This window comes from Hydrogenophaga sp. (assembly GCF_965657535.1).
GTDB lineage: Bacteria > Pseudomonadota > Gammaproteobacteria > Burkholderiales > Burkholderiaceae_C > Hydrogenophaga.
Genome location: NZ_CBFHOP010000007.1, coordinates 113,255 through 170,925, shown reverse-complemented (window position 1 = coordinate 170,925; position 57,671 = coordinate 113,255). Strand labels below are relative to the sequence as shown.

The following is a 57,671-nucleotide window of genomic DNA, read 5'->3' as shown; positions in this document are numbered from 1 at the left end:
AGCTTGAAGCCGGTTGGTTTGCCGCCCGACAGCTCGCGCAGCCGGGCCATGAAGTGCAGCAGCTCCAGCGGCGTGGCAAACGCGCTGTGGGCGGCGGGGCTCACGCAGTCTTGCCCCACTGGCACGCCCCGGGCTGCAGCAATTTCGGGCGTGACCTTGGGGCCGGGCAGCACGCCGCCGTGGCCGGGTTTGGCGCCCTGGCTGAGCTTGAGCTCGATCATCTTGACCTGGGCGTCGAGCGCGTTGGCCTTGAATTTGTCTTCGTTGAAGTGGCCAGCGTCGTCGCGGCAACCAAAGTAGCCCGAGCCGATTTCCCAGATCAGGTCGCCACCGTTGAGCCGGTGCCAGGCCGATATGGATCCCTCGCCGGTGTCGTGCGCGAAGCGGCCGCGCTGCGCCCCGGCGTTGAGCGCCTGCACGGCGTTGGCCGACAGGGCGCCGAAGCTCATGGCCGAGATGTTGAACACGCTGGCATCAAAGGGTTGGGTGCAGTGCGGCCCGCCAATGGTGAGGCGGAAGTCGTGCGAGGCAACTTGGCTGGGGGCGAGCGAGTGGTTGAGCCATTCGTGGCCTACGGCTTTCACGTCGCGCTGGGTGCCAAAGGGGCGCTTGTCGGTTTCGCCCTTGGCGCGCGCATAGGCCAGGCTGCGCTGGCTGCGTGAAAACGGCGTGGCTTCGTTGTCGCTTTCCAGAAAATACTGGCGAATTTCAGGCCGTATTTTTTCCAGCATGAAGCGGAAATGCCCGATGACCGGGTAGTTGCGCAGCAAAGAGCTTTTGGTTTGGCGCAGGTCTCGCCAGCCCAGCACCGAAAGCCCACCAAACACCAGCAGCGACAGCAAGCCCACCCCAAACCCCACCAGCGTGAACAGGCTCAGCAGCGCCGCCAGCACGCACAAGGCAAGGGCCGTGTAGCGCACGGGGTAGAGGGTGTTGAGTCGGTCGAGCATGGTGTCTTTCAGGTGGGCAGCAAGGCTACACTGACCGCCATCTTAAAACCCCAACCTTTTTTGCCTCTTTTATTGCCATGACGACCGAAGCCCTGAACCTGTCCACCGAGCCGATGGACCACGACGATTTTGATGCGCTTGACGCGATTCTGGACGACCTGCGCACGCGCGGCGAGGACGTGCCGCAATGGGAGTTTTGTGAAGGCGCCATGGCCGCGCTGCTGTGCACGCGCCGCCTGATCTTGCCGAGCGAGTTTTTTCCGGTGCTGCTGGGCACGGGCGACAGCACGCCGGGCGTGGCCGGCAGCGACGAGGAGGACACCTACTTTGCCGACGAGGCGCAACTGGCCCAGTTCATGACGCTGTGGACCCGGCGCTGGAACGAAGTGGCGGCCTCGCTGAACAGCGACGTGCAAACGCTGGAAGACGAGCGCAGCTACCACCCCGAGGTGATGGACGTGCGTGGCGCGGTGGCCTCCCTGCCCGACGAAGCGCGTGCCGAAATTGGCGACCAGGAGCTGCCGGCGTTTGGCCAGGTGTGGGCGCTGGGGTTCATGTTTGTGGTGGAAAACTGGGCCGAAGAATGGGCCGCTCCGCGCGACAAGGAAGCCGCGTCCATGCTCAACGACGCGCTGGACGCGATCGTTGCGCTGACCGAAGACGACACCGACACGCCCACGGTGTGTATGCACAGCGACGACGGCCCACCGAGCGTGAGCGATGCGCGCCTGAACGACTTTGGCGCGGCCATCTGGGCGGTGTACGACCTGCGCCAGCTGTGGCAGAGCCTGGGCCCGCGGGTGGAGTCGGTGCGCAAGGCCGAAACCCCCGGCCGCAATGACGTGTGCCCCTGCGGCAGCGGCAAGAAATACAAGAAGTGCCACGGAGCGTGACAGGGGCCTGCGCCTTCGACAACAGGGTGTGAAGCGGCGCTTTGAGCCCGCAGCATGCGGGCGTGCCCGGCACACGCTGAAAATCTGGCACCGCCAGTCTCAGGGCGAGGTTTCCCCTGGGAGTAAGCCGCGTAGCGGGCTTACGAGTTCTGCAGGCTGCGCAAAATTTCCAGCACGCGCGTGCGGCTGCGTTCGAAATCGGTGTTCAGCAGGGTGCTGGCCAGGCTCATGTGGCCGTTGCGGGTGAGTGCCAGAGCGCGGTCGGCCAGTTCATGAAACTGGCGCTGCGCCTGCTCCAGCTCGGCAAACAGGGGGTGTCGCCCCAGCGGGCGTTGGCGCGTTTGGGCCAGCCATTGGCCCAGGCCGCTGCTCTTGGCATCGGGCAGCGGTTCGGTGGCTTGGGGCAGGCTGCTGTCGGCGCCCAGGTGGTCGTTGAACACCACGCACCATTCCAGGTGCAGGATGATGGCGCGCTGGATGTCCAGGCGGTCAATCACCAGGCCGGTCGGGTGTGGTGTGGCCTGTGCAGTGGCCAGATCGCCATGCCCGCTGGACGCTGATTCGTCTGGGCGTTTATTTCGCAGACGCTGAAACAGTTTGAGAAAATTCATTTTTGTAATGCATTCGCACGGCCAACGACGGCCATGCCCTCACCCGTATGGCAGTGACGAGAGCTTAGGTGTTGCATGGTGTGTGGTGGGCGGTGCAGGCCGAAAACGCGGGCGCTGAGCGTCCACTCCGGGTGCCGGTGTGGCAAAAAAGCATCTTCTTATGCGAAATGTCGCAGTTGCTGGGCCAGCGCCCCGCGCCTCAGCGGCTGAATCGCCGCTTCTCAGCCGCTGCGCCGCTTGCGTCAGTGCAGCAGTTCAAAGGTGTCGCTGGCGCAGGTCTGCCCGTTGATCTGCAGCTCGACCCGGTGCGGTCCGGGGTAGAGCTGGCGGGTGGTGACCGGGCGCAGGCTGTGGCGCTTGTCCAGCGTGCGGGTGGTGTGGGGCTCCAGCGTCAGCTTCCAGCCCTTGAACACCTTGGGGCTGGTGCTGCCGTTGGCGCGCACATGGTGCACCGCGTAGTCCACCACCAGCAGCTGGGGCGCTGGCGCGGTAGAACGCAGTGTCACATGCAGGCCCACGTCTTCCCCCACACGGGCGTGGTCGGTGGACAGGCTCAACGTGGCGTCGCCCACCAAGCCCTGCCCAAGCCCCCAGGCTTGCAGGGTAGGTGTGTGGCCTTGTTTGATGAGGCTGCGGCTGGCGTGGTGCAGCAGGGCGGTGCGCTCGGCGCTGGCGCCTAGCCGGTGCTCTAGCACCCACTGGGCCACCAGGTCGGGGTGGTCTTTGGCCACGTCGTTCAAGTGGTTTGCCACGCTGCGGCGGACGTAGGCGCTGGCGTCGTCTTGCAGCGCGCGCAGCAGCGCCAGCGTGGGCGCAGGGTCGGCCACCAGCGATTGCAGCCGCAGGCCCCAGGGCAGGCGCGGGCGCGAGCCTTCGCTCACCAGCCGGCGCACATGGGCGCTGGGGTCGTTCACCCAGGTGCTGATGATGGACAGCGTGGCGTTGGGGTGTTGCTGGATGAACGGACGGATGGCGAATTCGGCCGAAAAGCGCTGGGTCAGCGCGTGCAGACAGGCCAGCGCGCGGGGCACGTCGGCCATGCCTTGGCGGGCCACAAACTCGCCCAGGGACCACACCACCCAGCCCGAAAGCCCGCCGTCACGTTGCGCGTCGCTCAGCCCGCTGGGCTCGCCAGCGGCGTCGAGCGGTACCGGCTGTGCCAGGCTGGCTTCCAGCACCTCGCAAGCCGCCTGGAAACGGCTGGGCAGGGTGGCTTGCAGCGCATCGGCCAGCTGCATGGCGCGGGCCTTGAATGCGAGGGCTTCCAGTCCAGTGCCGGCTTGTTGCTCAAAGCGCAGGCGGTCAAAGGCGGGCCACACGCGCTGCAGGTGCGCGCCCGCATGCTGCACGGTCTGGGCGTTGATGAGGTTTTTGAAGGGCTCGGCCATGGGGTGCTTGGTGCGGGGGTTGGCGGCTGGCCAGGGTTTAGGGGTGCGCCAGCCGTTGCAACAACCCGGCCAGCGCGTGCGCCACCGTGGCTTGGCGTATGGCGGTGCGGTCGCCGCCAAAGTGCTGGCGTTCGGTAAACACACCTGTGGGTGTGGCCCAGCCAAACCACACCGTGCCTACTGGCTTGTCAGCGCTGCCGCCAGTGGGGCCGGCAATGCCGGTGACGGCCACCGACCAGTGTGCGTGGGCGTTGACCACCGCGCCTGCGGCCATGGCCCGTGCCACCGGCTCGCTCACCGCGCCGTGCGCTTCGATCAAGGCGGCCGGCACGCCCAGCATTTCGCACTTGGCGGCGTTGGAATAGGTGACAAACCCGCGCTCAAACCAGTCGCTGGAGCCGCTGAGGTCGGTGCAGGCACCCGCGATGAGCCCACCCGTGCAGCTCTCGGCGGTGGCCATGAACTGGCCTCGCGCTTTGAGTGTGGTGGCGAGTTGTTCGACCAGCTCGGGGGTGGTGGGCATGTCAGTATTTCCAGAAGGCGATGACTAGCAGCGTGCAGAGCGCCGCCGCAAAGTCGTCGAGCAAGATGCCAAAACCGCCGCGCGCGCCGAAGCCTTTGAAGGTCTGGTCGGCCCAGGCCATGGGGCCGAACTTCACTGCGTCGAAAAAACGAAACAGCGCAAACGCGACCAACTGCCCCCAGAAGCCGGTGGGCGACACCAGCCACAGCACCAGCCAGAACGCGACCACCTCGTCCCACACGATGTGGCCCGAATCGGCGACGCGCATGTGTTGTGCCGTGACCGTGCAGGCCCACCAGCCCACCAGCGTGCCCAGGCCGATCAGGGTGGCCCAGGCGGCGTCGGACATGAACGGCTGCAACACCACAAACGCCGCCCAGGCCCAGAGCGTGCCGGCCGTGCCGGGGGCGAAGCGGGACAAGCCCGAACCCGCCCCAAGTGCGATGAAGTGCGCGGGATGGGCCAGCACGAAAGCCCAGGTGGGCCGGACCACGGGTGGCCTGGCCGCAGCAGGCGGTGCCGTCGGACTGCTTGGGGTATCGGGTTCAAACATGCTGGCGATTATGGCGGCGCGCCCAAGAGCCCAAGCGTCGCAGTGGGTCAGGCGAAGTGGTCGAAACCGCGGGGCGCCAGCGCCACCGGCTGGCCGGCAGCGTCCAGCAGCCGCAGGCCGAGCGCGGCGCTGATCTGCCCGATGCGATGCACCGGTGTCTCGCTCGCCTGGGCGGCGGCTTCAATGGCGGTGCGGTCGGCAGGGGCGGCTGTGAACAGCAGTTCGTAGTCGTCGCCACCGTTGATCAGGCAGTCGAGCTGCAGCGCGGGCGGCAGGGCTTGCAGGTCGGGTGCCACGGGCAGGTGGGGCAGTTCAATGTGGGCGCCCACGCCGCTGGCCTGCAGCAGATGGCCCAGGTCGCCGGCCAGGCCGTCGCTCACGTCCAGCGCGGCATGGGCCAGACCGGCCAGCGCTCTGCCCAGGGCCACGCGAGGCACTGGGCGCTCAAGCCGCTCGCGCAGCCGGGGCAGGGTGCCGGGTGCGGCGTGCTCCAGCGCCCAAGGGGTGCCCAGCAGCAGTTCCAGTGCCAGGCGGGCTTCGCCGGTGCGCCCGCTCACGTACAGGTCGTCGCCCGGTTGCGCCGCGCCGCGTCGCAAGGCCTGGCCCGGCCGCAGTTCGCCCAGCACGGTGATGCAGATGTTGAGCGGGCCGCGGGTGGTGTCGCCGCCCACCAACGGGCAGGCGTGCGCGTCGGCCAGGGCAAACAGGCCCTGGGCAAACGCGGTGAGCCAGGCGTCGTTGGCACTGGGCAAGGCCAGCGCCAGCGTGAAGCCCAGCGGGCGGGCGCCCATCGCGGCCAGATCGCTCAGGTTGACGGCCAGCGCCTTGTGGCCTAGCGAGGCCGGGTTCGTGCCGACAAAGAAATGGCGGCCTTCGACCAGCATGTCGCAAGAGACGGCGAGCTGGTGGCCGGGCGCTGGCTGCAGCAGGGCGCAGTCGTCGCCAATACCCAGCGCCACTTGGTCGGGCAGCGCCACACCCGAGCGCTGAAAGTGGCGCCGAATGAGTTCGAACTCACCCATGTTGTTTGGGCCTGGTGGCCTCTGGCTCGGGCAGGTCGCTGTCGGGTTCGTCGGGCAGGGCGCGCGGGGGCAGCAAGAAGCTCAGCGGCGCGATGCGGATGCGCCGCCAGATGGCCGCCCGGATGCGCTGGCGGTTGACTTCGCTGATGCTTTGTGCGCGCAGCGCCAGGCGAAAGGCCAGGTAAAAACTCACCGCCAGGTTGATCGGGCCCACCAGCGCAATACCGCCCACGGCCCACCAGAAGGCGGGCTCGGTCAACACACCCAGGCCGAGCGACGCAGCAGCGGCTGCAGCCTGCCCTGCCGAGAGGGTGACGTGGCGCACGTCCAGCCCCAGGCCGAAAAAGGTGGCAAAGGCTGGCACCAGGCCGAGCATGAAGCCCAGCGACATATTGGCCGCCAAGCCCGATACGTTGCTGCGCAAAAAGGTGGCCCAGCGCGCGGCGCGGGCAGGCCCCAGTACGCGGGTGAAGCGAGGGTTGTGCCGCACGGCGGAGTCCAGCTTGTGAAACACAAACCAGTTTTCGACCCAGCCGGCCACGATGCTGGAGGCAAACAGCAGCACGCCGGTGAGGCCCGCAAACAGCAGCGTGGGGCCGAGCAGGTGCAGGTCGTGCAGCACGTGCTGCGCTTTGTCGGCGTTGATCATGGGCATGTCGGTGGCAAGCTTCAGCCCCAGGCTGATCAGCACCACCACCGGTACCACCAGGCCCACGTTGCCCAAAATAGATGCAATCTGGGAGCGAAACAGGTTGGCCACTTCGTCCACAAAACGGCGCACCGCACCCGGCTCCCGGATGTCTTTGAGTTTGGCCACCATGGCCGGTGCGGTCACCGCCGGTTGCTTGGTGGCCACGGTCAGGTGCAGCAACTGGATCAGCACGAAGAAGAAGGCGTAGTTGATCCCCGCAGCAAAGCCACCCCAGAAGGCCGAAAGGCCCAGCGCATAGAGCGAAAACTTGACCCAAGTGGTCAAGCCCAGCACCGCACCGCCGCCCGCTGCCTTGCCCAGCATCTGGCGGTATTCGGCGGCGTCGCGCGTGATGTAGTGTTCGCCGCTTTCGGCGCTGCGCTCAGCCACTTTGGCTGCTGTGAGCTGCGAGCTGCTGGCAATGAGCGCGCGGATGCTGCGGTTGTCTTGCCCCACCTGCGCCAGGTCGGCCAGCAAGGCGGCGGTGGCGCGCTCGGGTTGCTCGGCCTGCAGACAGTCCAGCAGCTCCTTGATGCGCACAATGCGTTCGCGCAGCTGGCGCAGCCGAAACACAATGCCTACCGACACGCCGTGCGCTTCCAGGTGCGAGTACACGGTGTAGGCGGCGTGGCGGCAGGCGTCGAGCTGATCGCGCAGCTGAGTGGCCGCGTCCAGCGCCTGGGCGCTGTGTGGGCCGTGGTGTTGCACCGCCAGGCGCAGCACCTCAAAAGACGAGGGCAGTTCGTGAAACGGCCGCCCGGCCTGGGCTTCTGCGGACATGCGCACCCGGATTTCTGACGCAAAGCCGGTGGCGCTGACCTGGCTCACGCAGAAAATGAGGGCGTCCATGAGCGCGGTTTGCCAAAAGCCGGCCACCACAGGGTGGGCGCCGGTGTGCACCGCCTCGGCGGGCGTGATCAACAGCCGGCGCAGGCGCTCCAGCGTGGCGGTGTCCAGCGCTTTGAGCCACAGCACGTCAAAACGCGTGGGCAGCAGCAGGCCAAACAGCTCGGCCAGATCGGTGGTTTCCGGGGTGCCGGGCAGCACCTTGCGGCGCAGGCGGTGGCCCAGTTCGCTCAGAAACGCGGTGCGTGGGGCAAAACCGTAATCGGCCAGCAGGGGTGTGGCGTCCACGCTGCCCACAAAGGTTTGCCACCAGGCGCGCCAGTGGTTTTGCCATTCGGGGCGGGCTTGCACCGCATCCAAAAACAGGCGCACGCGCGCCACGCTCGCCTGGGGGTCCTGGGCGTCGCCGCGCACCCAGCGCAGCAGCTCGATCAACCACAAATGGCGTTGCGCCAGCGGCGCTTGGGCGTCGAGCGCGTCAATCAGCTGGGTCAGTTCCATGCGGTGGGGGTGTGGGGTGCGCTCCGGGGAGCGAAAGCGCGCAGCGGCTCAGTGCAACACGCGGGCCGCGCCTTCGCCCGGCACGTCGGTGTGGAGCGCAAATTCGGGCACTGGGGCGTCGAAGCGTTCACCGTCTTCGGCCACGCAGAAGAAGCTGCCGCGCATGCGGCCGTTGGGCGTGTGCAGCCGGGTGCCGCTGGTGTATTGAAACGATTCCCCCGGGCGCAGCAGCGGCTGGTTGCCCACCACGCCCAGGCCCTTCACCTCGTCGGTGTGGCCGCGGGCGTCGTCAATGACCCAGTGCCGCGAGATCAACTGCGCCGTCACGTCGCCGGTGTTGGTGATCGTGATGGTGTAGGCAAAGGCGTACAAGTCCTCCTCGGGCGAAGACTGTTCGCTGAGGTACTGGGGCTCGACTTCACAGGTGAACTGGTATTTCGACATGAGCGGCATGTTACCGCGCCGCAGCAAGACCTTGCCAGGCCTGCGAAAATGCCGACTGTCGCCATTTCAACGCCATCCAAGCCCCACCCAAGCCATGCCCCACACCTACCGCATTGCCCCGTCCATTCTGTCTGCCGACTTTGCCCGCCTGGGTGAAGAGGTGAAAAACGTCATCGCTGCCGGCGCCGACTGGATCCACTTCGATGTGATGGACAACCACTATGTGCCCAACCTGACCTTCGGACCCATGGTGTGTCAGGCGCTCAAGCCCCATGCGAAAAAGCCCGACGGCACGCCGGTGCCGATCGATGTGCACCTGATGATCCAGCCGGTGGACGCGCTGGCGGGTGCCTTCATTGATGCGGGCGCCGACCTGGTGAGCTTTCACCCGGACGCATCGGCCCACGTGCACCGCAGCGTGCAGGCTATCAAGGCCAAGGGCTGCAAGGCCGGTCTCACCTTCAACCCCGCACAGCCGCTGGACGTGCTGGACTACCTGATCGACGACATCGACTTGATTTTGATCATGAGCGTGAACCCTGGCTTTGGTGGCCAGAGTTTCATCGACTCGGCGTTGCGCAAAATCGAAGCCGCCCGCAAGCGCATTGAGGCCAGCGGCAAGGACATTCGTCTGGAAGTGGACGGCGGCATCAAGGCCGACAACATCCGCCGCGTGGCCGACGCCGGTGCCGACACCTTCGTGGCCGGCAGCGCCATTTTTGGCAAACCCGATTACAAGAGCGTGATCGACGACATGCGCCGAGCCTTGGCCTGATGCTGTCCAACATCCAAGCCGTGATCGTCGACCTGGACGGCACCATGGTCGATACGCTGGGCGACTTCGAGGTTGCGCTCAACCGCACCATGGCCGACCTGGGCCTGCCCGGGGTGGACCGTGCCGCCGTCGAGCGCACGGTGGGCAAGGGCTCTGAGCACCTGATCCGCAGCCTGCTGGCCGAGCAACTGCGCCGGCCCGAGGTTATCGGTTGCGGCGAAGCTTGCCCGGCCATGAGCGTGGACGCGCTCTTTGACCGAGCCTGGCGCCAATACCAGCACCACTACCTGGGCATCAATGGCCAGTTTTCCGATGTGTTTGCGGGGGTGGAAGCGGGCTTGCGCGCCATGCAGGCCGCTGGCCTGGGTCTGGCGTGTCTGACCAACAAGCCATTGGCCTTCGCGCAAGACCTGCTCAAGGTCAAGGGGCTCGACGGCTTTTTCAGCCAGGTGTTTGGCGGTGACAGCTTTGAGCGCAAGAAGCCCGACCCGCTGCCCCTGCTCAAAACCTGCGAAGCGCTGGGCACGCTGCCTGCGCGCACCGTGATGGTGGGCGATTCGCAGAACGATGCCCTGGCAGCGCGCGCCGCCGGTTGCCCGGTGGTGCTGGTCACCTACGGCTACAACCACGGTCAGCCAATTGCACAGGCGCCGCACGATCTGTTGCTCGATTCGCTGGCCGATTGGCGTTGGTAGCGCTGGAGGCTGCCCGCGCGACAAGCGCCAGCTTTGCTACACTTTCCATCCATGTTCAACACACGCACAACCCTGACGGGCAATCTGCCGAGCCGCAACGGCCGGGGAGCCTGGCCCTGGCGCAAGCCAGCGTAAACGTGCACTTCCCCCCGGCGGTGCGCGGGTTTCGGTCTGCATCATGGACCCCAGCCCGCGCCACCCCACTCCCCGAACCCGGCAGCGCGTCTGACCGGGCACCTCAGAAAAACGGTTTCACAAGCTGCAACGCAGCAAGGAGCCGATGGAGCGTCTGAACATGATCACCGAACTCGAATTCAAGAGCCTGGCCAGCCAAGGCTACAACCGCATCCCGCTGATGGCCGAGGCCTTCGCTGACCTCGAAACCCCGCTCTCGCTGTACCTCAAGCTCGCCCATGGGCGCGGTGACGGCAAACACAGCTTCCTGCTCGAATCCGTCGTGGGCGGCGAGCGCTTCGGCCGCTACAGCTTCATCGGCCTGCCCGCGCGCACGCTGCTGCGCGCCAGCGGTTTTGGCGCTGAAGCGAAGACCGAGGTGGTGCGCGACGGCGCCGTGGTCGAGACCAACCACGGCAACCCGCTGGACTTCATCGCCGCCTACCAGCAGCGTTTCAAGGTCGCGCTGCGCCCGGGCCTGCCGCGTTTTTGCGGCGGCCTGGCAGGCTACTTCGGCTACGACGCGGTGCGCTACATCGAAAAAAAGCTCGAATCCAGCTGTCCGCCCGACACCCTGGGCTGCCCCGACATCCTGCTGCTGCAATGCGAAGAGCTGGCCGTCATCGACAACCTTTCTGGCAAGCTCTACCTGATCGTTTACGCTGATCCGGCCCAGCCCGAGGCCTACGCCAACGCCAAGCGGCGCGTGCGCGAGCTGAAAGAGGCGCTGAAGTATTCGGTGAGTGCGCCGGTGGTGAAACCCAGCCAAGGCCACCCCGCCGAGCGCGACTTCGCCAAGGCCGACTACATCGCCGCCGTGGAACGCGCCAAAGAACTCATCGCGGGTGGCGACTTCATGCAGGTGCAGGTGGGCCAGCGCATCAAGAAGCGCTACACCGAGTCACCGCTGTCGCTCTACCGCGCGCTGCGCTCGCTGAATCCGTCGCCTTACATGTATTACTACCACTTCGGCGACTTCCACGTGGTGGGTGCGTCGCCCGAGATTCTGGTGCGCCAGGAGCAGGTTGACGAGGGCCAAAAGGTGATCATTCGACCCCTGGCCGGCACGCGCCCGCGCGGCGCCACGCCTGAGAAGGACAAGGCCACCGAGATCGAGCTGGTGAACGACCCGAAAGAGCGCGCCGAGCATGTGATGCTGATCGATCTGGCGCGCAACGACATCGGCCGCATTGCCAAGATTGGCAGCGTCAAGGTGACGGAAGCCTTTGCGGTGGAGCGCTACAGCCACGTGATGCACATCGTGAGCAACGTCGAAGGTACGCTGGTGGACGGCATGACGAACATGGACGTGCTGAAAGCGACTTTCCCCGCCGGCACGCTGACCGGCGCACCCAAGGTGCACGCGATGGAATTGATCGACCAGCTGGAGCCCACCAAGCGCGGCTTGTACGGCGGTGCCTGCGGCTACCTGAGCTACGCCGGCGACATGGATGTGGCCATTGCGATTCGCACCGGCATCATCAAAGACCAGATGCTCTACGTGCAGGCGGCGGCCGGCGTGGTGGCCGACTCCATTCCTGAAATGGAATGGCGGGAAACCGAGCACAAGGCGCGTGCGCTCTTGCGTGCGGCCGAGCTGGTGGAAGAAGGTTTGGAGTGAACGACATGACGAAGAAAATTCAGCTCCTGATGGTCGACAACTACGACTCCTTCACCTACAACATCGTGCAGTATTTCGGTGAACTCGGTGCCGACGTGACCGTGGTGCGCAACGACGAGATCACGGTGGACGAAATCCAGCGCCGTGTGGACGCGGGGCAGGTGGACCGCCTGGTGATTTCCCCCGGCCCCTGTTCGCCCGCCGAAGCGGGCATTTCGGTCGCGGCCATCCAGCACTTTGCCGGCCAGCTGCCGATCCTGGGCGTGTGTCTGGGTCACCAGAGCATCGGCGCGGCCTTCGGCGGCCAGATCGTCCGTGCGCAGGAGCTGATGCACGGCAAGACTTCTCAGATCACCACGACGCAGGAGGGCGTGTTCGCCAACCTGCCTGAGCAGTTCACGGTCAACCGCTATCACTCGCTGGCCATTGAGCGCGAGAGCTGCCCCGATTGCCTCAAGGTCACAGCCTGGACGCCCGACGGCGAGATCATGGGTGTGAAGCACAAGACGCTGGCCATTGAAGGCGTGCAGTTCCACCCGGAAAGCATCCTCACCGAACACGGCCACGCGATGCTGAAGAACTTTCTGGAGCAAGCATGAAGACTGTTGATTTGCGCAGCGACACCGTCACGCAGCCCACCGAGGCCATGCGCGCCGCCATGATGGCGGCGCCGCTGGGCGACGATGTGTTTGGCGACGACCCCACCGTCAATGCGCTGCAAGCGCGCATTGCCGCCATCACGGGCAAGGAAGCTGCACTTTTCATGCCCTCGGGCACGCAGAGCAACCTGTGCGGCATCCTGGCGCACTGCGGCAGGGGCGACGAGTACATCGTCGGTCAACTGGCCCACACCTACCGCTACGAAGGCGGCGGCGCTGCGGTGTTCGGCAGCGTGCAGCCGCAACCGCTGACGCAAGACGCGCAGGGTCGCATGGCGTTGGACGACATCGCGGCCGCCATCAAGCCCGACGACCCGCACTTTGCGCGCACCCGCCTGCTGTGCCTGGAAAACACCTGGAACGGCCATGTGATGCCCGATGACTACCTGCGCGGCGCCACGGCACTGGCGCGCGAAAAGGGCTTAAACACCCACCTGGATGGCGCGCGCGTGTTCAACGCCGCCGTGGCCTCGGCGGCGCCGGGGCAGGGCGCGATGGATCGGCTGCGTGAAATCGCTGACCATTTCGACAGCCTTTCGGTCTGCTTCAGCAAGGGGCTGGGCGCACCGGTGGGCTCTGCACTTTGCGGCTCGCAGGAGCTGATCAACCGCGCCCGCCGTATCCGCAAGATGGCCGGCGGCGGCCTGCGCCAGGCCGGTCTGCTGGCGGCCTGTGCGTTGCACGCGCTGGACCACCACGTGGAGCGGCTGGGCGAAGACCACGCGAACGCCGGGCGGCTGGCCGAAGGCTTGCGCGGGATCGACGGTCTGACGGTGAAGTCGGCGCAGACCAATATCGTGTTTGTGGACGTGGCCGACGCGCGTGGCCCCGCGCTGCTCGATTTTTTAGCAGCGCATGGCGTGTTGGCCACCGGCCTGATCGGCCTGCGCTTCGTCACCCACCTGGATGTGGACGCGGCCGGCATCGACCACACCATTGCCACCGTCCGCCGCTTCTTCGCCGAAGCGCCCGGCGCGCCAGGCGCTACCACGCGCACCGGTCCTTACTGAATCCCGCCGGAGAACAGCCATGCCCGAAACGCCCCAACTTCTGGTGTTCATCGCGGCGGGCTGGCTGCTCAATCTCACGCCCGGGCCGGATGTGCTCTACATCGTGAGCAGTGCGCTCAAGAGCGGCGTGCGCGCCGGCCTGGTGGCGGCGTTGGGCATCGTCAGCGGCTGCTTTGTGCACGTGTTGGCGGCGGCGCTGGGCGTGGGCGCGCTGCTGGCCACATCGGCCACGGCCTTCACCGTGCTCAAGTGGGCGGGTGCTGCTTACCTGGTGTGGATGGGCGTCAAGCTGCTGTTCGCGCGAAGCGGAAGTTCGGCCATCGTGACCGCTGAGGTGGGCAGGGAGCAAGTGCCCGCCGACCTGCGCCACATCTATTGGCGCGGCTTTCTCACCAACGTGCTCAACCCCAAGGTGGCGCTGTTTTTTCTGGCGTTTGTGCCGCAGTTCATCGCACCCGGCACGCCCGACAAGGTGACCACCTTCCTGCTGCTGGGCCTGCTGTTCAACATCAACTCACTGCCGATCAACTTCGGCTATGCCTGGCTCGCCGGCTGGGCCGCCCACCGCGTGAGCGCCGTGCAGCGTACCCTGCACCGGCTGGACCGCGCCGCTGGCGCACTGTTCATCGGCTTTGGCCTGAGGCTGGCCATGTCGGACAATCCCACCCCATAAGTTCTGGAGACACCCATGCCCCACAGCCACAAGATCACCCCGCAGGAAGCCCTGCAGCGCACCATCGAACACCGCGAGATCTTTCATGACGAGATGCTGCACCTGATGCGCATGATCATGAGCGGGGAGATGTCACCCGTGATGATGGCAGCCTTCATCACCGGCTTGCGTGTGAAGAAGGAAACGATCGGTGAGATCACCGCCGCCGCGCAGGTCATGCGCGAGTTTTCCACCAAGGTCCACGTGGCCGACAAAACGCACCTGGTGGACATCGTGGGCACCGGTGGCGACGGCTCGCACACCTTCAATATTTCCACCTGCTCCATGTTTGTGGCGGCTGCGGCGGGTGCCAAGGTCAGCAAACATGGCGGGCGCAGCGTCAGCAGCAAAAGCGGCAGCGCCGACGTGCTGGAGAGCCTGGGCGTCAACATCAACCTCACGCCCGAACACATTGCACGCTGCATAGAGCAGGTGGGCTTGGGCTTCATGTTTGCGCCCAACCACCACCCTGCGATGAAAAACGTGGCGCCGGTGCGCCGCGAGCTGGGCATGAAGACCATCTTCAATATCTTGGGGCCGCTGACCAACCCGGCCTCGGCGCCCAACATCCTGATGGGTGTGTTCCACCCCGATCTGGTGGGTATTCAGGTGCGTGCGCTGCAGCGCCTGGGCGCCGAGCACGCGGTGGTGGTGTATGGCCGCGACGGCATGGACGAGGTGAGCCTGGGCGCCGCCACCATGGTGGGTGAACTGAAAAACGGCGAGATCACCGAATACGAAATCCACCCCGAAGATTTTGGCCTCACGATGGCCAGCAACCGCACGCTGCGTGTGGACACGCCAGAAGATTCGAAGGCGATGCTGATGGGCGTGCTGAACAACAGCGAAGAGCCAAACATCAAGGCGGCCAAAGACATCGTGTCGCTCAACGCCGGCGTGGCGCTGTATGCGGCCAATGTGTGCAGCGACATGGCGCAAGGCATTGCGCTGGCGCGCCGCGCCATCGAGTCGGGGGCAGCAGCTCGCAAGCTGGCCGAACTCACCGCATTCAGCCAGCTGGCCACGGCCAGCGTCGGCCCCTGAGGCGCGACGGCACCATGCCCGTCTGGTTGCAAAACGAAGGCGCCTGGATCGCGATCGGCATCTCGCTGGTGTTCGTGGTGGCGGGCTGGGTCATGCACCGCGTGTTCCTTCGTATCCTGAAAAACCCGGCGCCGTCGCCTGAGCCCGTACCGAACCCAACCAACACCCCTCACGCAGAGAACAAACAATGAGCGACATTCTTCAAAAAATCGTGGCCGTGAAGCACGAGGAAATCGCCGCCGCACAGCGAAAAAAGCCGCTGGATGCGATGCGCTTCGACGCTGAGAGTCGCGTGCTCACGCGTGACTTTGAAGGCGCCTTGCGCGCCAAGATCGCCGCAGGCCAGGCCGCCGTCATCGCCGAAATCAAGAAAGCCAGCCCCAGCAAGGGCGTGATCCGCGAAGACTTCATTCCCGCCGACATTGCACAGAGCTACGCCGAGGGCGACGGCAAGGTGAGCGCGGCCTGCCTGTCGGTGCTCACCGATCGTCAGTTCTTCCAGGGCAGTTCGGACTACCTCAAGCAAGCCCGCGCCAGTTGCGATCTGCCGGTGCTGCGCAAAGATTTCATGGTCGACCCGTACCAGGTGTACGAAGCCCGCTTCATGGGGGCCGATGCCATTTTGTTGATCGCCGCCTGCCTCGATGACGCGCAGATGGCAGCGCTGGAGGCGGTGGCCCTGAGCCTGAACATGGCGGTGCTGGTGGAGGTGCACGACCGCGACGAACTGCAGCGCGCGCTCAAGCTCAAGACCCGCCTGCTGGGTATCAACAACCGCAACCTGCGCACCTTTGACGTGACGCTGCAGACCACGCTGGACATGCTGAACGATGTACCTGCCGACCGCCTGCTGATCACCGAATCTGGCATTGTGTCGCGCGCCGATGTGCAAACCATGCGCAGTGCAGGCGTACACGCTTTTCTGGTGGGTGAGACCTTCATGCGCGCCCCCGAGCCTGGCCTGGCGCTTGCTGAGCTGTTTGCATAGGCTTGTCGCACATGCAAGCGGTGCTCGACCTGGATGGCGCAATGCCTGCAGCGACCGACCTGCCAGCCGCAGGCCTGACAGATGCTGCCCTGCGGCCCGGTTGGGCACCGACCGTCGAGGGCTTTCGCGCATCGGCCGAAGGCGCCCGCTTGCAGGCCTTTTTGCAGCAGCGGCGTGCAGCGCGTGCGGTCATCTACCCGCCGCAGCCCCTGCGTGCGCTCATGCTCACCGCGCCCGAATCGGTGCGGGTGGTCATTCTGGGTCAAGACCCTTACCACGGGCCTGGGCAGGCCGAGGGTCTGGCTTTTTCTGTGGCTCCCGGTGTGAAGCTGCCGCCCAGTTTGCGCAATATCTTCAAAGAACTGCAGCGCGATCTGGTCCTGCCGCTGCCCGCCAGCGGTTCCCTGGTGCGCTGGGCAGCGCAGGGCGTGCTCTTGCTCAATACCTGTCTCACGGTGGAAGACGGCCAGCCCGCCAGCCATGCGGGACAGGGATGGGAGGCGCTCACCGATGCGGTGATTCGCCATTGCAGCGCCAGTGGCACGCCCAAGGTCTTCCTGCTGTGGGGCGCTCACGCTCAAAAGAAAGCAGGTCTCATCGACGCCAGCCGCCACGCGGTGTTGTTGGCCAACCACCCCTCGCCTTTGTCAGCCAACCGCGGCCCCACGCCTTTCATCGGATGTGGGCACTTTGGACAAGCCAATCAATGGCTGATCGCTCAAAAACTGCCCTCGATTCGGTGGTGACTGCGCGACTTTGCTCAGAAGACTGGTGCAAGTCGTAAAAACCATGGCATAATTCTGGGCTGCGCTACGGAGGGGTGGCCGAGTGGTTAAAGGCAGCAGACTGTAAATCTGCCCGCTAACGCGTACGCTGGTTCGAATCCAGCCTCCTCCACCAGCAGTTGATGTGATCTAGGAGCGATTGGGATGTCGCGCTCAGGGTTGTCCGAGTCGTGTGGCTCTGGTTTCTTTGTGCGGGAGTAGTTCAATGGTAGAACCCCAGCCTTCCAAGCTGATGACGCGGGTTCGATTCCCGTCTCCCGCTCCAGATCGTTTCGATGGCTGGTTCGTTTTTACAGACGATGCAGTGAATTTTCTGAGGTGCCCGGTTGATCTGGGTGCCTTGGCCCTTGTGGCTCAGTGGTAGAGCACTCCCTTGGTAAGGGAGAGGTCGCGGGTCCGATTCCCGCCAAGGGCACCATATTTTTTCTGGTGTTTCGGCAATTTTGATTTTGGAGCTGAAAAATGGCAAAAGAGAAATTTGAGCGGACCAAGCCGCACGTCAACGTTGGCACCATTGGTCACGTTGACCACGGTAAAACCACCCTGACCGCGGCCATCACCACCGTGCTGTCGGCCAAGTATGGCGGCTCCGCCAAGGCCTACGACCAGATCGACGCGGCTCCGGAAGAGAAGGCCCGCGGTATCACGATCAACACCGCCCACGTGGAATACGAAACGGCCAACCGCCACTACGCCCACGTCGACTGCCCCGGCCACGCTGACTATGTGAAAAACATGATCACCGGTGCGGCCCAGATGGACGGCGCCATTCTGGTGTGCTCGGCCGCTGACGGCCCCATGCCCCAGACTCGCGAGCACATCCTGCTGGCTCGCCAGGTGGGCGTGCCTTACATCATCGTGTTCCTGAACAAGTGCGACATGGTCGACGACGCCGAGTTGCTCGAGCTGGTCGAAATGGAAGTACGCGAGCTGCTGGACAAGTACGAGTTCCCAGGCGACGCCACCCCCATCATCCACGGCTCTGCCAAGCTCGCCCTCGAAGGCGACAAGGGTCCTCTGGGTGAAGAGGCCATCATGAAGCTGGCCGACGCTCTGGATACCTACATTCCCACGCCTGACCGCGCGGTGGACGGTGCCTTCCTGATGCCCGTGGAAGACGTGTTCTCCATCTCGGGTCGCGGTACCGTGGTGACCGGCCGTATCGAGCGCGGTATTGTCAAAGTTGGCGAAGAAATCGAAATCGTCGGTATTGCCGACACCCAGAAGACCACCTGCACCGGCGTGGAAATGTTCCGCAAGCTGCTGGACCAGGGTCAGGCAGGCGACAACGTCGGTATTCTGTTGCGCGGTACCAAGCGCGAAGATGTGCAGCGTGGCCAGGTGCTGTGCAAGCCCGGTACGATCAAGCCACACACCCACTTCACCGGCGAGATCTATGTCTTGTCCAAAGACGAGGGTGGCCGTCACACGCCGTTCTTCAACAACTACCGTCCGCAGTTCTACTTCCGCACGACCGACGTGACAGGCTCCATCGAGTTGCCAGAAGGCAAAGAGATGGTCATGCCTGGCGACAACGTGTCGATCACCGTCAAGCTGATCAACCCCATCGCCATGGAAGAAGGTCTGCGCTTCGCTATCCGCGAAGGCGGTCGTACCGTCGGCGCCGGTGTGGTTGCCAAGATCATTGCCTGATTGCCCATAGCGGGGTATAGCCAGTAGGGGTATAGCTCAATTGGCAGAGCGTCGGTCTCCAAAACCGAAGGTTGTAGGTTCGATTCCTACTGCCCCTGCCACCAAACAGGATCAAGCTATCGTCTGATCCCCTTGTTTTGTGGTTAACAAGCCCACCGAAGTCGTTACGACCTCTGGTGGGCTTGCGTGTCTCAAGCTTCTGGCTTCGGTGGCGCGAAATTTTGTAATGCATCGTCTGGAATCTCATGGCCACTTCCGAAGTTCAAACCGTCAACACCAGCGCCGACAAGGCCAAGCTGGCTGCCGCCGTTGCGTTGTTGCTCGGCGGCTTTGTCGCGTTTTATTTGCTGTCTGCTCAGGGTCCGCTCGTGCAGTGGGGTGCACTCATTGCAGCCACAGCTGCTGCGGTGGTGGTGTTTGGTGTGTCTGAGTCGGGCAAGCAGTTGCTGGCCTTTGGGCGAGATGCGTGGCGTGAAACCAAAAAGGTGGTTTGGCCTGCGCGCAAAGAAGCGATTCAGATGACGGCCTATGTGTTTGCGTTCGTCTTTGTGATGGCGCTGTTCCTCTGGCTGACCGACAAGACCCTGGAATGGTTGTTTTACGACCTGATCCTGGGCTGGAGAAAATAATGAGCGATCAACAAAGCCCTGTGACCGACGGCGTTGCCGCGGACGGTATGCGTTGGTATGTGGTGCATGCCTACTCGGGCATGGAGAAGGCCGCTGAGCGCAATATCGTTGAGCGCATCAACCGCGCCGGCATGCAAGACAAATTCGGTCGCATCCTGGTACCCACCGAAGAGGTGGTGGAGATGAAAAACGGCCAGCGCCGCACCACCGAGCGCAAATTTTTCCCCGGCTATGTGCTGGTGGAAATGGTGATGGATGACGACACCTGGCACCTGGTGAAGCACACCAACAAAGTCACCGGCTTTGTGGGTGGCGCCAAGAACCGCCCTGCACCGATTTCTGAAGAAGACGTTCAGAAAATCGTCAACCAGATGCAGGAAGGTACCGACAAGCCCCGCCACAAAGTGGAGTTCGTCGTGGGCGAATACGTTCGCGTCAAGGAAGGTCCGTTCACCGACTTCAATGGCACGGTGGAAGAGGTCAACTACGAAAAGAACAAGATGCGCGTGTCGGTGACCATTTTCGGTCGCGCAACGCCTGTCGAGCTGGAATTCAGCCAAGTCGAAAAGACCTGATATTTTTAATCTGCCGTGGCATTTGGCCATGGCAGCAGCAGCTGCAAGGGTCGGCCCGAAGCGGTAGCTGGTAATTTTGTGATTCGGGCCGAAAGCCGCGAGGAGGCTGCAGTTTGCAGCCGTTTGGACTCGCAGGAGCAAAACCATGGCGAAAAAAATCGTCGGTTTCATCAAGCTGCAAGTGCCAGCTGGTAAGGCCAACCCTTCCCCACCAATCGGTCCAGCGCTGGGTCAGCGCGGTCTGAACATCATGGAATTCTGTAAGGCGTTCAACGCCCAGACCCAGGGCGTTGAGCCAGGTCTGCCGTTGCCCGTGGTCATCACGGCCTTTGCAGACAAGAGCTTCACCTTCATCATCAAGACGCCGCCTGCGACGACCCTGATCAAGAAGGCTATCAAGCTGGACAAGGGTTCGCCCGTGCCCAACAAGCAGAAGGTTGGCAAGATCACCCGCGCTCAGCTCGAAGAGATTGCCAAGGTCAAGATGAAAGACATGACCGCTGCCGATGTGGACGCCGCAGTGCGCACCATCGCCGGTTCGGCCCGCTCGATGGGCGTGATTGTGGAGGGTGTGTAAATGTCCAAGCTGACCAAGAAACAGAAAGCCTTTGCAGGCAAAGTCGACAGCATGAAGCTGTACGCACTGAACGACGCACTGGCCATCATCAAAGAATGCGCCAACGCCAAGTTTGACGAATCCATCGACGTGGCGATCCAGCTCGGCGTGGATGCCAAGAAGTCTGACCAGGTGGTGCGTGGCGCCGTGGTCATGCCCAACGGCACCGGCAAGACCAAGCGCGTGGCCGTGTTCGCCCAAGGTGCCAAAGCCGAAGAAGCCAAGGCCGCTGGAGCTGACATCGTGGGCATGGACGATCTGGCTGCCGACATCAAGGCAGGCAAGATGGACTTCGACGTGGTTATCGCTTCGCCTGACGCCATGCGCGTCGTGGGTACCCTGGGTCAGATCCTGGGTCCACGCGGCCTGATGCCCAACCCCAAGGTCGGTACCGTGACGCCTGACGTCGCTCAAGCGGTGCGCAACGCCAAGGCTGGCCAGGTGCAGTTCCGTGTGGACAAAGCCGGTATCGTGCACGGCACCATCGGCCGCCGTTCGTTCGACAGCGACAAGCTTCAGGGCAACCTGGTGGCTTTGCTGGACGCACTGACCAAGGCCAAACCAGCCACCAGCAAGGGTGTGTACCTGCGTAAAGTCGCGGTTTCGTCGACCATGGGTGTGGGCGTTCGCGTCGACATGCAATCCATCTCGGCCTGATCGCTTGAAGAAAATTCGGGTGTCCGTCTTTGGACGAGGCGCCCGGGTGTGGTGGGTCTGTGGTCCGGTGGCTTGGCTGCCCGACCCCAGAGCCATCCAAGACCGTTGGTGTTGAGCGGTGCCTTTAGGGGTGCGGTTTGACTTAATTGTGACAAGCCAACGCAGATGGCGATCCCGCTGCAGATGGAACAAGATTCCCTAAACAGTTGGTCGCTGCAATGAGGCGTGCTGAAGGCCGTTGGGCCGCAAGCACATTTAAGGAGTAGACCTTGAGTCTGAATCGCAGTGAGAAAGAAGCGGTCATTTCCGAAGTGACCAGCCTCGCCGCTAAAGCTCAAACGCTCGTGATGGCGGAATACCGTGGCATCACGGTCGCGAACATGGACAAACTGCGCGTCACAGCCCGCAGCAACGGTGTCAGCCTGAGCGTGTTGAAAAACACCCTGGCTCGCCGTGCAGTGGCTGGCAGCGCATTTGAAGTGGCCGCAGACCAGATGACCGGTCCGTTGATCTATGGCTTCTCTGAAGACGCTGTGGCTGCTGCGAAAGTGGTGGCTGACTTCGCGAAAACCAACGACAAGCTGGTGATTCGCGGTGGCGTTTACGGTGGCAAAGTCCTGGACGTCGAGGGCGTTAAGAAGCTCGCAAGCATCCCTTCGAAAGAAGTGTTGTTGGCACAGCTGTGTGGCTTGCTGATGTCGCCCATGTCGCGTACGGCCGTTGTGCTGGGCGCCCTGGCGGCGAAAAAAGGCGAAGGCGCTGCCGCACCGGCAGAAGTTGCTGCAGAACCTGCAGCCGACACCGCCGCACCGGCAGAAGACGCTGCCGCCGCTTGATGCGCGGCACGTTCGTTTAAACCAATTGTTAGGAAATCAAAATGGCATTCGATAAAGACGCATTTTTGACCGCGCTGGACAGCATGACGGTCATGGAACTCAACGACCTGGTGAAAGCCATCGAAGAGAAGTTTGGCGTGAGCGCTGCCGCCATGGCCGCTCCTGCTGCTGCTGGTGGTGGTGCCGCTGCTGCTGCTGAAGAGAAGACCGAGTTCAATGTGGTGCTGCTGGAAGCTGGCGCCAACAAGGTCTCCGTCATCAAGGCCGTTCGTGAAATCACCGGTCTGGGTCTGAAAGAAGCCAAAGACCTGGTCGACGGCGCACCCAAGAACGTGAAAGAAGGCATTGCCAAGGCCGACGCCGAAGCCGCCATGAAGAAACTGGTTGACGCCGGTGCCAAGGCCGAGCTGAAGTAATTCGGTTCCCTTCAGGGGCTGGAGTGCTCGAAAGAGCCTCCAGCCTTTGGTGCTTTCAGAGCACACCCAAAAATCGGCTTCTGGACCGGTTTTTCGACAGGCTGCAGGCTAGCGAAAAACCTCTACGAGCATGTTTTTGAGTGTCTTCTGACCCCGACTGCAGAAGACGACTTGGTTCGGGCCTGTGTGCAATGCGCAGGCCGTCCGCCAATGGTTGGTAGAGGCCAGCCACCAAGCATGTCACCGAGCGTTTGATGCGCCCGGTAGGCAAGACAGTCGCCGCAGACCTCAAGCCCGGAGATCTCATGGCCTCAGCATCGAATTATTCATACACCGAACGCAAACGCATCCGAAAGAGTTTTGGCACCCGCGAGACTGTCATCGCGATTCCCTACCTCTTGCAGATGCAAAAGGACGCTTACACCGCGTTCTTGCAAGCGGATTCAGCGCCCAAAAAGCGCACCAACGAGGGCCTGCAGGCCGCGTTTGAAGCCGCATTCCCGATCGTCTCGCACAATGGTTTTGTCGAGATGAAGTTCGTGGAGTACAACCTGGCCAAGCCAGCGTTTGACGTGCGCGAATGCCAGACCCGTGGCCTAACCTTTGCCTCCGCTGTGCGCGCCCGCGTGCAGCTGATCATCTACGACCGTGAGTCGTCGACCAACCAGTCGAAGGTGATCAAGGAAGTGAAAGAGCAAGAGGTCTACATGGGCGAAGTGCCCCTGATGACGGACAAGGGCTCTTTCATCATCAACGGCACCGAGCGCGTCATCGTGTCGCAGCTGCACCGCTCGCCTGGCGTGTTCTTTGAACACGACAAGGGCAAGACCCACAGTTCGGGCAAGCTGCTGTTTTCGGCCCGCATCATCCCTTACCGCGGCTCTTGGCTGGACTTCGAATTCGATCCGAAAGACATCCTGTTCTTCCGTGTCGACCGCCGCCGCAAAATGCCGGTCACGATTCTGCTGAAAGCCATTGGCCTGACGCCTGAGACCATCCTGGCGAACTTCTTCGTCAACGACCACTTCCGCCTGATGGACAGCGGTGCCCAGATGGCCTTTGTCCCCGAGCGTCTGCGCGGTGAAGTGGCCCGTTTCGATATCACCGACAAGTCGGGCAAGGTCGTGGTCGCCAAGGACAAGCGCATCACGGTGCGTCACACCCGTGAAATGGAGCAATCTGGCACCACGCACATCAGCGTGCCCGAAGACTTCATGATCGGCCGCGTGGTGGCCCGCAACATTGTGGACGCTGACACCGGCGAGATCATTGCCAAGGCCAACGAAGAGCTGACCGAAGCCTTGCTGAAGAAACTGCGCACCGCTGGCGTGCAGGATCTGCAGTGCCTCTACACCAACGAACTCGACCAGGGTGCTTACATTTCGCAGACCTTGCGCAGCGACGAGACCGCTGACGAGTTTGCCGCCCGTGTGGCCATCTACCGCATGATGCGCCCCGGCGAGCCGCCGACCGAAGACGCTGTGCAAGCGTTGTTCCACCGCTTGTTCTACAACCCGGACACGTACGACCTGTCGCGCGTAGGCCGCATGAAGTTCAACGCCCGTGCCGGGCGCGACGAGTCGACCGGCCCGATGGTGCTGTCCAACGAAGACATCTTGGCGGTGGTCAAGATTCTGGTGGATCTGCGCAATGGTCGCGGTGAGGTCGACGACATCGACCACCTGGGCAACCGCCGCGTGCGTTGCGTGGGCGAGCTGGCCGAAAACCAGTACCGCACCGGCTTGGCTCGCATCGAGAAGGCTGTGAAAGAGCGTCTGGGCCAGGCCGAGCAAGAGCCGCTGATGCCGCACGACCTGATCAATTCCAAGCCGATTTCCGCGGCTCTGAAAGAGTTCTTCGGTGCGTCCCAGCTGTCGCAGTTCATGGACCAGACCAACCCGCTGGCCGAGATCACCCACAAGCGCCGCGTGTCGGCCCTTGGCCCGGGCGGTCTGACGCGCGAGCGCGCTGGTTTTGAGGTGCGTGACGTGCACGTGACCCACTACGGTCGCGTGTGTCCCATCGAAACGCCTGAAGGCCCAAACATTGGTCTGATCAACTCGCTGGCTTTGTACGCCCGTCTGAACGAGTACGGTTTCATCGAAACCCCATACCGTCGGGTGGTCGACGCCAAGGTGACCAACCAGATCGATTACTTGTCGGCCATCGAAGAAGGCAAGTACGTCATTGCGCAGGCCAACGCCACGCTGGACGCTGAAGGTCGCCTGAGCGGTGACCTGATCTCCGCGCGTGAAAAAGGCGAGTCGATCCTGACGCCCGCTGACACCATCCAGTACATGGACGTGTCGCCTGCGCAGATCGTGTCTGTGGCCGCTTCGCTGGTGCCCTTCCTGGAGCACGACGACGCCAACCGCGCGCTGATGGGTGCCAACATGTCGCGTCAGGCCGTGCCTGTGCTGCGCCCTGAAAAGCCGCTGGTGGGTACCGGCATTGAGCGCGTGGCTGCGATCGACTCGGGCACTGTGGTCACCGCCAAGCGCGGTGGCGTGGTCGACCATGTCGATGCCACCCGCATCGTGATTCGCGTGAACGACGCGGAAGCGGTGGCCGGTGAAGTGGGTGTGGACATCTACAACCTCATCAAGTACCAGCGTTCCAACCAGAACACCAACATCCACCAGCGTCCCATCGTCAAGAAGGGCGACAAGCTGGGTAAGGGTGACGTGATTGCCGACGGCGCTTCGACCGACCTGGGCGAGATCTCGATCGGCCAGAACATGCTGATTGCCTTCATGCCCTGGAACGGCTACAACTTCGAAGACTCGATCCTGATCTCCGAGCGCGTGGTGGCCGAAGACCGCTACACCTCGATCCACATCGAGGAACTGGTGGTCATGGCGCGCGACACCAAGCTGGGCGCGGAAGAAATCACCCGCGACATTCCCAACCTGGCCGAGCTGCAGCTCAACCGCCTGGACGACTCCGGCATCATCTACGTGGGCGCCGAAGTGCTGCCCGGCGATGTGCTGGTGGGCAAGGTCACGCCCAAGGGCGAGACCACGCTGACGCCTGAAGAAAAGCTGCTGCGCGCCATCTTCGGCGAAAAAGCCAGCGACGTGAAAGACACCTCGCTGCGCGTGGGCCAGGGTTCGCAAGGCACCGTGATCGACGTGCAGGTCTTCACCCGTGAAGGCATCACGCGTGACAAGCGTGCCCAGCAGATCATTGACGACGAGCTCAAGCGCTACCGCCTGGACCTGAACGACCAGCTGCGCATTGTGGAAGCCGATGCGTTTGACCGTATCGAAAAGCTGCTGATCGGCAAGGTCGCCAACGGCGGCCCCAAGAAGCTGGCCAAGGGCACCAAGATCGACAAGGCCTATCTGGACGACGTCGAGAAATACCACTGGTTCGACATCCGTCCGTCGGAAGACGACGTGGCTGCCCAGCTGGAGTCCATCAAAAACGCCATGGAACAGACGCGCCACAGCTTCGACCTGGCTTTTGAAGAAAAGCGCAAGAAGCTCACGCAGGGTGACGAGTTGCCAGCGGGCGTGCTCAAGATGGTCAAGGTGTACCTGGCCGTCAAGCGCCGCTTGCAGCCGGGTGACAAGATGGCCGGTCGCCACGGCAACAAAGGTGTGGTGTCCAAGATCGTTCCGGTCGAAGACATGCCTTACATGGCCGACGGCACCCCCGCCGACATCGTGCTCAACCCGCTGGGCGTGCCTTCGCGCATGAACGTGGGTCAGGTGCTGGAAGTCCACCTGGGCTGGGCTGCCAAAGGACTGGGCCAGCGTATTGGTGACATGCTGCAGGCCGAGGCGAAAGCCACCGAACTGCGCTCGTTCCTGGACACCATCTACAACCAAGCCGGTAAAAAGGAACACCTGTCCGACCTGAGCGACACGGATGTGGTCGAGATGGCGCACAACCTGACCGGTGGCGTGCCATTTGCCACGCCGGTGTTTGATGGTGCTTCCGAAGATGAGATCCGCGCCATGCTCAAGCTGGCGTACCCGGACGACATCGCCGCGAAGAAGGGCCTGACCGAAACGCGCACCCAGGCGCAGCTGTATGACGGTCGTACCGGCGACGCTTTTGAGCGCAAGACCACGGTGGGCTACATGCACTTCCTGAAGCTGCACCACTTGGTCGACGACAAGATGCACGCCCGTTCCACCGGCCCTTACTCCCTGGTCACGCAACAGCCGCTGGGCGGCAAGGCGCAGTTTGGTGGTCAGCGTTTCGGCGAGATGGAAGTGTGGGCGCTGGAAGCCTACGGTGCGTCTTACATCCTGCAGGAAATGCTCACCGTCAAGTCCGACGACGTGCAGGGCCGCACCAAGGTGTACGAGTCCATTGTCAAGGGCGAGCACTCGATCGAAGCGGGCATGCCCGAGTCGTTCAACGTGCTGGTTAAGGAAATTCGCTCGCTCGGTATCGACATCGAATTGGAAAGAAGCTGATTACAAACCCACCCCCGCGCCACGCCTGCGGCGCGTCAGCCCCTCAGGGGGCAACACCTGCGGCCCGGCAAAGCCGGTTCTGCGGTGTTCTGGGTTTAAGTCACTTCGATCCTCTTTCGCTGTCTCTGTTTCTTTAAGGAAATTCACATGAAATCCTTGCTCGACCTGTTCAAGCAGTTCACGCCCGACGAGCATTTCGATGCCATCCGCATCGGCTTGGCGTCGCCCGAGAAAATCCGTTCGTGGTCTTTTGGCGAAGTCAAAAAGCCCGAAACCATCAACTACCGCACCTTCAAACCTGAGCGTGACGGTCTGTTCTGCGCCAAGATTTTTGGCCCTATCAAGGACTACGAATGCCTGTGCGGCAAGTACAAGCGTCTGAAGCACCGCGGTGTCATCTGCGAGAAGTGCGGCGTTGAAGTCACGCAGACCAAGGTGCGTCGCGACCGCATGGGTCACATCGACCTGGCCGCGCCTTGCGCCCACATCTGGTTCTTGAAGTCACTGCCTTCGCGTCTGGGCCTGATCCTGGACATGACGCTGCGCGACATCGAGCGCGTGCTGTACTTTGAAGCCTATGTGATCGTCGATCCGGGCATGACGCCGCTGAAGAAATTCGCGATCATGACCGAGGACGACTACGACGCCAAGCGCAAGGAATTCGGCGACGAATTCATCGCCAAGATGGGCGCTGAGGGCATCAAGGAGTTGCTGCAGGCGATCGACCTCGAGATCGAGATCGACAAGCTGCGCAACGACCTGACCGGCTCCGAACTCAAGATCAAGAAGAACGCCAAGCGCCTGAAGGTGCTGGAAGCCTTCAAGAAGTCGGGCATCAAGCCCGAGTGGATGGTCCTGGACGTGCTGCCTGTGCTGCCGCCCGACCTGCGTCCGCTCGTTCCCCTGGACGGCGGCCGCTTCGCGACCTCCGACCTGAACGATCTGTACCGCCGCGTCATCAACCGCAACAGCCGCCTGCGCCGTCTGCTGGAGCTGAAGGCCCCTGAGATCATCGCGCGCAACGAAAAGCGCATGCTGCAGGAAGCCGTGGACTCGTTGCTGGACAACGGCCGCCGTGGCAAGGCCATGACGGGCGCCAACAAGCGCGCACTCAAGTCGCTGGCCGACATGATCAAAGGCAAGAGCGGTCGTTTCCGCCAGAACTTGCTGGGCAAGCGCGTCGACTACTCGGGCCGTTCGGTCATTGTGGTGGGTCCAACGCTCAAGCTGCACCAGTGCGGCCTGCCCAAGCTGATGGCGCTGGAGCTGTTCAAGCCCTTCATCTTTGCCCAGTTGGAGCAGCGTGGCATTGCCACCACCATCAAGGCCGCCAAGAAAGAAGTGGAAGCCGGCACGCCCGTGGTGTGGGACATTCTGGAAGAGGTGATCAAAGAGCACCCGGTGATGCTGAACCGCGCACCCACGCTGCACCGTCTGGGCATTCAGGCGTTTGAGCCGATCCTGATCGAAGGCAAGGCCATTCAGCTGCACCCCCTCGTTTGTGCGGCCTTCAACGCCGACTTCGACGGTGACCAGATGGCTGTGCACGTGCCGCTGTCGGTGGAGGCGCAGATCGAAGCCCGCACCCTGATGCTGGCGTCCAACAACATCCTGTTCCCGGCTTCTGGCGAACCGTCCATCGTGCCGTCGCAAGACGTGGTGCTGGGCTTGTACTACGCGACCCGCGACCGCATCAACGCCAAGGGCGAGGGCATGATCTTTGCCGATCTGGCCGAGCTGCAACGTGCGCTGGACAACGGCGCGGTTGAGATCACCGCCAAGATCAGCGTGCGACTGCAGCAGTACACGCTGGACAAGGCCACGGGCGAGTTCACGCCGTTCATTTCCCTGGTGGACACCACCGTGGGCCGTGCGTTGCTGTCTGAGATTCTGCCCAAGGGCCTGCCCTTCGACGTGCTGAACAAGCCGTTGAAGAAGAAGGAAATCTCCAAGCTGATCAACACCGCGTTCCGCAAGTGCGGTCTGAAAGAAACCGTGGTGTTCGCCGACAAGCTGTTGCAAAACGGTTTCCGTCTGGCCACGCGCGCCGGTATCTCCATCGCGGTGGACGACATGCTGGTGCCCAAAGAGAAGCCGGCCATCATCGAGCGCTCCGAGAAGGAAGTGAAGGAAATCGCCCAGCAGTACGCATCCGGTTTGGTGACCGCAGGTGAGCGCTACAACAAGGTGGTGGACATCTGGGGCAAGGCCGGCGACGAGATCTCGAAGGTGATGATGGCCCAGCTGGCCAAGCAAAAGACCACCGACCGCCACGGCAACGAGGTGGACCAGGAGTCGTTCAACTCGATCTACATGATGGCCGACTCGGGTGCTCGCGGTTCTGCGGCACAGATTCGCCAGCTGGCCGGCATGCGAGGCCTGATGGCCAAGCCCGACGGCTCGATCATTGAGACCCCTATCACGGCGAACTTCCGTGAAGGTCTGAACGTGTTGCAGTACTTCATCTCCACGCACGGCGCACGAAAAGGTCTGGCCGACACGGCGTTGAAGACCGCCAACTCGGGCTACCTGACCCGCCGCCTGGTCGACGTGACGCAAGACTTGGTGGTCAACCACCAGGACTGTGGCACCACCAATGGCACGGTGATGCGCGCGATTGTTGAAGGCGGTGAAGTCATCGAGTCGCTGCGCGACCGCATTCTGGGCCGCACCACGGCCGAGGAAGTGATTCACCCAGAGACCCGCGCCGTGATGGTCCCCGCTGGCCAGATGATGGACGAAGACATGCTGGACGAGCTCGAAGCCGCCGGCGTGGACGAAGTCAAGGTTCGCACCGCCCTGACCTGCGAAACCCGCTTTGGCATTTGTGCCAAGTGCTATGGCCGCGACCTGGGCCGTGGCGGCCTGGTGAATATCGGTGAAGCCGTGGGTGTGATCGCTGCACAGTCGATCGGTGAGCCGGGTACCCAGCTGACCATGCGCACGTTCCACATCGGTGGTGCTGCGTCGCGTGCGGCGGTGGCCTCCAGCGTGGAAGCCAAGTCCACCGGCTCCATTGGTTTCAACGCTACGATGCGTTACGTGACCAACACCAAGGGCGAACTGGTGGTGATTTCCCGTTCCGGCGAAATCATCATCCACGACGACATTGGTCGCGAGCGTGAGCGCCACAAGGTGCCTTACGGTGCCATCCTCGCCGTCAAGGCCGACCAGGCCATCAAGGCCGGCTCCGTGCTGGCCAACTGGGACCCGCTGACCCGACCCATCATCACGGAATTCGCCGGTCAGGTGAAGTTCGAAAACGTGGAAGAAGGCCTCACCGTGGCCAAGCAGGTCAACGACGTGACCGGTCTGTCCTCGCTGGTGGTGATCGATCCGAAGCACCGCGGTTCGACCAAGGTGGTGCGTCCACTGGTCAAGTTGCTGGACCCCCAGGCCAACGAAGTGAAGATCCCCGGCACCGACCACTCGGTGACGGTGGGCTTCCCTATCGGTTCCCTGCTGGAAGTGCGCGACGGCCAGGAGGTCGGCCCAGGCCATGTGCTGGCTCGCATCCCGGTCGAAGGTCAGAAGACGCGCGACATCACCGGCGGTCTGCCGCGTGTGGCCGAGCTGTTTGAAGCCCGCTCGCCCAAAGACGCCGGCAAGCTGGCCGAAATGACCGGTACCGTGTCTTTCGGCAAAGAGACCAAAGGCAAAGTTCGCCTGCAGATCACCGATCCCGAAGGCAACGTCTGGGACGACCTCATCCCCAAAGAGAAGAACATCCTGGTGCACGAAGGCCAGGTGGTCAACAAGGGTGAGGGCGTGGTGGACGGTCCAGCCGATCCGCAGGACATCCTGCGTCTGCTGGGTATTGAAGCCTTGTCGCGCTACATCGTTGACGAGGTCCAGGACGTGTATCGCTTGCAGGGCGTGAAGATCAACGACAAGCACATCGAGGTGATCGTTCGCCAGATGCTGCGCCGCGTGATCGTCGAGGCCGTGGGTGATTCGTCCTACATCAAGGGCGAGCAGGTGGAGCGTTCGGAAATTCTGAACACCATCGACGCGTTGCGCGCTGAAGGCAAGATTCCGCCTACCTTTACCAACGTGTTGCTGGGTATCACCAAGGCCTCCCTGTCGACCGACTCGTTCATCTCGGCGGCTTCCTTCCAGGAAACCACCCGCGTGCTGACCGAAGCGGCCATCATGGGCAAGCGCGATGAGTTGCGTGGCCTGAAGGAAAACGTGATCGTGGGTCGTCTGATCCCGGCCGGTACCGGCATGGCTTACCACGAAGCGCGCAAGGTGAAGGAAAAGATGGACGACGAAGAGCGCCGTGCCATTTCAGAAGCCGACGCCCTGTCGCTGGCTGCGGACCAGGCCGACCACGCCGACGTGTCCAGCGGCGGCGATGCCGCTGAATAAAGCGGCCACGGCGCTCAGGCCCACCGCCTGACCCTCAAAAGCCCCCGACCATCCGGTCGGGGGCTTTTTTTATGCGTGCGGCTGGTTTTCATCACACGGGGGGCTTGAGGGCCTAGGGTATATTGCCCTCGCTCACGACCCGACCGACCTCGAAGGAGTTGAACCCATGTCTGCTGCGCTCTGGATCTTTCTGGCCTTGGGCCTGCTGGTGTTTTTCTGGGCGGTGGGTGCGTACAACCGCCTGGTGCGGTTGAAAAATGCCATCGCCAACGCCTTTGGGCAGATTGACGTGCAGCTCAAGCGCCGTTACGACCTTATTCCCAACCTGGTGGAGGTAGCGCGCAAATACCTGGCCCACGAAGCACAGACGCTGGAGGCGGTGATCGCCGCACGCAACCAGGCCCGCGCCGCTGAGAAAACCGCTGCGGGCAGCCCGCTCAATGCCGGTGCGTTGGGTGCACTGGCCGGTGCCGAGCAGCTGTTGGGCGGTGCTCTGGGCCGCTTGTTTGCGGTGGCTGAGGCCTACCCCGACCTCAAGGCCGACCAGACCATGCGCGAATTGAGCGAAGAGCTGGCCAGCACCGAAAACCGCATTGGCTTTGCCCGCCAGGCTTACAACGACCACGTGCTCGAATTCAACGATGCCGCCGCCCAGTTTCCGACCCTCATCGTGGCCCGGCTGTTCAACTTCACCCCGCAGGCCATGCTGGAGTCCACCAGCAACGAAGCCGAGCGCCAGGTGGTGAAGGTTGTTTTCTGATCTGCCCCCGCGCCTGGCTGCGCCCGCCACCAACTCGGGGGCGATACTGGCCGTCTGCCAAAGCCGGCCTCGCGGTTTCTTCGGGTGGTTCACCGTCTGCCCTCAGGCTTTGTTGTGCTGATTTTTGAATCACAGCGCGAAGCCCGCAGCAAAACGCGCAGGCTGCTGCTCGCGTTTGTCCTTACGGTGTTGCTGCTGGTGCTGGCCATCAACGCCGCGCTCGCCGTGGCCTGGGGCCTGACATGGGGTTTCTGGACACCCGGCGAGATGCGTTTTCCCCGCCACTTCTTCGCCGTCAACACCGGCGTGGTGTTGTTGTTTGTGCTGGGTGGCTGGTGGGTCGAGACCTCGCGCTTGGCCGACGGCGGTGGCCGGCGCCTGGCCGAACAGATGGGTGCACGCCCGGTGCAGCCGTCGGCCGATTTTGATGAACAACGCTTTCGCAACATTGTGGAAGAAATGGCGGTGTCATCGAGCATGAAGCGCCCGCAGGCCATGGTGCTGGCGCGCGACCCGAGCATCAATGCGTTTGCGGCGGGCTGGGACGAAGACGATGCCGTGGTCGCCGTGACGCAGGGCGCGTTGGATCTGCTGTCGCGCGACGAGTTGCAGGGCCTGGTGGCGCACGAATTCAGCCACATCCGGGAGGGCGACACACGGCTCAACATGCGGCTCATTGGCATGGTGTTTGGACTGGAAATGCTTTACCGCATGGGCCAGCATCTGTTTGAGCCCGATGCGCGGGACCGCCGCATGGCTGCGGCTCTGCTGGGCCTGGCCATCATGGCCGCTGGTTGGCTGGGCTGGCTGGCGGGGCACGCGTTGCAGGCCGCCGTATCGCGCCAGCGCGAATACCTGGCCGACGCGCGGGCGGTGCAGTGGACCCGCAGCCGCGACGGCTTGGGCGGTGTGTTGCGCAAGATCCTGAGCCAGCAACGCGATGGCGTGGTGTCGAGCCGCATCGGCTCCATGGTGCAACACCTGCTGCTGGTGTCCAACGAAACCGGCCCCGTGGCCCATTGGCTCGACTCGCACCCCACCCTGGAACAGCGCATACGCCGTATTTACGGCCGCGCCATGGGCCCGCTGCCCCTGACGCGGGAAGCGGAAAAGCCGCAGGCTGACGCCGCAGCAACGGCATCGCCCGCGTCTTCAGCCCCCGGCGAAGGCCCGGGCTGGACGCTGAATTGAATCTGCGCTTTCCTGCGGGTGCGGGTTTGCGCCACACTCACGGGTTGCCAACATGGAATTGCCTGTGACTGCCCCAGCCCGCCCCAAGCCTTTTACACAGCCCCGACCGCGTCCTGCCCCCCAAGCTGCCGTGCGGCTGGCGCCCAGCCTGGCTGCCCAGTTGCGGCACACCGCGCACTGTGTGCTGGCCGTCGAGCAGGGTCGCTCGCTCAGTGAAGTGATGCCCCAGGTCAGCGCCGAGCTGCGCCCTGGGGTTCAGGCGCTTACCTTCCATGTGCTGCGCCACTTGGGCACAGCCCGCGCGGTGGTGGCGCAACTGGTGCAGCGCAAACCCGATCCTGCGGTCATGGCCTTGCTATGCAGCGCTGTGGCCTTGCTGCTGGGCGGGCCAAACACGGCAGATGGCGATGCCGCCACCCACGCGCCCGGCGCCCAGCCCGCCGGGCCGCATTACGAGCCGCACACGGTGGTCAACCAGGCGGTGGATGCGGCCCGGCATGACCGCAATACCCAGCGCCAGGCAGCTTTCGTCAACGCCTGCTTGCGCCGTTTCTTGCGCGAACGCGAGGCGTTGCTGAACGCGGTGGCCGGCCTGCCTGTGGCGCGCTGGAACCACCCAACGTGGTGGATTGAGCGCCTGCAGCGCGACCACCCTGAACACTGGGCCGCTATTCTGAAAGCCAGCAACCAGCCTGGGCCCATGGCCCTGCGTGTGAACCGCAGAAAGACCAGCCGCGCCAGTTACCAGCAGGCACTGCTTGCCTTGGGCATCGCGTCCACCCCGGTGGGCAGCGATGGCCTGGTGCTGGATGCCCCCCAACCGGTGGACCGCTTGCCCGCTTTTGCGCTGGGCCATGCCTCGGTGCAAGATGCCGCAGCACAAATGGCCGCATCCCTGTTGCTTGAAAGAAGAGAGTGGGCGCTCACAGACCGTGTGCTTGACGCATGCGCCGCCCCGGGCGGCAAAACCGCACATCTGCTGGAATGGGCCAGCCTGGATCTGCTGGCGTTGGACGTGGATGCCCGCCGCTGCGAACGCATCCACGACAACCTGCAGCGACTGGGCTTGCAGGCCGAGGTGCGTTGCGCCGACGCCGCCCACCCCGCTGATTGGTGGGATGGGCGTGCGTTTGACGCCATCTTGCTCGACGCGCCCTGCACCGCTTCGGGCATTGTGCGGCGCCACCCCGACGTGCGCTGGCTGCGCCGCGCGACGGACGTGGACCAGCTGGTGGCCATTCAGCGGGCCCTGTTGGAAGCCCTCTGGCCCCTGGTGAAACCGGGTGGCCGCCTCGTGTATTGCACCTGCTCGGTGTTTCGTGCCGAAGGTGCCGATCAGGTCGCTGCGTTCCTTGAGCGCCACACTGACGCGGTTCATCGGCCCGCAGTGGGCCATTTGCTGCCCGGTTTGGCCGCCCCGGCGGGTGAGTTCAACGACAATCCTCAGGGTGGATACGACGGTTTCTTTTACGCACGCATCGACAAGGCCCAGCCTTGATCGGCCACCGTTGGCCACGCCCGTGAGCCGCGTGCTGCGCTGGTTGCGTCTTCTGTTGACGCTCGTTGCTTTGGCCTGGCTCACCCACACGCCGGCCCAGGCCTATGAGCCCGAGATTCTGCAAATGGGCGTGCAGCGCACGCAGGAGGCGCTGTACCTGTCGGCCCGGCTCAAGCTGGAGCCTGCGGCTGCTGTGGAAGACGCCCTGCTGAAAGGCGTGCCGCTGTATTTCGCCTGGCAGGCCGATGTGTACCGCCAGCGCTGGTATTGGACGGACAAGCGGGTGTCCACCGCGCTGCGCACGCTGCGCCTGGCCTACCAGCCCCTAACGCGCCGCTGGCGGCTGAGCCTGTCCAACGACGCCAGTGGCGTCACTGGTGCCGGACTGCAATATGCGCTGCACCAAAATTTTGATAGCCTCGCCGACGCTCTGGCGGGCATTGGCCGGGTATCGCGCTGGAAAGTGTCCGATGCAGCCCGTCTGCAAGCCGACGACAAACACCGCGTGGAATGGCGCTTCCGGCTCGACCTTTCTTTGCTGCCCCGTCCGTTCCAGATCGGCATGAGCAACCAGCCCGAGTGGGACATTGCCGTGCAAAAAGTGCTGCGGGTACCCACGCAGGCCGAGCCCGAGCCCCATCCTGACGGCGCCCCCGACCTGCGACCTGGCGACGAGCTGGGCGAGTCGGTGGCCGCAGAACCCGGGCGCTGAAGCCCGACAGTGTTGAACCACCTGAACCCGACCCCGCTGGCCTTGAACCCCGTCGAAACCCCGTCGTCTCGCCAGAAAACCGCCGCTTTGCGCTGGGCGGTGTTGGTGGGCCTGGTGTTCATGACCGGGTTGGGCATGGTGTTGCTGTTCCTGCTGACCCTGGCCACGCGCAACCGTATTTTTTACGAGCAAAATTTCGCCTGGCTGGTGGGCATCAACATGGCGGTGGCCGCCGTGCTGGTGGGCATCATCTTGTGGCTGGCGGTGCGGCTGGCGGTGCGCTTCAGAAAGGGCAAGTTTGGCAGCCGCCTGCTCATCAAGCTGGCCGGCATCATTGGGCTGGTGGGCATTTTGCCGGGCTTGCTGATCTACACCGTGTCCTACCAGTTCGTGTCGCGTTCCATTGAAAGCTGGTTCGATGTGCGGGTCGAGTCGGCCCTGAGTGCCGGTCTCAGCCTCGGCCGCACCACGCTGGACACCCTGAGCGCCGACCTGAGCAGCAAAACCCGCATGGCCGCTGAAGGCCTCGCCCGCGTGCCCGATGCCTCTGCCGTGCTGGCGCTGGAGCGGATGCGCGAACAGCTTTCTGCCACCGATGTCGTGCTCTGGAACGCCGCTGGGCAGGCGCTGGCGAGTGCGGGGGAGTCGCGATTTGACATCTCGCCCAGCAGCCCCGGGCTGGCGCAGCTGCGCAACGTGCGGTCGGCCCGCGTGGTGGCGCAAATTGAAGGGCTCGAAGAGGGCAGCGATGGCGAGCTTGAAGCCGCCCAGGCCGTCGGACAGGCGCGCATCAAAGTGCTGGCGCTGGTGAACGCGCCGGCCTTTGGTTTCAACGCCGAGCCGCGCTACCTGCAAGTCATTGCACCGCTACCGCCCGCACTGGTGGCCGACGCCCTGGCCGTGCAAGTGGCCAACCGCGAATACCAGGAACGCGCCCTGGCCCGTGAAGGCCTGCGCCGCATGTACATCGGCACGCTCACCCTGGCGCTGTTTCTCGCAGTATTTGGCGCCGTGCTGCTGGCGGTGCTGCTGGGCAACCAGCTGGTGCGCCCGCTGCTGGTGCTGGCAGAAGGCATGCGCGAAGTGGCCGCGGGTAACCTCGCGCCCAAGCCCGCGCTCGCTGCCCGCGACGAACTTGCCGGCCTCACCCGCACCTTTGCCCACATGACACAAGACCTGGCCGACGCCCGCAGCGCCGTGCAGCACAGCATGGCGCAGGTGGACGCGGCGCGCGACAGCCTGCAAACCATTCTGGACAACCTCACCGCCGGCGTGGTGGTGCTTGACGAGCACAGTCGGGTCCTCAGCGTCAACCCCGGCGCAGCGCGCATCTTGCGCACTCCGCTGGGGCTGCACCTGGGCAAACCCCTCGCGGAGGTGCCGGGGTTGGCGTTTTTTGCGGCCGGCGTGCTGCAGCAGTTTGAGCGGTTTTTGTCAGACGACACTCCCCACCAAGGCGGTTACTGGCAACAGTCGTTTGAGCTCAACGCCAATGGCACCACCCCGTTTGACGAAGGTATCACCCTGATCGCCCGGGGCGCCTTGTTGCCCAACAACGACCGCTTGCTGGTGTTTGACGACGTCTCTGAAATGGTGTCCGCCCAGCGCGCCCAGGCCTGGGGAGAAGTGGCACGTCGCCTGGCCCACGAAATCAAGAACCCCCTCACGCCCATCCAGCTGTCGGCCGAGCGCCTGGCCATGAAGCTCGACGGCAAAGTGCCACCGCCCGAGCAGGCCATTCTCACCAAATCGGTCAAAACCATCGTGGACCAAGTGGATGCCATGAAGCGACTGGTCAACGAGTTTCGCGACTACGCACGCCTGCCCGCCGCCCAGTTGGCCCCCACCGATCTCAACGCGCTGGTGCGCGACATACTGTCACTGTACGACAGCGCCGCTGTGCCCGTGCGCTTTGAGCTGGCCGACGACTGCCCGCTCGCCATGGCCGACGCCCAGCAGGTGCGCCAGATGCTGCACAACTTGGTGCAAAACGCCCAGGATGCGGTGGCCGGGCACCCGGGCGCCGAGGTCTTGCTGCGCACCCGCCGTTCCGACTCTGGCCAATGGGTGCGCCTGTCCGTCATCGACCATGGCCCCGGTTTTGCCGAGCACATCCTCAAGCGGGCGTTTGAGCCTTACGTCACCACCAAGGTCAAGGGTACCGGTCTGGGGCTGGCTGTGGTCAAGAAAATCATGGACGAACACGGGGGCCGGGTTGACCTCTCCAACCGCGTGGTCGACGGCCAAGTGCTGGGTGCTCAAGTGTCGTTATCATTCGCAGTGGTTAATTGACAACATAGACAGAGGGAAGCACACCGCGCCATGGCAACTATTTTGGTCGTAGACGATGAACTGGGCATCCGGGACTTGCTGTCCGAGATACTGAACGACGAAGGCCACACGGTCGAACTCGCTGAAAACGCTGCGCAAGCCCGTGCCGTGCGCGCCGTGCTGCGACCCGATCTGGTGCTGCTCGACATCTGGATGCCCGACACCGACGGCGTGAGTCTGCTCAAGGAATGGGCCAGCAGCGGCTTGCTGTCCATGCCCGTGATCATGATGAGTGGCCACGCCACCATCGACACCGCCGTCGAAGCCACCCGCATCGGCGCCACCGCGTTCCTTGAAAAGCCCATCACCCTGGCCAAGCTGCTGAAAGCGGTTGACCAGGGATTGAACAAAACCGGGGTCAAAACTGGCGCGGTTTTGACCCCCGCCAAAAACGGTTTCAACGTGGCCGTTGAACTCACCGTGGAATCGGCCATGACCGGCGGCACCCTGCCCGAGATGGTGATGGACATCGGCCCACAGTCCCAGCAGTCGTTCAATCTGGAAGGTCCGTTGCGCGAAGCCCGCGACGAATTTGAAAAGGCTTACTTTGAATTTCACCTCGCCAAAGAGTCTGGCTCCATGACCCGCGTGGCCGAAAAGACCGGGCTGGAGCGCACCCACCTGTACCGAAAGCTCAAGCAGCTGGGTGTCGATCTGGCCCGCAGCAAACGCAACGCGCTCTGATCGGCATTGGCGTTCAGAAACGCCAATAAAAGGTGCTATACTATCGCTTCTGTTTGGCCCGGTAGCTCAGTTGGTAGAGCAGCGGATTGAAAATCCGCGTGTCGATGGTTCGATTCCGTCCCAGGCCACCAAACATTCAGAAAGCCCAGCTTCAACGGCTGGGTTTTTCTTTGACAGACAGCCGTGAATTCACCTGGTGCGTCAGCGGTGGCTTCGGTCAAAGAAACGGTTTGCGGGATTAGCTCAGTTGGTAGAGCGATACCTTGCCAAGGTATAGGTCGAGAGTTCGAGTCTCTTATCCCGCTCCATATCGCTGCCCATGTGGCTCAGTGGTAGAGCACTCCCTTGGTAAGGGAGAGGTCGCGGGTCCGATTCCCGCCATGGGCACCAAGCGCCCAACGCCTTCAAAAGCCCGCTCCTTGCAGCGGGCTTTTTGCTTGCTGTGGTTTCACCTCAGCCGGGCTTTAGCCAGATGCTTTTTCCAGCGCCAGGCGCTCACAAGCCTGGCCGCTGAGCTGGCATGTGCCTTCGGCTGTGAGCCAATGGACGGTATGGCCCACACAGCCGGTTTGGCAGACGAGCTGGCGGGTCGATGCCACGCGTTCCCAGTCGGGCTGCTCGCTGGCACCCAGGCGCTGCGGTGTTGTGCGTTGCGCTGTGGGTGGGATGCTTGCTGGCGCTGTGCGCAGCGCCCAGCCCCACAGCACCGCCGTGCGTGCCACAACCAGCTGAGCGCCAAGCCGCAACACTTCACCCCCAAGGCTTGCCGCTTCTTCTCCACGTGCCGGACCCTTGTGCCCCGTCCGCAGGTGCTGGGTGGGCGTGTTGCGTGGGTGCAATGGGCGGAAGATCAGGTTGTGCGCGGTGCCGGCTTCCTGTGGGCGTGCGGCTGCGTTTACGAAGTTCAGGTGCCTGGCATGAGCATTTCAAATAAGAACGATTCTTGTTTTTTGAGGTATGACCATCTTTTTCAAATGGATGGAGCGACCGGCGCCGCGCAGCCGGCAGCGACGGCCCATAAAAAAACCGGCCGAATGGCCGGTTGGTTGATCCCGTGGGGGCGGGATGCCGCGGGAACGAGCGTTCAGTTGAACGGACGTGGCACGGGGGTTTTGTCGGTGGACGGTGGCAACACCGGTAGGGCGAACTGGGGTTGCTGACCCGTCAAGGTCTTCAGGAAGGCAACGATCTTGGCGTTTTCGTCTTTCGTGTATTCACGACCCAGCTGCAGCTTACCCATGAGGTCCACCGCCACGGTCAGGGTGGGGGCTTGGCCGTCGTGGAAGTAGGGGTAGGTCAGTTCCACGTTGCGCAAGGTAGGCACCTTGAAGTTCAGGCGGTCGGCGTCTTTGCCGGTCACTTCCTGGCGGCCTTGGGCGGTGCTGGCCGTTTTGTACGGTTGCACCAGGCCCATTTTCTGGAACGAGGTACCGCCCAGGTTGGGGCCGTTGTGGCAGGCCACGCAGCCGCTTTCTTTGAACAGCTGGTAGCCGGCCAACTCGTCCTTGTTCAGGGCTTTGTTGTCGCCATCGAGCCAGCGGTCAAAGCGCGAGTTCGGCGTCACCAGGGTTTCTTCAAACGCGGCAATGGCGGTGGTCACTTCGTCGATGCTCAGCTTGTCGCTCTTGAAGACGGTTTTGAACTCATTCACGTAGCCGGGAATCGACTTCAGGGTGTCGATAGCCAGCTCGTGCGTGAAGGCCATTTCGCCTGGGTTGGCAATGGGGCCGCCGGCCTGGTCTTTCAGCGTGGCGGCACGGCCGTCCCAGAACTGCGCTAGGTTCAAGCTGGAGTTGAGCACGGTGGGCGAATTGATGGGACCCTGCGACCAGTTGTGGCCAATGGAGGTCTTGAGGTTGTCCGAACCGCCCATGCTCAGGTTGTGACACGAGTTGCAGGAGATGAAGCCCGACTTGGAGAGGCGGGGATCAAAGAACAGCTTTTTGCCCAGCTCCACCATCGCAGGGTCCATGTTGCGGGGCGCGGGGATGGTCTGTACCGGTTCGTCGCGCTTCTGTGCCAGGGCCGTGCCAGCTGACATGACGGTGGCGGCGGCCAATGCGCACAGAGTCCAGGTGAATATTCTTGAGGTTTTCATGATCGACTCGCTGTAAATGAATGACGTGTCAGCGAGGCTGGGGAGAGGGCGGCCTGTTTTTCCGCAAATCCATGCCGCTGACAAGGTCAATGTATGCGGGTTGACCCTAATGGTTTTTGATCCTCATCAAACCACAGAACGATTTGAATAGGTTTTGGCTATGGCTTAAATAGCCAATTTCTGCACCGGGTTTGCAAAAGGTCTGTGGGTCGACGATGCGCTGAAATCAATGCCAGCCGGGGCTTTTTCGCAACAAAAACTGTAGCGGAGTGGCTGCCTCGGCCAAGCTCTCGGCGGGGCGCCGGGTGCCGCGGATGGTTTGGCCGCAGTCTTGCGGAACGCCCGCCCATACCGCGTCAATGGCCACGCCGTCGGCAGACTCGTCGAGGTTGAATTCACCTTCGATCGCGTCGCCCGAGACCAGGGCCTGCAGGGGCGCGCCCGCTGCCGTGCGCTGGATGTGCCCGCGCACGCTGCCGGGGAATTCGGGGTGGCGCTCAAACCGCACGGTGCCGGTGGACGTGGGCGCAGATGCGCTGCCCTCGGGCGGCCACAAGGTGAGCTGCCACGCGCCGTACAGGTGGGCCGGCGTCACGGCGGACGCTTCAGTGCAGGCCAGGGTTGGTGCCGGGGTGGTGGGCTGCTGGCCCCAAGCGCCGGGCGCCAGCAGCAGGCCCAGCAGCGCGCTCCATCGGGTGCCGGGTTTCAAGCGTTTCATGGCGTTTCGGCCGCTTTGGCGGCGGCTGTTTCGGTGGCGCGCTGGGCAAATTCGGCCCGCAGCGCGCGCAGTTTCTCGCGTGGATCTTCTTTCACCGTGTTCTGGTCCAGCCCCATTTCTTGAATGAAACGGCTGGCCTGCCCTGGAATGCTTTCACGGCCTTTCTTGCGGCGCTTGAGCCAACTCACGGCCAGCGTGCGCTGCGCCCGCGTGATGCCCACGTACATGAGACGCCGCTCTTCTTGCAGGCGCTGTGCCATGCTTTCGGTGGTGGCGTCGCTCTGGCCGGGCTCTTCTTCCATCTTGAAGGGTAGCAGGCCTTCGTTCACGCCCACCAGCATCACATGGGGCCATTCCAAGCCTTTGGACGCGTGCAGGGTGGAGAGGGTGACCATGTTTTCGTCTTGCTCGCGCTCGCTCAGGGTGGAAATCAGCGCAATGGTCTGCACCACTTCGAGCAGGGATTTGCGCTCGGTTTCGGTCTTCGCACCGCCGTCGTCTTCCAGCTTGCCGCCGCAGCGCCCGGCCACCCAGTCGCAAAAATCCATCACGTTGGTCCAGCGCGCGGCCGCTACTTTTTCGTTGTCTTCGCTGTCGTACAGGTGCTTTTCGTAGTCGATGTCTTTGAGCCACTCGGTGAGAAACGCGCGCCCCGCTTCGTGGCCCACGGTGTGCTTGGCGCGGTACTCCAGGTCGTTCACGGCGCGGCCGAACTCGTGCAGCGTGGCCACGGCGCGGGCGGGCAGGGTGGCGGCCAGCGAATGCGAAAACAGCGCCTCAAACAGGCTCAGCTTGTACTGCGTGGCAAAGTTGCCCAGCTGCTGCAAGGTGGTGTGGCCAATGCCGCGCTTGGGCGTGGTGGCCGCGCGCAGAAAGGCCGGGTCGTCGTTGTTGTTGGTGATCAGGCGCAGCCAGGCGCACAGGTCGCGAATCTCGGCCTTGTCGAAAAAGCTCTGTCCGCCCGACACCTTGTAAGGAATTTGCGCCCGCCGCAGCGACTGCTCAAATGGCCGCGCCATGTGGTTGGCGCGGTACAGGATGGCGAAGTCGCGCCACTCTTTGTGGGACGACGAAGCCTGAAGGCTCTGGATGCGCGCCACCGCGCGCTCGGCCTCGTGTTCCTCGTTGTCGGCGTCCACCACCCGCACCGGCTCGCCCTCGCCCAGGTCGCTCCACAGCGTCTTGGGGAACAGCTTGGGGTTGGGGCCAATCACGTTGTTGGCCGCGCGCAAGATGGCGCTGGTGGAGCGGTAGTTTTGCTCCAGCTTGATGACCTTGAGCTCGGGAAAGTCCTGCGGCAGGCGCTTCAGGTTGTCCAGCGTGGCGCCACGCCAGCCGTAGATGGACTGGTCGTCGTCGCCCACGGCGGTGAAGCGCGCGCGCTCGCCCACCAGCAGTTTCAGCAGCTCGTATTGCGTGGCGTTGGTGTCCTGGTATTCGTCCACCAGCACATGGCCCATCTTTTTCTGCCAGCGCTCGCGCACGTCCAGGTGCTCGGTCAACAGCTTCAGCGGCAGGCTGATCAGGTCGTCAAAGTCCACGCTCTGGTAGGCCGTCAGGCGCTCTTCGTAGCGCGCCATGATGGTCGCGGTCACGCGCTCGTCGTCGTCCTTGGCCAGCGCCAGCGCCTGGGCCGAATTCAGGCCCGCGCTTTTCCAGGCGCTGATGGCCCACTGCCACTGGCGTGCGGCGGCGGTGTCGGTGCTGCCGCCGCAGTCTTTCAGGAGGCTGGTGATGTCGTCCGTGTCCAGAATGGAAAACTGCTTTTTCAGCCCCAGCGCGGCGCCGTCTTCGCGCAGCAGTCGCACGCCCAGCGCATGAAACGTGCAAATAAGCACCTTGCGGGCATCGCGCCCCACCAGCTGTTTGGCGCGCTCGCGCATTTCGCTGGCGGCTTTGTTGGTGAAGGTGATGGCCGCAATGCGGTCGGCCGCCAGGCCCGCCTGAATGAGGCGGCCAATCTTGTGCGTGATGACCCGCGTTTTGCCCGAACCGGCCCCGGCCAGCACCAGACACGGCCCGCCCAGGTGGTTCACGGCGTCAAGCTGGGCAAGGTTGAGGCCAGAGGCGTTGGCAGACATGGAAATAAGCGGGGCCGTGCGCAGAAATTGAAGGGTTGGGTGGTGCGCAATGACAGTGAAGTACGCCCGAAGAGCGTGAATGATACCGGCGTGCCCCGCGCTGTGTGCCGCTGGTTCCAGGTGGGTACGGGCCGCCGTTGGGGCCCAGCCAAATGACGTTTTCCCATGTTGGCTGCTCTGTAAAGAACGTAAGCGCAGGTTGGCCCCCGGTGCCACCGGTGACATGGGCTTACAACCCAGGCCCGGCGCTTGATTTTTGTCACTTGAGACCCGGCGCAGCGTCCTTACTGTGCCTTCATGCGCGGCGCTGTCTTGCCGCAACGAAGGATGAACGATGCAACGAAAGCAATTTTTGCGGTTTATGGGTGCCACCCTGGGTGGCGTGGTGCTGACTGCCTGTGGCGGAGGCGACGAAGAGCCAACCAGCACGCTGGATGCACCGGCGGCCAGCACGGCGGCGTTGAGCGCCGAAGACCTGTCGGCAGAAGAAATCGCCGGCCTCATGTACATGCGTGAAGAAGAAAAGCTGGCGCACGACGTGTATGTGGCCCTGTTCAATGTGTGGGGTGCCAACGTGTTCAGCCAGATTGCGCTGAGCGAGGCAGAACACACCGAAGCCGTTCGCCGGTTGATTGAGGCCCACGGCCTGCCGGACCCGGCCGCCACCAACCCCGCCGGTGTGTTTGAAAACGACGACCTGCAAGCGCTCTACGACAAGCTTGTGGGCATGGGCCAGACCAGCCTGATCGACGCGCTGAAAGTGGGTTGCCTGATTGAAGAAAAAGACATTCAGGACATCAACGAGAAGAAGGCTGAGGTGCTCGACGAGCCCGATATCGTGCAGGTGTACGACAACCTGCTGTGCGGTTCACGCAACCACCTGCGCGCCTTTAACGCCACCCTGCTTGACCAAGGCGTGACCTACGAAGCCACGGTGCTGTCGCAAGCCGAATGGGATGCCATCGCCTCGTCGGCGCAGGAAACCTGTGGCGGGTGAAGGGCGCATTGGCCGGCTCAACGCGTGGCTTGAGTCTGCTCAACGGGGCGTGCTTGCGGTGGCTGAAACTGAACAGTAAGCGCCGCGAGGCAGGCGCAGCTTGAAAGTGCGTATGGGAATTCTGAAAAAACCTGGCGGTGCCTTGGGCGCGGGGCCCAAGTGGGTGGGGCGGTGGTGCGCCACTTGCCTGGTGGTGTTGGCCGGCTGCGGCGGGGGCACGGCAACCACCGGGGTGGAACCACCGCCGCTGCCCGGCGACGGTGACGGCAGCACGGTACCCGCACCCACCGACCTTCCGCTCTTCATCGCCGCTTCGGCGCCCAGCAAGTTGTCGGCCTGGCGCCACCTGCTGAGCGACGGCCAAGCCCTGCGCCTGTCGCCCAACGTGGTGCCTTACAGCCTGAACACGCCGCTGTTTTCGGACTACGCGCACAAATTTCGAACCCTGTGGTTGCCGGCTGGCCAGCAGATCCACTACACGGCAAGTGGGCCGCTGCTGTTTCCGGTGGGTGCCGTGGTGACCAAGACCTTTTTTTACCCCCGCGCCACCGCGCAAGACCCGGGCTTGCTGGGCGCCGCCAAAACCGAGCCGATGGACGCCGGTGAGGTGGTGGATCTGGTGGCCAACCGCCTGATTGAAACCCGCCTGATGGTGCGCGAGCCCAGCGGCCGCTGGGGCGCCGTGACCTACGTGTGGGACGCCGACCAGCAAGACGCCACGCTGGTGCGCAGCGGTCAAAACATCGGTATTGAACTGGTGGACGCGGGCGGCGCGCGAACCCCATTCACCTACGCCGTGCCCACCGAGGCCCAGTGCGTCACCTGCCACGCCACCAACGTGTCCACCGGTACCTTCGAGGCCATCGGGCCGCAGGCCCACAACATGAACCGCTCCTACGCCTATGCCGCAGGCAGCTTCAACCAGCTGGAACACCTGGCCACGCTTCAGCTGCTGGCGGGCTACACGACGCCGCCTGCGCCCATGGTGGTGTGGAACGACACCGCCGCACCGCTCAGCCAGCGCGCCCGCGCTTACCTGGACGTGAACTGTGCTTCTTGCCACAACAGCGCGGGCCGCTCGGGCCACACCGGCTTGTGGCTGGGGTTGGGCGTGAGCGATCCCCGCCATCTTGGCGTCTGCAAACCGCCGGTGGGTGGCCAGCAAAACGGCCGCTTCAGCTTTGACGTGAACCCCGGAAATGCCGATGCCTCATTTCTGTACTACCGGCTTGGGAACTACCGCATCAACAGCGAGCCGCCGCGCGTGGCCATGCCCGAGCTGGGCCGCCATGTGTTCCACACCGAAGGCAATGCACTGGTGCGCGACTGGATCAACGCGATGGCGCCCGGCTGCCCTTGATCCGCTGAGCGCTTGAGGCGCTTCAACCAGCTGCCATCAGCCAGGCCGTGAGACCAAAGCCCGCGTTGTAAACCGCGTGCACACCCACCGCAGGCCACACGCTGTTGAAGCGCTCGCGCAGGTGCCCCAGCACCAGCGACGGCCCCGCCACCGCCAGTGCCCAGGCCAGGGGCTGCGCACGCAAGTGCAGCAGCACAAAGGCCACCGTCACCAGCACATTGGCCCAGGTCAGTGGGCCTGTGCGCCGTGGCCGACCCTGGCGTGACAGCCAGGCCAGCGCCTGCCCCTGCAAGATGCCGCGAAACACCAGCTCTTCCAGCAGCGGCTGCACCAGCACCAGCGAAACCCAGGCCCACAGCCCCAGCGGTACCCGCATGTGCGGCCCGGCCCAGGCGCTGAGCGCCAGCCACACCGGCACGGCGGCCAGCAGCGCCAGCGCCAGGTGCGTGTCGGGCGGCCAGGCGCGCAGCGGTGGCTGGGGCCAGGTCAGGCCAGACTCAACAGCGAACGGAGTCCGCTTGTCGGGTGCGGCTGGGCGGCTAGGCGGCGGGGTCATGGCCTCGATCTTCCCATGGGGGCTGGGGGCAGGCATGAAAAAAGCGCCGCCTGTTGCCAGACGGCGCCTTGTCAGTTTTCAGTCGCCTGTTTGTGCAGGCTCTGGCCACGGACTCACTTCAGCACGCTCAAGCCGCCGGAACCGGCCGCCACGTACACGCGGCCGTTGTGAATCGCGGTGGCCGCTGCACCTCCCACAACACCCTTGATGGCCACGATGGATGGCTTGGCCACATCGCTCCAGTCGAGCTTGACCACACCGGATTCGCCGTAACCCACATAGAACAGGAGGCGCGGTGTGGGGCTGGTGGTGCGAACCCCAGCAGCGTTGATGTACGGCGTGTTGGCCGGGAAGAACTGCGGCGTCATGTAGAGCGCGCCACCGCCTTCGTCGGCATAGGGCGTCAGGCCATCGGCATCTACATACTTTTGCAGCTTGAGGTAGCCTGCAGCGGTGGGCCGGCATTCGCCCACGCCACCCTGCTTGGCGCTCAGCTTGGTCACGTCGGTGAGGGTGGCGCAAACCTCAGGCGTCGGGTTGATGGCAGGACGCTCTTCAGTTGCAGGACGGATCAGGTCTGCCATGCGGTAGGCCACCAAACCAAAGCTGTCGTAGCTGAAGAAAGCGATGTCTCCGACGATGTGGACGTCCACGCTCTTGCCGTCAGCGGAACCAAACGCGTTGTCGTCGTCGGACTTCACCGGCTCAAAGGTCTTGAGCAGCTTGCTCATGGTCGGATCGGTGAGATCGACCGTCAGGTCCGACTGCAGACCGCTGGCCAGGAATGCCGTCATGTCCACCACCGAAATACCGTAAGCGCCTGATGCGACCACCGCATAGGTCTTGCCGTTGACACTGTCCGTCCACAGCTTTACCGTGGCCGCGCGGCCCAGCGGCGACTTGCCCTTGCTGCCGGCGTTGTCGGAATCACCAATGTTGCCCACCACATGGTTCACGAGCGTTGCAGGGTCTGCCGTTGTGTCGTACACCGTCAAGCCGTTGTCGCCGTCGGCCACGATCGCGTACTTGCCATAGAAGGCCACGCCATAGGCATGGTCTTGGCCCGTCACTTCAACGGGACCCGTTTTGCCCGCGTCCGTGCCGTGCTCGTAGATGCCGCCGAACGCGTTCAGCAAGGCAGGTGCGCCCGCAGCCGCTGTGCCGTCCAGCACCTTGGACAGGTCCACCCGGCGCATGCCCAGGCTTTGGCTCATCACGTAGGCCTTGCTCGCGTCGCTGCCAAAGCCCACCTTGAAAGCGTGCGGTGTCGGCAATACGTTGCTGCCTGGGCTGGGGTACTCGCTCTGAAGTGTGTTGGCCACCAGCCTAAGGTCGTCGATGGGGGTCAGACCATCGGCAATGCGCCAGACGCTCATGCCGTGCGGGCCGTCTGCGAAGTACAGGTGGTTGCCCGACACCGTAACCCCTTCACCGTGGCCGATGGCGATAGGCTGCGTGGCCGAGCCGTCTTCGGCGGCGCCGATCTCGTTCGTGCTCACCAGATTCACCGGCACGGCGAAACGGTTGGCCACTGGCGTGGTCGAGGCCTGGTCCAGTTCGATGAAATCAACGAAGCTGACGCCACCGGCGCCGGAAGACTGCACGGCATCCACCGTGCCCGCCGCAGCGGTGCTCATGGTGGGCATCAGGAACAGCGAACCACCGTGGCCGTTGATCTCGCCCGTGGAGAGCAGCATCGGGGCAGCGTACTGACCGCCGGTTTCGTTGGGCACCAGGAAGGCCGGCAGCGACTCGTCACCCACTGGTACTGGGTGCATGTCGTAAGAGGTGACGAATTCGTAGTCAGGCCAGTAGACGCGTTCGTCTGTGTTGTTGTTCCAGCTGCCATCCGTACCTGTGCCACCAGCGTTCTTCCACTTCGTCTTGGGGTCCTCGGCGCCGCCCACCACCACCAGGCCAGCAAAGTGGTCGGTGTAGTAAGCCTTGTAGCCGCTGCCCTCAGCGTCGGGCACCACGCGCACGTCCATCACGCCAGCTTCCTTGAGCATGCCGGAGCCGAAGTGCGACAGGATGCCTTTCTTGTCGGTATTGATCGGTGGCTCGTCCGGGCCGTGGGCTGGTGCTGCGGGCACGTAGCCGGCGTAAACCGGTTTTGTCGATGCAGACGCATTCGTCACATCCACCGCTACCAAGCCACCCAGCGAGTAGGCGACGTAGGCCATGGTCTTGGTGCCGTCGCCGTCGGGCAGATCCACCAGCTCCACCGTGCGGGCGTTGTAGTAATACTTGCCGTAGCGGTCGAACTCAGCCCAAGGGTAAAAAACGCGGTCGTTTTTGTTGCCCAATTCTTCGGCGGCCTGCACATACGTTGGCATGCCGTCTGCAGGGTCAACCACACCGTCTTCGGCAGGGTCCACCCCACCGGCGACTACGCCAGCTTCAAGGCTGGCGTCAGGGCAGCCAATTTTGCGTTTCGGATAACCAAACCAGTCTTCCTGCCGTCCGCCACCGCCGGTGTAGGCGCAGTCGGTGTACAGGTTGTAGCTGCTGAGCGCGCTCAGGTCGGCCGGGTTGTAAATGGCGACACCCAGGAAGCCCAGCGCTGCGTACAGCTTGCCGTTGTGCTCCTTCAGGCTCAGCGGGCCACCCCAAGGGTTTTCGCCCGCGTACTTCAGTGTCCAGACCCCGCTGCTGGGCGTGAGCGCACCGTCACTGCTGGCTTCGATCAGTGCCGACAGCGCGATCTTCTGGATGCCAAAGGCCGTGTTAGCAATGAACAGCTGGTCGTCGGTGGCGTTGTCCGGGGTGGGCGTGGTCTGGTCGTCAAACACCAGCACATCGTTCACCGGACCGCCCGTATTGCCGGAGGCCGCTTCCTCGGTGAAGACCGTGCCGCCGCCATCGGAATAGGTGAATTCTGGCGTGTCGTAGTTCACCGTCAGGGTGCGTAGCAAGGTGGGTGCCGCGGGGTCGGTGATGTCCACCACCGCAATGCCCTTGCTGCCCATAGACAGCAGGGCGTAGTCCGTGCCGGCATCGCCGTAGTCTTTGACCACGGTAATGTTCTGGATGTAGCCCGGCACCGTAATTTCGGCCAACGCCTCCTTGCCCATTCCGATCTTGGTCACGGCAAAGCGGTTGGCCATACTGTAGAGCGTGTAATCGGTAGTGCCGTCGCTGTACAACTCCACCGCCTGCGTGCCGCCACCCACTTGCGCGGCCAGCGTGTCAATGTTGGCCTCGATGAGGCTGGACGGCACCGGTGCTTCCAGTGAGTCCGAGTCACCGCAACCACTGGCCACGAGGGCCAATGCAGCTGCGATGACCATGCCCGCCGTGCGCAGCGGGAGGTAGTGTTTGCGTTGCCTGGTGTGACTTTTCATAAAACCTTCCTTGGGTCAATGGACCGTTAACAAAGTGCAGGTTGCACCCATCAAGCTCCGAAGATCCAAAATTCCTTGCTTGAAGTTACTTCCCTCATGCTGAATTTTGGGCACCGAGGTGCCGTGCCAATTGACCGGACTCAATGGCTCGCGTGAATGGTGGGCGCCAGGTTGGGATGTCTTTTCCACGAATCATTTGGTGGGTTGGTGCTGGGGGCTGGCCGCTGTTGTGTCGGTTGAACAATCAGTCTCGCGGGGCTTGTTGACAAGGCCACACAACGCGTTCCAAAGAAACGCCACCCGATTCGGGTGGCGTTTTCAGGCCGTTGCAGTTCCAACCCGGGGCGCGTCATCCCCGGTGCAGCACCGCTGGGCTCAGTGGTGGCGAGCGCGGCGCAAACCCCAGCCCACCAGGCCGAGGGCGGCCAGCAGTGGCAGCACAGGGTCCACCGGGGTCTTGCCCGTAGAAGCGCTGCAGCCACCGCCGTCGCTCGTGGAAACCACCGGGTCAACAGGTGTGACCGGCGTGACGGGAGCGGGCTCAAGTGGCGTCGGATCGCTGCCCAAGAAGGAGGGCTCATCCTGGTTGTCGGCCACCACCGGGATGATGCGTATCGTGAAATCGGACGTGGTGGTTCCCGGGTCGTTGTCCAGGTCGTCACCCACTTTCACGATGTAGTTGATACCCAGGTTCAACACGTCTTCAATCCTGGCCACCGAATACAGGGGATCGGCCGCCCAAGCTGCAAACTGTGCTTCTGTCACCGGTGCCGAGCCCGAGTCGTTGTTCAGTACCCAGGCTGAGCCGTTCCACCACGCCTTCAGCACAGCATCGGTGGTTGGGTCGTTGTCGTCATCGTGGAAGATGCCGCTGGGCTGCCACTGGCTGGGCAGCCAGTCGCCAAACAAAGTGCCGTAGTTGCTTTCCAGCTTGGTGGTGGATGCAATGGTGTCTGAGTTGAGTAGGTTAAACGCCGGGTCTGCAGGTGCGTAAGGGTTGGGGTAAGTGGTGCAGGTGCCCTCCGAGCAGGACTGCACCACGCTGAACCCCGCCGTTCGGGTGTCGAAGAATCCATTGGCGTCGAAGTTCTTGTCAGCCGTTCCGAAGAGCCCGTGCGAGAAGGTGGCCAAGCCATCGCCCTCAAACAGGTCAGAGCCATCCAGCGTTACCGCTCCCTGTGACTTGGAGCCGCCTTCCCCGAGACCCAGGGACACGTGCAGCTTGTCCGCAATGCCCAGATCACCAGCAGGTCTGAAGTCGGTTCCCAAGCCACGGCCGACCACAATTTTGTAACCGCCGAGACGCTTGTCGGTGTAGTTGTTGATCTTGCTGAAAACCTGATAAGGCGTTAGTGACCCGTTGTCGGTTACGTTGAAAACCAGATCGATTCCCTCGCCTGCTTCACCATTGGCCTTGTTGGCAACCGTTGAGGCCAGCATGGCGACCTTGAAACGTTTGTGTGACTGAAAGCCGCTGGAACAGATCACGGGCTCTGGTGAGGTGCTGTCTAGATAGGCGTCAAGACCCGTCGAACTGTCGTTGGCGCCCAGGTAGGAGGTATTGATCAAGCAGTTTTCGGGCTTACCGTTGCTAACCTTGTTGTCGCCGTTGACCGCCTTTATGCCTGTGGGCTCACCCACCGGCCAGTCTTTGCCGGTCAGTCGGGCCATCACCTTGCCTGCCAGATCTTTGACCATGCTGGCAAAGCTATCGCCGACCAGCATTGGTGCGTAGTTGCCCGTGGCTGGGTCGAATGTCTTGCCTGAGGGGGTGGCATCCTCGGCTCGCGTGAGCGTCACGTCCACGTTGCCCAAATTCCAGGCGCCCACACAGGCTGTGGTCATGCTGTCGTCTGCACCGCAGGCGCCCAGTTTCCCAGCCGTGTTGTTTGTGTTGTCTATCGTGCCGGCATACGCGCTGCCCGCCACCAACATCCCGGTGATCGCCAGACTGACGGCGCTAGCGCGCAACGCCTTTGGCTGTGTGTGTTTCATCATTCCATATTTCCCAAAAAAGTTAAATCCAGCCCTCGCATGCATCGGAAGACGGCGCACCAAAAATTGCTCCTACCAATACCCCTACCCCTATCGATCTCCTGACGTATTTTTCGATCGGGTGGTGGTTGGTCAATTGAGTGGACGCAATGGATCAAAGAAAAACGCCGCTCAAGGCCTGAGGCCCGGCGGCGCTGTCGGTTGGCAGGGCCGGGACTTCAGGTCCCGGCCCGTTGGGTGCGTTTAACGGCGGCTGGCGCGGCGCAGGCCCCAGCCCAGCAGGCCCAGCGCAGCGATCAGTGGCAACACTGGATCGACCGGGCGCTCACCGCTGGCAGCGCTGCAACCACCGCCATCGCTGGTGGCCACCGGCGGGGTCACGGGGTCAACCACCTCGACTTCTGCGATGTCTGCACTGCGGTAGGCCGCGGCCGATCCGGTGGCGTTTTCGGTGTTGAACGTGCCGTAAACGCGCTTGCCGTCCGGGCGTGCCACCAACTGTGCTTCGAAGGCATAGTCTTCGTCGTCAAACAGGCTGCCGCGTTCGGTGGAGTACTCGACCGATGGACTGAAGCTCAGCCCGCTGTCCCGGCTGGCCGTGAGGTAGATGCCCAAGTCTTCAGGGCCGTTCGGGTCGAAGGGCGACACATTGGTTTGCGAGCCATAGGCCACGAAGATCATGTTTTTCGCCTGGCACAGCGTTGGGTCGGTCGTGGTCGCGTCAGTCGGGTTGCCCGTTGGGCAAGCGGTCGGATTGCTCGGCGGCGTGCCAAAGAAGCGCGGCTCACGCACGTTGATGCGCCTGTCGGTGACGTTGGTGATGTTGTAAGGCAGTGCCCAACTTCCGGTGCTGGTCGCAGGGTCAAAGGTGTACTTGCGCACCCAGAAGTTGTAGTTGTCGAGTTGCGCCCACATCTTCACCAGGTCGTTGGTGTAGTTGTAGCCAATCCACAGCTCATCGCCACGCAGCACGCCGCGGTGGGCCAGCGCGTTTTCAACACCATTTGCTTCCGTGCCATCGCCCAGACCGTTGTCGGTCGCGCTCAGGTTCGGTGCACGGCTGCTGATGTTTTCGGGCATAGCGTTGGACAGGCCAATGGCACTGGCGTAGACCGACGTGGAGCAGTTTGTGTCGACGGCCGGAACCATGTTGGTCGAGGCTAAGCCACCCATTCCGCGGCGCACCACGATATCGGAAGGACCGCCCTGGTCGAACATGCCTTCTTTCCAAAAGATGGCCATGTTCACGCCCCCGGGCGAAGCGACGCTGCCCTCCTGGGTGAGGAAGCGCACCCGTCTTGCATTTTTCAGCGGATTGCTGATCACGCAGCCTGGTTCCGCTTTGGGTGGGGTGTTGTACGGGAAGCTCAGGTAGCGCACGAACTTGCCCGAGTCCAGCCCCTCGGAGCCCTTGGTTTCTTCCCAGGCCAGCACCGTGGTGGAACCCACCATGCCGATATTGGGGCGCGACGCGCCCGCGTTGCCTTTCTCCACCTCCTGGCCGGCCGACTTGCCGTCGAGGTTGGTACCGTCGGCTGAAAAGACGTGAGAGATTTGACCGGACAAGCCCACACCGTCGGTGTTGTCGGTCAGGCGGTAGGCTTTGGTTCGGGTCGACGCATCACCCGGTCCAAACGTGATGACCCCGCTGGCCACGTCTGCGTAGGTGTACCAGACCTCGGTGCCCCCGGTCACGTTGGCGCCAGAGGCGCCATCGCCCGGGCCATCCGCGTCGCCAGGCTGCAGGCCTTCAGGGTCTTCCTGCCAAGAGATGTTGATGCGGCCTGTGGCCGTGGTCGAGTTGTAAGCACCGCTGCTGGCGTCTTGCTTGGCATCGCGTTCGCCGGTGCTCAGTTGCACCGCCGGCTTCCAAGTTACGCCGTTGTTGAGGGAGGCCGCCATCCAGGTGCAAGAGAAAGGAATGATGCGGCTTTCGCGGTCCAGGTAGCGTATGGCCCGCTGATTCAAGTTTTGATCACCATCGGTATCAGCCGCTGTCAGGTCTCCATTGGGGCAGTATTTGCTGGTCCAGGTCAGCACCATCACCGGGCCGCTGGTCTTGATGTTGGGTTTGTCGATGTCGCCGTAAAACGCCGAGCGGGTGGTGCCACCGGCCTGCCACGCTGTCGCGATGCTGGACTTGTCTGCCGAATTGGACACATTGACTGGAGCAGACCACTCGCTGTCCACATCACACGTTTTGCGTGGCGTGGTGGTGGTGTCTGTTTCCGGTGTTGGCGTGCAGGTGCGAACAAAAATGTCGCGCGCCTTGCGCTCCTCTTGTGCTTTGGTGTCGTACACCACCGGGGCGTCTTCAAAACTGTCGCCATACGCCATCACCAAGTTGCCGTTGGCGCCGGCTCGCTGGATCTTGGGCTTGTGGCCGCTGCCCCCACCACTGATGATTTGTTCCTCTTTGAGCTGGATCTGCAGTTGGGTCGCCGCATAAGCGACACCCACCACCGCCACCGCACCCAGCACCCCCAGGTGCTTTCGCTTCAATTTCATATCGACCTCCGTAAAAAATGGCCTGAGCCACAAAAAAACAATCTGTGAACAGTGTCGAAAAGAAAACAATTTTTCAATTGAGTTCGCTCAATCACGTGGAGGTTTGGGGGTGGCTTTCAGAATGCGCTGTATTGACGCGCGGCCATGTGTTTCCATGCAGCGGCCGCAGCCGCCAATTGCGGCCGAATAGGCGGCGTGTTGCCGCTGAATATGCTCGGGTTTGGGGTGTGATGTCGATGGGCTTCACAGCCGATCGCCTGGGGTTCAGGTGTTCTTCCTGGCGGTTTGGTGCGTATTCGCTATCCCCCAGCCGCACATTGAAAAGAAGGCTGTCCCAGTGTGGGAATGGCCTGATGGCTAACTCATTAACTCATTAACTCATTAACTCATTAACTCATTAACTCATTAATCAATGCGGCACAGAAACCAGCAAGGTTGAAAAACCAAACAAATGGCATTTCAACTTGCGGGCCGCCACAATCGCATCGGCCGTTTCCTCAAAGTTGACGAGGAAGATGTCGTGGTCTGATGCGGCGTTTTGCGGGCGTTCGAGCGCGGTGATCTCGCCGACTTTGCCGTAGCGGCTGGCAATGGCCAGCAGGCCACCCAGCACGGCATGTTTCGAACCCATGTGGCTGAGTGCCTGTATTTCTGGCGCGCAGGCAGTCAGGCTGCCTTGTGGTTGCGTGGATATGAACATGGCATCTGCTCCGTTTCAAAGCGCCAACAGGTCAAGTTACCTTGACTTGGCGCAGGCTACCGCCGGGCTTTTTGGGCAGCGTCAGTTCCAGCACGCCTCCGCTGTACTTGGCGGCTGCGGCGTTTTCGTCCACGTCTTGCGACACTGTGAAGCTGCGCGACACGCTGCCGTAGTAGCGCTCGCTGCGGATCACCTTTTCGCCTTCTTTTTCCTCTTTTTCCTTTTTCACCTCGGCGCTGATCGACACCATGTTGCCGTCCACCGACACCTTGATGTCGTCCTTGCTCACGCCCGGAATTTCGGCCTTGACCGTGTAGGCTTTGTCGTCCTCGGTCACATCCAGCCGCATTTGCGGTGCCGTTTCATTGGAGCCGTACACCGGGCGCAGGGCAAAGCCTTTGAAGAACTCGTCGGCAAAAGGGTCCATGCGGGCCAGTTCGTTGAACGGGTTGAATCGGGTGATGCTGGTCATGCTGATAACTCCTATCAGGGTTGGCGGTCAAAAGGCAGGTTGAGATTCAATAGAAAGACGGATTGGGGTCATTTTTGCACCGAGCGTTTGTGTTTTTTTGCCGGGCTTTGTCGACCATTGCGACCGCAGGCCACCCGTTGGATAGGCATTCCGACACCGGTTCAAAATTGGCGGGCATGCAATACCCCACGCGGCAGCCGTTAGCGCTATCACGGCGCGGGCTTCTGCCTTGGGGCAGGTGTCGTGGGCTTTTGTGTGCATAACCTGGTGCTTTGCCTGCATAGAGTAGAGGGCCGGGTTGCGCCGCCGTGGGTAGGGTTTGAAACGATGGGCTATTGACCAAAACCTGTGGGTTGTGGCGTGCCTGGCGATGTCAGCCATGAGCATCCCAGCCGCCCCACCTGTGTGTGCCATTCCCCAATGGGGTTCTACCTTGGGATTAACCCAATGGCATCAACCCATGGCACAAGCTTAGCTTTGCTAAGTCATTGGGCCTATACAGCAAGAGCGTGATTTTGAGTACCTGAAATCAGGTATTTGACGTTCTGGTGTGCGCTGGCGTGCGTTGGTTAGTGGCTGCGTTGCGTCGCTGACACGGCCGCTGCGCGCGCAGCCTGGTGCGGAGTGGGCGCTGCGCCCCGGCGCTTATGCCGTGACCAAGCCTTCGCGGATGGCGTATTTGGTGAGTGCGGCCAGGTTGTGCATGTCGAGCTTGCGCATGATGTTGCGCCGGTGGGTTTCGGCGGTACTGGGCGCTATGTGCAGGGCCGTTGCTATTTGCGCCGTGCTGTGGCCTTCGGCCAGCAGGCTCAGCACCTCTTTTTCGCGCCGGCCCAGGGCGTTTTTTTGCGCGTCGCTGGTGGGCGAGCCCTGCCGCGTGGCGGCGTCGGCCAGCACGGTGGCCGCTTCCGAGCACAAGTAGGTTTTGCCCAGCGCGGTCTGCTGTATGGCGCGCACCAGTTCGTCGCCTGCGGCCGACTTGGCCACATAAGCGGTGGCGCCGGCGTGCAGCATGTCCAGCACAAAGCGCTTGTACACAAAGGCCGACAAAGCGATCACCCGCACGCCCGGGCGCTGGGCGTGCAGGCGGCGGGTGGCGTCTATGCCATTGAGGCCGGGCATGCTCACATCCATCACTACCACGTCGGGCCGCAGGGTGTCCACCAGGGCCTGCACCTGGGCGCCGTCTTTGGCCTCGCCCACCACTTCCATGCCTGGCGCGTGGGCCAGCATGGCCCGCAGGGCTTCGCGAAACATGGTGTGGTCGTCTACCAGCAGCACCCGGATGGTCATGGTTGTTCCTTTTGAGGGGCCTCAATGGGCGTTGTGCCGTCTTCAAGCATGGGCACCGACAGTGTGACCACCGTGCCGCTGCCGGGCGTGCTCACCACGCTCATGCTGCCGCCCAGGTAGCCCAGGCGCTCGCGCACGCTGAGCAGGCCAAAGCCGCCACGGCCGTTGTTGGTGGTCAGTTTGTCCGGGTCGAAGCCGGTGCCGGCGTCGCTCACGCTGATGTTCAGCCGCTCGCCTTCGTTGTGCGCGGTGGTCACGTTCACCGCGATGGTGGCGGTTTGCACTTTGGCGTGTTTGGCCACGTTGATCAGCAGTTCGCGCACCGCCCGGAACAGCGTGGCGCTGACCGACGGGTCGAGCGGTTTGAGTGCGCCGTCGTCGTGAATGGTCACGCGCAGCTTGTAAATGTGCATGATCTCGTCGGCCAGCCAGTCCAGCGCGGGGATCAGGCCCATGTCGTACAGCATGGGCGGGCTGAGCTGAAAGGTCATGGTGCGCACCCGGCGGTTGGCCTCGTCCACCGCCGTGGTGCACTCGTCCAGCGCTTTGCGTTGCGGCGCGCTGAGCTTCAGCCCGGTCATGGCGGCGGCTTTGAGCTTGATCAGCGCAATGAGCTGGCCCAGGTGGTCGTGCAGGTCTTGCGCCAAGGCGCGGCGCTCGCGCTCTTCGGCCAGTGCCAGCGCGGCGGCCAGGGTGCGCATCTTTTGTGTGCGCTCGCGCAGTTCGCGCTGGTGGGCGGCGGTCATGTCGCTGCGCAGGTTGCGCAGGCTTTCTTGCGCCAGTTGGGTTTCGGTGATGTCGGTGTAGGTCACGATGACGCCGCTAACCTGATCGTTGTCTCCCCGGTAGGGCAGCACCCGGCGCAGAAACCACAGCCCGTGTTCGGTCTGAAACTCCAGGTGCACGGGCTTGAGCTTGGCCAGCACCTGCTTGGCCGCGTCCACCAGGCCGCCGCCACCCAACTCGGGCGAAAAGTCGCGTATGGGGCGACCCACGTCGTTGCCAATGAAGTGAAACAGGCCCTGCGAGGCGGGAGTGAACCACTTGATGCGGAACGCCGTGTCCAGGCACACCGTGGCAATGTCGCTGCTGGCCAGCAGGTTGCGCAGGTCGTTGTTGGACACCTCCAGCTCGCGCACCTTCACCTCCAGCTGCTGGTTCACCGTGGTGAGCTCTTCGTTGAGCGACTGCAGCTCTTCTTTGGAACTCTCCAGCTCTTCGTTGAGCGAGCGCAGCTCTTCGTTGACCGACACCACCTCTTCGTTGGACACGGTGAGGTCTTCGTTGGCCATTTTCAGGCGCTCA

The 57,671-nt window shown here is 63.0% G+C and carries 48 protein-coding genes and 7 tRNA genes (2 of these 55 running past the window's edge); 35 read left to right on the top strand and 20 right to left on the bottom strand.

Annotation, left to right across the window (positions count from 1 at the left end):
- Positions 1-950, bottom strand: the 5' portion of a protein-coding gene (locus ACTG4K_RS13820; RefSeq protein ID WP_439114787.1) for an FMN-binding glutamate synthase family protein. It extends 670 nt beyond the left edge of the window; only the first 950 of its 1,620 coding nucleotides appear in the window; the start codon lies at positions 948-950; the stop codon falls past the left edge of the window.
- Positions 951-1,027: 77 nt separating this feature from the next.
- Between ACTG4K_RS13820 and ACTG4K_RS13815 the strand changes: the two genes are divergently transcribed.
- A complete protein-coding gene (locus ACTG4K_RS13815) occupies positions 1,028-1,843 on the top strand; it encodes a UPF0149 family protein (protein ID WP_439114786.1) in 816 nt (271 codons plus the stop codon).
- Positions 1,844-1,983: 140 nt separating this feature from the next.
- Here the strand turns inward: ACTG4K_RS13815 and ACTG4K_RS13810 are convergent, their stop codons facing one another.
- The 7 genes from ACTG4K_RS13810 to apaG all read right to left on the bottom strand — a co-directional run bounded on the left by ACTG4K_RS13810 (position 1,984) and on the right by apaG (position 8,422).
- A complete protein-coding gene (locus ACTG4K_RS13810; protein ID WP_439114785.1) occupies positions 1,984-2,454 on the bottom strand; it encodes a CZB domain-containing protein in 471 nt (156 codons plus the stop codon).
- 242 nt (positions 2,455-2,696) lie between these two features.
- Complete coding sequence (locus ACTG4K_RS13805; protein WP_439114784.1) at positions 2,697-3,842, bottom strand: DNA alkylation repair protein; 1,146 nt, start codon at positions 3,840-3,842, stop codon at positions 2,697-2,699.
- Between the two features lie 37 nt (positions 3,843-3,879).
- Positions 3,880-4,365 carry a CinA family protein gene (locus tag ACTG4K_RS13800; protein WP_439114783.1) on the bottom strand — a complete coding sequence of 162 codons (486 nt, stop codon included), beginning with the start codon at positions 4,363-4,365 and terminating at the stop codon, positions 3,880-3,882.
- A gap of 1 nt (position 4,366) precedes the next feature.
- Positions 4,367-4,918 (bottom strand): phosphatidylglycerophosphatase A family protein, encoded by a 552-nt coding sequence (locus ACTG4K_RS13795; protein ID WP_439114782.1) that lies wholly within the window; start codon positions 4,916-4,918, stop codon positions 4,367-4,369.
- 47 nt (positions 4,919-4,965) lie between these two features.
- A complete protein-coding gene (thiL, locus tag ACTG4K_RS13790) occupies positions 4,966-5,940 on the bottom strand; it encodes a thiamine-phosphate kinase (protein WP_439114781.1) in 975 nt (324 codons plus the stop codon).
- Complete coding sequence (locus ACTG4K_RS13785; protein ID WP_439114780.1) at positions 5,933-7,978, bottom strand: site-specific recombinase; 2,046 nt, start codon at positions 7,976-7,978, stop codon at positions 5,933-5,935. Before ACTG4K_RS13785 ends, thiL begins: the two co-directional genes overlap by 8 nt.
- A 48-nt stretch (positions 7,979-8,026) precedes the next feature.
- A complete protein-coding gene (gene apaG, locus ACTG4K_RS13780) occupies positions 8,027-8,422 on the bottom strand; it encodes a Co2+/Mg2+ efflux protein ApaG (RefSeq protein WP_439114779.1) in 396 nt (131 codons plus the stop codon).
- Positions 8,423-8,516: 94 nt separating this feature from the next.
- Between apaG and rpe the strand changes: the two genes are divergently transcribed.
- The 32 genes from rpe to ACTG4K_RS13620 all read left to right on the top strand — a co-directional run bounded on the left by rpe (position 8,517) and on the right by ACTG4K_RS13620 (position 38,634).
- Positions 8,517-9,197, top strand: coding sequence for a ribulose-phosphate 3-epimerase (gene rpe / locus ACTG4K_RS13775; RefSeq protein ID WP_439114778.1), 681 nt, complete (start codon positions 8,517-8,519; stop codon positions 9,195-9,197).
- Positions 9,197-9,892, top strand: a complete 696-nt coding sequence (gene gph, locus ACTG4K_RS13770) for a phosphoglycolate phosphatase (protein ID WP_439114777.1) — start codon at positions 9,197-9,199, stop codon at positions 9,890-9,892. The genes rpe and gph overlap by 1 nt, the downstream gene beginning before the upstream one ends.
- 295 nt (positions 9,893-10,187) lie before the next feature.
- Positions 10,188-11,687 carry an anthranilate synthase component I gene (trpE, locus tag ACTG4K_RS13765; RefSeq protein ID WP_439114776.1) on the top strand — a complete coding sequence of 500 codons (1,500 nt, stop codon included), beginning with the start codon at positions 10,188-10,190 and terminating at the stop codon, positions 11,685-11,687.
- A 5-nt stretch (positions 11,688-11,692) separates the two neighbouring features.
- On the top strand, positions 11,693-12,286 hold the full coding sequence (locus ACTG4K_RS13760) for an anthranilate synthase component II (protein WP_439114775.1): 594 nt from the start codon (positions 11,693-11,695) through the stop codon (positions 12,284-12,286).
- Positions 12,283-13,356 (top strand): low-specificity L-threonine aldolase, encoded by a 1,074-nt coding sequence (gene ltaE / locus ACTG4K_RS13755; protein ID WP_439114774.1) that lies wholly within the window; start codon positions 12,283-12,285, stop codon positions 13,354-13,356. Before ACTG4K_RS13760 ends, ltaE begins: the two co-directional genes overlap by 4 nt.
- A 19-nt stretch (positions 13,357-13,375) precedes the next feature.
- On the top strand, positions 13,376-14,029 hold the full coding sequence (locus ACTG4K_RS13750; protein ID WP_439114773.1) for a LysE family translocator: 654 nt from the start codon (positions 13,376-13,378) through the stop codon (positions 14,027-14,029).
- 15 nt (positions 14,030-14,044) lie between these two features.
- Positions 14,045-15,112: an anthranilate phosphoribosyltransferase gene (gene trpD, locus ACTG4K_RS13745; protein ID WP_439114772.1), complete on the top strand. Its 1,068-nt coding sequence runs from the start codon at positions 14,045-14,047 to the stop codon at positions 15,110-15,112.
- 14 nt (positions 15,113-15,126) lie between these two features.
- Positions 15,127-15,303 (top strand): hypothetical protein, encoded by a 177-nt coding sequence (locus ACTG4K_RS13740; protein WP_439114771.1) that lies wholly within the window; start codon positions 15,127-15,129, stop codon positions 15,301-15,303.
- Positions 15,300-16,100: an indole-3-glycerol phosphate synthase TrpC gene (trpC, locus tag ACTG4K_RS13735; protein WP_439114770.1), complete on the top strand. Its 801-nt coding sequence runs from the start codon at positions 15,300-15,302 to the stop codon at positions 16,098-16,100. Before ACTG4K_RS13740 ends, trpC begins: the two co-directional genes overlap by 4 nt.
- Positions 16,101-16,141: 41 nt before the next feature.
- Entirely contained in the window at positions 16,142-16,846 is a 705-nt protein-coding gene (locus ACTG4K_RS13730; protein ID WP_439114769.1) for a uracil-DNA glycosylase, read from the top strand.
- A gap of 68 nt (positions 16,847-16,914) precedes the next feature.
- Positions 16,915-17,000: transfer RNA gene (locus ACTG4K_RS13725), tRNA-Tyr, on the top strand.
- Positions 17,001-17,076: 76 nt separating this feature from the next.
- A tRNA-Gly gene (locus ACTG4K_RS13720) sits at positions 17,077-17,150 on the top strand.
- A 78-nt stretch (positions 17,151-17,228) separates the two neighbouring features.
- Positions 17,229-17,303, top strand: a tRNA-Thr gene (locus ACTG4K_RS13715).
- A gap of 44 nt (positions 17,304-17,347) precedes the next feature.
- Positions 17,348-18,538 carry an elongation factor Tu gene (tuf, locus tag ACTG4K_RS13710; RefSeq protein ID WP_439112199.1) on the top strand — a complete coding sequence of 397 codons (1,191 nt, stop codon included), beginning with the start codon at positions 17,348-17,350 and terminating at the stop codon, positions 18,536-18,538.
- A gap of 25 nt (positions 18,539-18,563) precedes the next feature.
- Positions 18,564-18,639, top strand: a tRNA-Trp gene (locus ACTG4K_RS13705).
- A gap of 144 nt (positions 18,640-18,783) precedes the next feature.
- Entirely contained in the window at positions 18,784-19,167 is a 384-nt protein-coding gene (gene secE, locus ACTG4K_RS13700; RefSeq protein ID WP_439114768.1) for a preprotein translocase subunit SecE, read from the top strand.
- Positions 19,167-19,742: a transcription termination/antitermination protein NusG gene (gene nusG, locus ACTG4K_RS13695; RefSeq protein WP_439114767.1), complete on the top strand. Its 576-nt coding sequence runs from the start codon at positions 19,167-19,169 to the stop codon at positions 19,740-19,742. The genes secE and nusG overlap by 1 nt, the downstream gene beginning before the upstream one ends.
- Positions 19,743-19,887: 145 nt before the next feature.
- Entirely contained in the window at positions 19,888-20,319 is a 432-nt protein-coding gene (rplK, locus tag ACTG4K_RS13690) for a 50S ribosomal protein L11 (RefSeq protein WP_304838858.1), read from the top strand.
- Positions 20,320-21,015: a 50S ribosomal protein L1 gene (gene rplA / locus ACTG4K_RS13685; protein WP_439114766.1), complete on the top strand. Its 696-nt coding sequence runs from the start codon at positions 20,320-20,322 to the stop codon at positions 21,013-21,015.
- A 269-nt stretch (positions 21,016-21,284) separates the two neighbouring features.
- A complete protein-coding gene (gene rplJ, locus ACTG4K_RS13680; RefSeq protein WP_439114765.1) occupies positions 21,285-21,851 on the top strand; it encodes a 50S ribosomal protein L10 in 567 nt (188 codons plus the stop codon).
- A gap of 41 nt (positions 21,852-21,892) precedes the next feature.
- Complete coding sequence (gene rplL / locus ACTG4K_RS13675) at positions 21,893-22,267, top strand: 50S ribosomal protein L7/L12 (RefSeq protein ID WP_439114764.1); 375 nt, start codon at positions 21,893-21,895, stop codon at positions 22,265-22,267.
- A gap of 305 nt (positions 22,268-22,572) precedes the next feature.
- Positions 22,573-26,697 (top strand): DNA-directed RNA polymerase subunit beta, encoded by a 4,125-nt coding sequence (rpoB, locus tag ACTG4K_RS13670; protein ID WP_439114763.1) that lies wholly within the window; start codon positions 22,573-22,575, stop codon positions 26,695-26,697.
- Between the two features lie 147 nt (positions 26,698-26,844).
- On the top strand, positions 26,845-31,068 hold the full coding sequence (gene rpoC / locus ACTG4K_RS13665; RefSeq protein WP_439114762.1) for a DNA-directed RNA polymerase subunit beta': 4,224 nt from the start codon (positions 26,845-26,847) through the stop codon (positions 31,066-31,068).
- A gap of 166 nt (positions 31,069-31,234) precedes the next feature.
- On the top strand, positions 31,235-31,828 hold the full coding sequence (locus ACTG4K_RS13660; protein WP_439114761.1) for a LemA family protein: 594 nt from the start codon (positions 31,235-31,237) through the stop codon (positions 31,826-31,828).
- A gap of 114 nt (positions 31,829-31,942) precedes the next feature.
- A complete protein-coding gene (locus ACTG4K_RS13655; protein ID WP_439114760.1) occupies positions 31,943-33,019 on the top strand; it encodes a M48 family metalloprotease in 1,077 nt (358 codons plus the stop codon).
- A gap of 52 nt (positions 33,020-33,071) precedes the next feature.
- Positions 33,072-34,517, top strand: a complete 1,446-nt coding sequence (gene rsmB / locus ACTG4K_RS13650) for a 16S rRNA (cytosine(967)-C(5))-methyltransferase RsmB (RefSeq protein WP_439114759.1) — start codon at positions 33,072-33,074, stop codon at positions 34,515-34,517.
- A gap of 22 nt (positions 34,518-34,539) precedes the next feature.
- A complete protein-coding gene (locus ACTG4K_RS13645) occupies positions 34,540-35,229 on the top strand; it encodes a DUF4390 domain-containing protein (RefSeq protein WP_439114758.1) in 690 nt (229 codons plus the stop codon).
- Between the two features lie 21 nt (positions 35,230-35,250).
- Positions 35,251-37,521, top strand: a complete 2,271-nt coding sequence (locus tag ACTG4K_RS13640) for an ATP-binding protein (protein WP_439114881.1) — start codon at positions 35,251-35,253, stop codon at positions 37,519-37,521.
- Between the two features lie 30 nt (positions 37,522-37,551).
- The gene (locus ACTG4K_RS13635) at positions 37,552-38,244 is read left to right on the top strand and encodes a response regulator (RefSeq protein WP_439114757.1); all 693 of its coding nucleotides are present in this window, start codon (positions 37,552-37,554) and stop codon (positions 38,242-38,244) included.
- 55 nt (positions 38,245-38,299) lie between these two features.
- A tRNA-Phe gene (locus ACTG4K_RS13630) sits at positions 38,300-38,375 on the top strand.
- 101 nt (positions 38,376-38,476) lie between these two features.
- Positions 38,477-38,552: transfer RNA gene (locus ACTG4K_RS13625), tRNA-Gly, on the top strand.
- A gap of 7 nt (positions 38,553-38,559) precedes the next feature.
- Positions 38,560-38,634 (top strand) — tRNA-Thr (locus ACTG4K_RS13620).
- A 74-nt stretch (positions 38,635-38,708) separates the two neighbouring features.
- Here ACTG4K_RS13620 and ACTG4K_RS13615 read toward each other — a convergent pair.
- From ACTG4K_RS13615 to ACTG4K_RS13600, 4 genes are all read right to left on the bottom strand, one after another.
- Complete coding sequence (locus ACTG4K_RS13615) at positions 38,709-38,966, bottom strand: hypothetical protein (RefSeq protein WP_439114756.1); 258 nt, start codon at positions 38,964-38,966, stop codon at positions 38,709-38,711.
- A gap of 362 nt (positions 38,967-39,328) precedes the next feature.
- The gene (locus ACTG4K_RS13610; protein ID WP_439114755.1) at positions 39,329-40,342 is read right to left on the bottom strand and encodes a cytochrome-c peroxidase; all 1,014 of its coding nucleotides are present in this window, start codon (positions 40,340-40,342) and stop codon (positions 39,329-39,331) included.
- A 226-nt stretch (positions 40,343-40,568) separates the two neighbouring features.
- Positions 40,569-41,060, bottom strand: coding sequence for a hypothetical protein (locus ACTG4K_RS13605; protein ID WP_439114754.1), 492 nt, complete (start codon positions 41,058-41,060; stop codon positions 40,569-40,571).
- Positions 41,057-43,141, bottom strand: coding sequence for an ATP-dependent helicase (locus ACTG4K_RS13600; RefSeq protein WP_439114753.1), 2,085 nt, complete (start codon positions 43,139-43,141; stop codon positions 41,057-41,059). The genes ACTG4K_RS13605 and ACTG4K_RS13600 overlap by 4 nt, the downstream gene beginning before the upstream one ends.
- 334 nt (positions 43,142-43,475) lie before the next feature.
- On the opposite strand from ACTG4K_RS13600, the gene ACTG4K_RS13595 reads away from it, so the two are divergent.
- Positions 43,476-44,138 carry a DUF2202 domain-containing protein gene (locus ACTG4K_RS13595; RefSeq protein WP_439114752.1) on the top strand — a complete coding sequence of 221 codons (663 nt, stop codon included), beginning with the start codon at positions 43,476-43,478 and terminating at the stop codon, positions 44,136-44,138.
- A 112-nt stretch (positions 44,139-44,250) separates the two neighbouring features.
- Positions 44,251-45,498, top strand: a complete 1,248-nt coding sequence (locus ACTG4K_RS13590) for an SO2930 family diheme c-type cytochrome (protein ID WP_439114751.1) — start codon at positions 44,251-44,253, stop codon at positions 45,496-45,498.
- Positions 45,499-45,520: 22 nt separating this feature from the next.
- Here the strand turns inward: ACTG4K_RS13590 and mrtJ are convergent, their stop codons facing one another.
- The 8 genes from mrtJ to ACTG4K_RS13550 form a co-directional block, all read right to left on the bottom strand.
- Positions 45,521-46,054, bottom strand: a complete 534-nt coding sequence (mrtJ, locus tag ACTG4K_RS13585; protein WP_439114750.1) for a JDVT-CTERM system glutamic-type intramembrane protease MrtJ — start codon at positions 46,052-46,054, stop codon at positions 45,521-45,523.
- Between the two features lie 113 nt (positions 46,055-46,167).
- Positions 46,168-49,398: a hypothetical protein gene (locus tag ACTG4K_RS13580; protein WP_439114749.1), complete on the bottom strand. Its 3,231-nt coding sequence runs from the start codon at positions 49,396-49,398 to the stop codon at positions 46,168-46,170.
- 375 nt (positions 49,399-49,773) lie between these two features.
- Positions 49,774-51,453, bottom strand: coding sequence for a choice-of-anchor F family protein (locus ACTG4K_RS13575; RefSeq protein WP_439114880.1), 1,680 nt, complete (start codon positions 51,451-51,453; stop codon positions 49,774-49,776).
- 183 nt (positions 51,454-51,636) lie between these two features.
- On the bottom strand, positions 51,637-53,901 hold the full coding sequence (locus ACTG4K_RS13570) for a choice-of-anchor O protein (RefSeq protein WP_439114748.1): 2,265 nt from the start codon (positions 53,899-53,901) through the stop codon (positions 51,637-51,639).
- 409 nt (positions 53,902-54,310) lie between these two features.
- Positions 54,311-54,601, bottom strand: coding sequence for a hypothetical protein (locus tag ACTG4K_RS13565; RefSeq protein ID WP_439114747.1), 291 nt, complete (start codon positions 54,599-54,601; stop codon positions 54,311-54,313).
- 31 nt (positions 54,602-54,632) lie between these two features.
- Positions 54,633-55,073, bottom strand: a complete 441-nt coding sequence (locus ACTG4K_RS13560; protein ID WP_439114746.1) for an Hsp20/alpha crystallin family protein — start codon at positions 55,071-55,073, stop codon at positions 54,633-54,635.
- A 645-nt stretch (positions 55,074-55,718) separates the two neighbouring features.
- Positions 55,719-56,366: a response regulator gene (locus ACTG4K_RS13555; protein WP_439114745.1), complete on the bottom strand. Its 648-nt coding sequence runs from the start codon at positions 56,364-56,366 to the stop codon at positions 55,719-55,721.
- A protein-coding gene (locus ACTG4K_RS13550; protein ID WP_439114744.1) for a chemotaxis protein CheB crosses the window boundary here: on the bottom strand, positions 56,363-57,671 show its 3' portion. The gene runs 2,051 nt beyond the window's last position; the window shows 1,309 of its 3,360 coding nt (coding positions 2,052-3,360); its start codon lies beyond the right edge, outside the window — the gene reads right to left on this strand; its stop codon occupies positions 56,363-56,365. Before ACTG4K_RS13550 ends, ACTG4K_RS13555 begins: the two co-directional genes overlap by 4 nt.

What these genes read in the sequence shown, in the direction of transcription:
- ACTG4K_RS13660 (WP_439114761.1), top strand. Translation starts at nt 31,235, where the DNA reads ATGTCTGCTGCGCTCTGGATCTTTCTGGCCTTGGGCCTGCTGGTGTTT.
- ACTG4K_RS13595 (WP_439114752.1), top strand. Translation starts at nt 43,476, where the DNA reads ATGCAACGAAAGCAATTTTTGCGGTTTATGGGTGCCACCCTGGGTGGC.
- ACTG4K_RS13560 (WP_439114746.1), bottom strand. Translation starts at nt 55,073, where the DNA reads ATGACCAGCATCACCCGATTCAACCCGTTCAACGAACTGGCCCGCATG.
- ACTG4K_RS13740 (WP_439114771.1), top strand. Translation starts at nt 15,127, where the DNA reads ATGCCCGTCTGGTTGCAAAACGAAGGCGCCTGGATCGCGATCGGCATC.
- ACTG4K_RS13750 (WP_439114773.1), top strand. Translation starts at nt 13,376, where the DNA reads ATGCCCGAAACGCCCCAACTTCTGGTGTTCATCGCGGCGGGCTGGCTG.
- rpoB (WP_439114763.1), top strand. Translation starts at nt 22,573, where the DNA reads ATGGCCTCAGCATCGAATTATTCATACACCGAACGCAAACGCATCCGA.
- rplL (WP_439114764.1), top strand. Translation starts at nt 21,893, where the DNA reads ATGGCATTCGATAAAGACGCATTTTTGACCGCGCTGGACAGCATGACG.
- rplK (WP_304838858.1), top strand. Translation starts at nt 19,888, where the DNA reads ATGGCGAAAAAAATCGTCGGTTTCATCAAGCTGCAAGTGCCAGCTGGT.
- ACTG4K_RS13580 (WP_439114749.1), bottom strand. Translation starts at nt 49,398, where the DNA reads ATGAAAAGTCACACCAGGCAACGCAAACACTACCTCCCGCTGCGCACG.
- ACTG4K_RS13635 (WP_439114757.1), top strand. Translation starts at nt 37,552, where the DNA reads ATGGCAACTATTTTGGTCGTAGACGATGAACTGGGCATCCGGGACTTG.
- trpE (WP_439114776.1), top strand. Translation starts at nt 10,188, where the DNA reads ATGATCACCGAACTCGAATTCAAGAGCCTGGCCAGCCAAGGCTACAAC.
- ACTG4K_RS13760 (WP_439114775.1), top strand. Translation starts at nt 11,693, where the DNA reads ATGACGAAGAAAATTCAGCTCCTGATGGTCGACAACTACGACTCCTTC.
- ACTG4K_RS13810 (WP_439114785.1), bottom strand. Translation starts at nt 2,454, where the DNA reads ATGAATTTTCTCAAACTGTTTCAGCGTCTGCGAAATAAACGCCCAGAC.
- rplA (WP_439114766.1), top strand. Translation starts at nt 20,320, where the DNA reads ATGTCCAAGCTGACCAAGAAACAGAAAGCCTTTGCAGGCAAAGTCGAC.
- tuf (WP_439112199.1), top strand. Translation starts at nt 17,348, where the DNA reads ATGGCAAAAGAGAAATTTGAGCGGACCAAGCCGCACGTCAACGTTGGC.
- ACTG4K_RS13730 (WP_439114769.1), top strand. Translation starts at nt 16,142, where the DNA reads ATGCCTGCAGCGACCGACCTGCCAGCCGCAGGCCTGACAGATGCTGCC.
- ACTG4K_RS13570 (WP_439114748.1), bottom strand. Translation starts at nt 53,901, where the DNA reads ATGAAATTGAAGCGAAAGCACCTGGGGGTGCTGGGTGCGGTGGCGGTG.
- ACTG4K_RS13800 (WP_439114783.1), bottom strand. Translation starts at nt 4,365, where the DNA reads ATGCCCACCACCCCCGAGCTGGTCGAACAACTCGCCACCACACTCAAA.
- trpC (WP_439114770.1), top strand. Translation starts at nt 15,300, where the DNA reads ATGAGCGACATTCTTCAAAAAATCGTGGCCGTGAAGCACGAGGAAATC.
- rpe (WP_439114778.1), top strand. Translation starts at nt 8,517, where the DNA reads ATGCCCCACACCTACCGCATTGCCCCGTCCATTCTGTCTGCCGACTTT.
- ACTG4K_RS13590 (WP_439114751.1), top strand. Translation starts at nt 44,251, where the DNA reads ATGGGAATTCTGAAAAAACCTGGCGGTGCCTTGGGCGCGGGGCCCAAG.
- secE (WP_439114768.1), top strand. Translation starts at nt 18,784, where the DNA reads ATGGCCACTTCCGAAGTTCAAACCGTCAACACCAGCGCCGACAAGGCC.
- ACTG4K_RS13565 (WP_439114747.1), bottom strand. Translation starts at nt 54,601, where the DNA reads ATGTTCATATCCACGCAACCACAAGGCAGCCTGACTGCCTGCGCGCCA.
- apaG (WP_439114779.1), bottom strand. Translation starts at nt 8,422, where the DNA reads ATGTCGAAATACCAGTTCACCTGTGAAGTCGAGCCCCAGTACCTCAGC.
- rpoC (WP_439114762.1), top strand. Translation starts at nt 26,845, where the DNA reads ATGAAATCCTTGCTCGACCTGTTCAAGCAGTTCACGCCCGACGAGCAT.
- ltaE (WP_439114774.1), top strand. Translation starts at nt 12,283, where the DNA reads ATGAAGACTGTTGATTTGCGCAGCGACACCGTCACGCAGCCCACCGAG.
- thiL (WP_439114781.1), bottom strand. Translation starts at nt 5,940, where the DNA reads ATGGGTGAGTTCGAACTCATTCGGCGCCACTTTCAGCGCTCGGGTGTG.
- ACTG4K_RS13805 (WP_439114784.1), bottom strand. Translation starts at nt 3,842, where the DNA reads ATGGCCGAGCCCTTCAAAAACCTCATCAACGCCCAGACCGTGCAGCAT.
- ACTG4K_RS13600 (WP_439114753.1), bottom strand. Translation starts at nt 43,141, where the DNA reads ATGTCTGCCAACGCCTCTGGCCTCAACCTTGCCCAGCTTGACGCCGTG.
- gph (WP_439114777.1), top strand. Translation starts at nt 9,197, where the DNA reads ATGCTGTCCAACATCCAAGCCGTGATCGTCGACCTGGACGGCACCATG.
- mrtJ (WP_439114750.1), bottom strand. Translation starts at nt 46,054, where the DNA reads ATGACCCCGCCGCCTAGCCGCCCAGCCGCACCCGACAAGCGGACTCCG.
- ACTG4K_RS13815 (WP_439114786.1), top strand. Translation starts at nt 1,028, where the DNA reads ATGACGACCGAAGCCCTGAACCTGTCCACCGAGCCGATGGACCACGAC.
- ACTG4K_RS13610 (WP_439114755.1), bottom strand. Translation starts at nt 40,342, where the DNA reads ATGAAAACCTCAAGAATATTCACCTGGACTCTGTGCGCATTGGCCGCC.
- trpD (WP_439114772.1), top strand. Translation starts at nt 14,045, where the DNA reads ATGCCCCACAGCCACAAGATCACCCCGCAGGAAGCCCTGCAGCGCACC.
- rsmB (WP_439114759.1), top strand. Translation starts at nt 33,072, where the DNA reads ATGGAATTGCCTGTGACTGCCCCAGCCCGCCCCAAGCCTTTTACACAG.
- ACTG4K_RS13785 (WP_439114780.1), bottom strand. Translation starts at nt 7,978, where the DNA reads ATGGAACTGACCCAGCTGATTGACGCGCTCGACGCCCAAGCGCCGCTG.
- ACTG4K_RS13605 (WP_439114754.1), bottom strand. Translation starts at nt 41,060, where the DNA reads ATGAAACGCTTGAAACCCGGCACCCGATGGAGCGCGCTGCTGGGCCTG.
- ACTG4K_RS13555 (WP_439114745.1), bottom strand. Translation starts at nt 56,366, where the DNA reads ATGACCATCCGGGTGCTGCTGGTAGACGACCACACCATGTTTCGCGAA.
- nusG (WP_439114767.1), top strand. Translation starts at nt 19,167, where the DNA reads ATGAGCGATCAACAAAGCCCTGTGACCGACGGCGTTGCCGCGGACGGT.
- ACTG4K_RS13795 (WP_439114782.1), bottom strand. Translation starts at nt 4,918, where the DNA reads ATGTTTGAACCCGATACCCCAAGCAGTCCGACGGCACCGCCTGCTGCG.